At 72.1% G+C, this 41,169-nt stretch carries 37 protein-coding genes; 21 read left to right on the forward strand and 16 right to left on the reverse strand.

Annotated elements, in window-relative coordinates; genetic code table 11:
• Positions 1-19: 19 nt before the first annotated feature.
• Complete coding sequence (locus OO68_RS22860; RefSeq protein WP_033310340.1) at positions 20-355, forward strand: histone-like nucleoid-structuring protein Lsr2; 336 nt, start codon at positions 20-22, stop codon at positions 353-355.
• Here OO68_RS22860 and OO68_RS22865 read toward each other — a convergent pair whose 3' ends face one another.
• Positions 356-1,030 (reverse strand): SCO3374 family protein, encoded by a 675-nt coding sequence (locus OO68_RS22865; protein ID WP_033310342.1) that lies wholly within the window; start codon positions 1,028-1,030, stop codon positions 356-358.
• 430 nt (positions 1,031-1,460) lie between these two features.
• Here OO68_RS22865 and OO68_RS22870 point away from each other — a divergent pair, with 430 nt between their 5' ends.
• On the forward strand, positions 1,461-3,986 hold the full coding sequence (locus OO68_RS22870; RefSeq protein ID WP_033310344.1) for an ATP-dependent Clp protease ATP-binding subunit: 2,526 nt from the start codon (positions 1,461-1,463) through the stop codon (positions 3,984-3,986).
• A gap of 66 nt (positions 3,987-4,052) precedes the next feature.
• Here the strand turns inward: OO68_RS22870 and OO68_RS22875 are convergent, their stop codons facing one another.
• Together OO68_RS22875 and OO68_RS22880 are read right to left on the reverse strand one after the other, a co-directional pair.
• Entirely contained in the window at positions 4,053-7,115 is a 3,063-nt protein-coding gene (locus OO68_RS22875; RefSeq protein ID WP_033310345.1) for an NACHT domain-containing protein, read from the reverse strand.
• 60 nt (positions 7,116-7,175) lie between these two features.
• The gene (locus OO68_RS22880) at positions 7,176-7,808 is read right to left on the reverse strand and encodes an HAD family acid phosphatase (RefSeq protein WP_033310347.1); all 633 of its coding nucleotides are present in this window, start codon (positions 7,806-7,808) and stop codon (positions 7,176-7,178) included.
• 440 nt (positions 7,809-8,248) lie between these two features.
• On the opposite strand from OO68_RS22880, the gene OO68_RS22885 reads away from it, so the two are divergent.
• A complete protein-coding gene (locus OO68_RS22885; RefSeq protein WP_033310348.1) occupies positions 8,249-8,977 on the forward strand; it encodes a M23 family metallopeptidase in 729 nt (242 codons plus the stop codon).
• 21 nt (positions 8,978-8,998) lie between these two features.
• Here OO68_RS22885 and OO68_RS22890 read toward each other — a convergent pair whose 3' ends face one another.
• Positions 8,999-9,595, reverse strand: a complete 597-nt coding sequence (locus OO68_RS22890) for a TetR/AcrR family transcriptional regulator (RefSeq protein ID WP_033310350.1) — start codon at positions 9,593-9,595, stop codon at positions 8,999-9,001.
• Positions 9,596-9,731: 136 nt separating this feature from the next.
• Here OO68_RS22890 and OO68_RS22895 point away from each other — a divergent pair, with 136 nt between their 5' ends.
• The 3 genes from OO68_RS22895 to OO68_RS22905 all read left to right on the forward strand — a co-directional run bounded on the left by OO68_RS22895 (position 9,732) and on the right by OO68_RS22905 (position 12,739).
• Positions 9,732-11,315, forward strand: coding sequence for an MDR family MFS transporter (locus tag OO68_RS22895; RefSeq protein ID WP_033310352.1), 1,584 nt, complete (start codon positions 9,732-9,734; stop codon positions 11,313-11,315).
• Between the two features lie 452 nt (positions 11,316-11,767).
• Entirely contained in the window at positions 11,768-12,226 is a 459-nt protein-coding gene (locus OO68_RS22900) for a helix-turn-helix transcriptional regulator (protein WP_033310354.1), read from the forward strand.
• A 66-nt stretch (positions 12,227-12,292) separates the two neighbouring features.
• Entirely contained in the window at positions 12,293-12,739 is a 447-nt protein-coding gene (locus OO68_RS22905) for a VOC family protein (RefSeq protein ID WP_033310356.1), read from the forward strand.
• Between the two features lie 16 nt (positions 12,740-12,755).
• Here OO68_RS22905 and cseC read toward each other — a convergent pair whose 3' ends face one another.
• The 5 genes from cseC to OO68_RS22930 all read right to left on the reverse strand — a co-directional run bounded on the left by cseC (position 12,756) and on the right by OO68_RS22930 (position 17,356).
• Positions 12,756-14,105: a two-component system sensor histidine kinase CseC gene (cseC, locus tag OO68_RS22910; RefSeq protein WP_033310358.1), complete on the reverse strand. Its 1,350-nt coding sequence runs from the start codon at positions 14,103-14,105 to the stop codon at positions 12,756-12,758.
• A gap of 14 nt (positions 14,106-14,119) precedes the next feature.
• Entirely contained in the window at positions 14,120-14,821 is a 702-nt protein-coding gene (gene cseB / locus OO68_RS22915; protein WP_033310360.1) for a two-component system response regulator CseB, read from the reverse strand.
• Between the two features lie 128 nt (positions 14,822-14,949).
• Positions 14,950-15,603: a hypothetical protein gene (locus OO68_RS22920; RefSeq protein ID WP_209442608.1), complete on the reverse strand. Its 654-nt coding sequence runs from the start codon at positions 15,601-15,603 to the stop codon at positions 14,950-14,952.
• A complete protein-coding gene (locus tag OO68_RS22925; protein WP_030251439.1) occupies positions 15,591-16,130 on the reverse strand; it encodes a SigE family RNA polymerase sigma factor in 540 nt (179 codons plus the stop codon). Before OO68_RS22925 ends, OO68_RS22920 begins: the two co-directional genes overlap by 13 nt.
• A 284-nt stretch (positions 16,131-16,414) precedes the next feature.
• The gene (locus tag OO68_RS22930) at positions 16,415-17,356 is read right to left on the reverse strand and encodes an HhH-GPD family protein (RefSeq protein WP_033310363.1); all 942 of its coding nucleotides are present in this window, start codon (positions 17,354-17,356) and stop codon (positions 16,415-16,417) included.
• Between the two features lie 119 nt (positions 17,357-17,475).
• Here OO68_RS22930 and OO68_RS22935 point away from each other — a divergent pair, with 119 nt between their 5' ends.
• On the forward strand, positions 17,476-19,065 hold the full coding sequence (locus OO68_RS22935) for a sensor histidine kinase (protein WP_033310365.1): 1,590 nt from the start codon (positions 17,476-17,478) through the stop codon (positions 19,063-19,065).
• On the forward strand, positions 19,062-19,745 hold the full coding sequence (locus OO68_RS22940) for a response regulator transcription factor (RefSeq protein ID WP_033310368.1): 684 nt from the start codon (positions 19,062-19,064) through the stop codon (positions 19,743-19,745). The genes OO68_RS22935 and OO68_RS22940 overlap by 4 nt, the downstream gene beginning before the upstream one ends.
• 69 nt (positions 19,746-19,814) lie before the next feature.
• Here OO68_RS22940 and OO68_RS22945 read toward each other — a convergent pair whose 3' ends face one another.
• The gene (locus OO68_RS22945) at positions 19,815-20,456 is read right to left on the reverse strand and encodes a phosphatase PAP2 family protein (RefSeq protein WP_033310371.1); all 642 of its coding nucleotides are present in this window, start codon (positions 20,454-20,456) and stop codon (positions 19,815-19,817) included.
• A gap of 175 nt (positions 20,457-20,631) precedes the next feature.
• On the opposite strand from OO68_RS22945, the gene OO68_RS22950 reads away from it, so the two are divergent.
• Positions 20,632-21,477, forward strand: coding sequence for a hypothetical protein (locus tag OO68_RS22950; RefSeq protein ID WP_078625414.1), 846 nt, complete (start codon positions 20,632-20,634; stop codon positions 21,475-21,477).
• Between the two features lie 73 nt (positions 21,478-21,550).
• Here the strand turns inward: OO68_RS22950 and disA are convergent, their stop codons facing one another.
• Both disA and radA read right to left on the reverse strand, forming a co-directional pair.
• Positions 21,551-22,675: a DNA integrity scanning diadenylate cyclase DisA gene (disA, locus tag OO68_RS22955; protein WP_031104906.1), complete on the reverse strand. Its 1,125-nt coding sequence runs from the start codon at positions 22,673-22,675 to the stop codon at positions 21,551-21,553.
• Positions 22,676-22,755: 80 nt separating this feature from the next.
• A complete protein-coding gene (gene radA, locus OO68_RS22960; RefSeq protein WP_033310376.1) occupies positions 22,756-24,165 on the reverse strand; it encodes a DNA repair protein RadA in 1,410 nt (469 codons plus the stop codon).
• Positions 24,166-24,362: 197 nt separating this feature from the next.
• Here radA and OO68_RS22965 point away from each other — a divergent pair, with 197 nt between their 5' ends.
• On the forward strand, positions 24,363-26,093 hold the full coding sequence (locus OO68_RS22965) for a BACON domain-containing protein (RefSeq protein ID WP_033310378.1): 1,731 nt from the start codon (positions 24,363-24,365) through the stop codon (positions 26,091-26,093).
• Positions 26,094-26,097: 4 nt separating this feature from the next.
• On the opposite strand, the gene OO68_RS22970 is transcribed toward OO68_RS22965, so the two are convergent.
• Positions 26,098-26,907, reverse strand: coding sequence for a DUF3109 family protein (locus OO68_RS22970; protein ID WP_033310380.1), 810 nt, complete (start codon positions 26,905-26,907; stop codon positions 26,098-26,100).
• Between the two features lie 83 nt (positions 26,908-26,990).
• Here OO68_RS22970 and OO68_RS22975 point away from each other — a divergent pair, with 83 nt between their 5' ends.
• From OO68_RS22975 to ilvD, 4 genes are all read left to right on the forward strand, one after another.
• Entirely contained in the window at positions 26,991-27,923 is a 933-nt protein-coding gene (locus tag OO68_RS22975; protein WP_033310486.1) for a Ppx/GppA family phosphatase, read from the forward strand.
• Positions 27,924-28,005: 82 nt separating this feature from the next.
• Complete coding sequence (locus tag OO68_RS22980) at positions 28,006-28,830, forward strand: sugar phosphate isomerase/epimerase family protein (RefSeq protein ID WP_033310382.1); 825 nt, start codon at positions 28,006-28,008, stop codon at positions 28,828-28,830.
• Entirely contained in the window at positions 28,827-29,459 is a 633-nt protein-coding gene (locus tag OO68_RS22985; RefSeq protein ID WP_033310384.1) for a TetR/AcrR family transcriptional regulator, read from the forward strand. Before OO68_RS22980 ends, OO68_RS22985 begins: the two co-directional genes overlap by 4 nt.
• A 139-nt stretch (positions 29,460-29,598) precedes the next feature.
• Positions 29,599-31,452, forward strand: a complete 1,854-nt coding sequence (gene ilvD, locus OO68_RS22990; RefSeq protein ID WP_033310386.1) for a dihydroxy-acid dehydratase — start codon at positions 29,599-29,601, stop codon at positions 31,450-31,452.
• A gap of 58 nt (positions 31,453-31,510) precedes the next feature.
• Here ilvD and OO68_RS22995 read toward each other — a convergent pair whose 3' ends face one another.
• A complete protein-coding gene (locus OO68_RS22995; RefSeq protein WP_033310388.1) occupies positions 31,511-33,622 on the reverse strand; it encodes a protein kinase domain-containing protein in 2,112 nt (703 codons plus the stop codon).
• Between the two features lie 183 nt (positions 33,623-33,805).
• On the opposite strand from OO68_RS22995, the gene OO68_RS23000 reads away from it, so the two are divergent.
• A complete protein-coding gene (locus OO68_RS23000; protein ID WP_033310394.1) occupies positions 33,806-34,132 on the forward strand; it encodes an SH3 domain-containing protein in 327 nt (108 codons plus the stop codon).
• Between the two features lie 106 nt (positions 34,133-34,238).
• Positions 34,239-34,739, forward strand: coding sequence for a hypothetical protein (locus tag OO68_RS23005; RefSeq protein WP_033310396.1), 501 nt, complete (start codon positions 34,239-34,241; stop codon positions 34,737-34,739).
• 30 nt (positions 34,740-34,769) lie between these two features.
• Here the strand turns inward: OO68_RS23005 and OO68_RS23010 are convergent, their stop codons facing one another.
• Entirely contained in the window at positions 34,770-35,348 is a 579-nt protein-coding gene (locus OO68_RS23010; RefSeq protein ID WP_033310398.1) for a TetR/AcrR family transcriptional regulator, read from the reverse strand.
• A gap of 68 nt (positions 35,349-35,416) precedes the next feature.
• On the opposite strand from OO68_RS23010, the gene OO68_RS23015 reads away from it, so the two are divergent.
• The 5 genes from OO68_RS23015 (at position 35,417) to proC (ending at position 39,540) form a co-directional block, all read left to right on the forward strand.
• Positions 35,417-36,010 (forward strand): dihydrofolate reductase family protein, encoded by a 594-nt coding sequence (locus OO68_RS23015; protein ID WP_033310400.1) that lies wholly within the window; start codon positions 35,417-35,419, stop codon positions 36,008-36,010.
• A gap of 85 nt (positions 36,011-36,095) precedes the next feature.
• Positions 36,096-36,926, forward strand: a complete 831-nt coding sequence (locus tag OO68_RS23020) for a class I SAM-dependent methyltransferase (protein WP_033310402.1) — start codon at positions 36,096-36,098, stop codon at positions 36,924-36,926.
• A 57-nt stretch (positions 36,927-36,983) separates the two neighbouring features.
• The gene (locus OO68_RS23025) at positions 36,984-37,844 is read left to right on the forward strand and encodes an ABC transporter ATP-binding protein (protein ID WP_033310404.1); all 861 of its coding nucleotides are present in this window, start codon (positions 36,984-36,986) and stop codon (positions 37,842-37,844) included.
• Positions 37,841-38,623, forward strand: coding sequence for an ABC transporter permease (locus OO68_RS23030; RefSeq protein ID WP_033310406.1), 783 nt, complete (start codon positions 37,841-37,843; stop codon positions 38,621-38,623). The genes OO68_RS23025 and OO68_RS23030 overlap by 4 nt, the downstream gene beginning before the upstream one ends.
• 104 nt (positions 38,624-38,727) lie before the next feature.
• The gene (proC, locus tag OO68_RS23035) at positions 38,728-39,540 is read left to right on the forward strand and encodes a pyrroline-5-carboxylate reductase (protein WP_033310408.1); all 813 of its coding nucleotides are present in this window, start codon (positions 38,728-38,730) and stop codon (positions 39,538-39,540) included.
• Positions 39,541-39,580: 40 nt separating this feature from the next.
• On the opposite strand, the gene trpS is transcribed toward proC, so the two are convergent.
• A complete protein-coding gene (trpS, locus tag OO68_RS23040; protein ID WP_033310410.1) occupies positions 39,581-40,609 on the reverse strand; it encodes a tryptophan--tRNA ligase in 1,029 nt (342 codons plus the stop codon).
• Positions 40,610-41,169: the final 560 nt, after the last annotated feature.

The raw sequence follows: 41,169 nt of genomic DNA on the forward strand, positions 1-41,169 counted from the left end.
ATCGATGAAAGGAAATCCGGTGGCACAGAAGGTTCAGGTCCTTCTTGTCGACGACCTCGACGGTGGCGAGGCGGACGAGACCGTGACGTTCGCGCTGGACGGCAAGACGTACGAGATCGATCTCACCACTGCCAATGCGGACAAGCTCCGTGGCCTTCTCGAGCCTTACGTGAAGGGCGGTCGGCGTACCGGAGGCCGTGCTTCGGGCGGGCGCGGAAAGCCGCGCGCCGCGTCGGGCGGCAGCCAGGACACCGCGGCGATCCGTGCCTGGGCGAAGGAGAACGGCTACGAGGTCAACGACCGCGGCCGTGTTCCCGCGACCATCCGCGAGGCTTACGAGAAGGCCAACGGCTGATCAGCGGCACTGCCGACCCTGCGCACGCAAGGCCGGTGGCTGGGCGCCCGCGCGCCGCAGCCGGACCCGGTGACACTGGGTGGCCACCGTGTTCACCAGCCGCACGAGACCGGGGGCATTCCCGCCCCCCAGCGCCGACAGCGTCGGCAGCGAGGCCTCGACCTCGCATCCCGGCTCGGGGGGCCGCAGCCACACGGCGGCCCCCTGGGAACCGGCCCGGCCCGGGCGGCCGGGCGGCGGTGACGCACCCCTGAGCGGCGCGTCCCCCTCCTCGCGAGGCAGCGGGCGCGATGGCGCCTGCATGACACCGCCCGCCCCGATCGCCCCGAGGTCCAGCGGCAGGGACCCCCAGTCCAGCCACTCCAGCAGCCCGGGAAGCTCCTCCGCGCTGCCCGCGGCCACCAGGAACAGCATCCGGTCACCGTGCAGGGCGACGGGAGAGCCCGGCGCCAGGCGCCGCAGCGCCGCGTGGCCCGCCTCCGCAGGGGCGTCCAGGACGTCGTAGCGCACCCCCACCGCCAGCCGCAGCGGATCGCCGGGCACCGTCGGCCACCCCAGTTCGTTCTCGTACCACCGCCGGACCTGACCGCTCGCGCCGGCCGCGTCGAGCGGACGGCGGGGGAGCGGAAGGAGCCGGGATGCGGACGCGGTCACGGGGTGAGGGGCGCCGAACATGCCAAGCGCAACAGCCGGAAGGCCGTGCAAGTTACGTTGCGTGGTGCCGCAAGTGCGCAGAGTGGCGAAACGGGGGCGTGCGGGGGGTGCGGGGAGGCGCAAGGTTGTTCGCCCGTAGCGGAGGGAACGGGAGCGCTCGGCATGGACTTCCGGTCCCCGCGGGTAAGACATCCCTAGTGGGAGGGGGCGACACGCAGGAAAGGACGTCTCACGTTCGCCATCGGCGTACTGGCGAGTGGGGTATCTGCCTGGCCTGCGGGAACATCGTCTCGCACCATCGGGTTGGAGCAGATGTCGGCGTTCGGGGTCAGGAGGCCAAGGACGGTGTCGGCAGTTGGAATGAGCGGTCCCCGCTTGCGGGACTAAGCTGCGGAAGGACAGGGAGGGGAAGTTCCCCCCACTGCCTGACCGCTCTGAGGAGCGATTAACGATGTTCGAGAGGTTCACCGACCGCGCGCGGCGGGTTGTCGTCCTGGCTCAGGAAGAAGCCCGGATGCTCAACCACAACTACATCGGCACTGAGCACATCCTCCTGGGCCTGATCCACGAGGGTGAAGGTGTCGCCGCCAAGGCCCTTGAGAGCCTCGGGATTTCGCTCGAGGCGGTCCGCCAGCAGGTGGAGGAGATCATCGGCCAGGGCCAGCAGGCCCCGTCCGGCCACATCCCCTTCACCCCCCGTGCCAAGAAGGTCCTGGAGCTGTCGCTCCGCGAGGCCCTTCAGCTGGGCCACAACTACATCGGCACGGAGCACATCCTGCTCGGCCTGATCCGCGAGGGCGAGGGCGTCGCCGCCCAGGTCCTCGTCAAGCTGGGCGCAGATCTCAACCGGGTGCGGCAGCAGGTCATCCAGCTGCTCTCCGGTTACCAGGGCAAGGAGACCGCCGCCGCCGGCGGTCCTGCCGAGGGCACCCCCTCCACGTCCCTGGTCCTCGACCAGTTCGGCCGGAACCTCACCCAGGCCGCTCGTGAGTCCAAGCTCGACCCGGTCATCGGGCGCGAGAAGGAGATCGAGCGGGTCATGCAGGTGCTGTCCCGCCGTACCAAGAACAACCCGGTCCTGATCGGTGAGCCCGGCGTCGGCAAGACCGCCGTCGTCGAGGGCCTCGCCCAGGCCATCGTCAAGGGCGAGGTGCCCGAGACGCTCAAGGACAAGCACCTCTACACCCTGGACCTCGGCGCCCTGGTCGCCGGCTCCCGCTACCGCGGTGACTTCGAGGAGCGCCTGAAGAAGGTCCTCAAGGAGATCCGCACCCGCGGCGACATCATCCTGTTCATCGACGAGCTGCACACGCTGGTCGGTGCGGGTGCCGCCGAGGGCGCCATCGACGCGGCTTCCATCCTGAAGCCGATGCTGGCCCGCGGTGAGCTCCAGACCATCGGTGCCACCACGCTGGACGAGTACCGCAAGCACCTGGAGAAGGACGCGGCCCTGGAGCGCCGCTTCCAGCCCATCCAGGTCGCGGAGCCGTCCCTGCCGCACACGATCGAGATCCTCAAGGGTCTGCGCGACCGGTACGAGGCCCACCACCGCGTCTCCATCACGGACGAGGCGCTGGTCCAGGCCGCCACGCTGGCCGACCGGTACATCTCGGACCGCTTCCTGCCGGACAAGGCGATCGACCTGATCGACGAGGCCGGTTCCCGGATGCGCATCCGCCGGATGACCGCGCCGCCGGACCTGCGCGAGTTCGACGAGAAGATCGCCGGCGTCCGCCGCGACAAGGAGTCCGCGATCGACTCGCAGGACTTCGAGAAGGCCGCCTCCCTGCGCGACAAGGAGAAGCAGCTCCTGGCCGCCAAGGCCAAGCGGGAGAAGGAGTGGAAGGCCGGCGACATGGACGTCGTCGCCGAGGTCGACGGCGAGCTGATCGCCGAGGTCCTCGCGACCGCCACCGGCATCCCGGTCTTCAAGCTGACCGAGGAGGAGTCCTCGCGTCTGCTGCGCATGGAGGACGAGCTCCACAAGCGGGTCATCGGCCAGAACGACGCCGTCAAGGCGCTGTCGAAGGCGATCCGCCGTACGCGTGCCGGTCTGAAGGACCCCAAGCGCCCCGGTGGCTCGTTCATCTTCGCCGGCCCGTCCGGTGTCGGTAAGACCGAGCTGTCCAAGGCGCTCGCCGAGTTCCTCTTCGGCGACGAGGACGCGCTGATCTCCCTCGACATGTCGGAGTTCAGCGAGAAGCACACGGTCTCGCGGCTCTTCGGTTCGCCCCCCGGCTACGTGGGCTACGAAGAGGGCGGCCAGCTGACGGAGAAGGTCCGCCGCAAGCCGTTCTCGGTCGTCCTGTTCGACGAGGTCGAGAAGGCCCACCCGGACATCTTCAACTCGCTGCTGCAGATCCTGGAGGACGGTCGCCTGACCGACTCCCAGGGCCGGGTCGTGGACTTCAAGAACACGGTCATCATCATGACGACCAACCTCGGCACCCGGGACATCTCCAAGGGCTTCAACCTGGGCTTCGCCGCCCAGGGCGACACCAAGTCCAACTACGAGCGCATGAAGAACAAGGTCTCGGACGAGCTCAAGCAGCACTTCCGGCCCGAGTTCCTCAACCGCGTCGACGACGTGGTCGTCTTCCCGCAGCTCAGCCAGGACGACATCCTCAAGATCGTCGACCTGATGATCGACAAGGTCGACGAGCGCCTGAAGGACCGGGACATGGGCATCGAGCTCTCCCAGTCCGCCAAGGAACTGCTGTCCAAGAAGGGCTACGACCCCGTGCTGGGCGCGCGTCCGCTGCGTCGCACCATCCAGCGCGAGATCGAGGACTCGCTGTCGGAGAAGATCCTCTTCGGCGAGCTGCGCCCCGGTCACATCGTGGTCGTCGACACGGAGGGCGAGGGCGAGACCAAGACCTTCACCTTCCGCGGCGAGGAGAAGGCGGCCCTCCCGGACGTCCCGCCGATCGAGCAGGCGGCCGGCGGCACGGGTCCGAACCTGAGCAAGGACGCGTAAGCGTCACGGCCGAGTGAAAAGGGGCCGGTGCCTTCCAGGGCACCGGCCCCTGATCTCTGCCCGGGGTCAGATGCGGAAGACCTCGGCGGCGGGGAACAGCTCGGCGTAGGGGTCGAGGGACTCCGCACTGTCGACCGGGGTGGCGACGCCCACGGTGCGCACTCCGGGCAGGCGCGAGGCGAGGATCTGCAGCGCCTCCGGTGGCGGGGGGTTCGCCAGGAACTGAAGGTCCCGGACACCGGGCAGTTCCGGCATGGCGTCGTGCGCGTACGCCTCGGGCTGCCCGTAGAGCGACAGTGTCGTGAGCGCGGGGAGGCCGGCCACCTCGGACCAGTCCTCGGCACCGAGGCACTGCGCGCCGGACACGCCGAACGCGAGGGACTGGAGCGTGGGCCACCGGGTCAGGCCGCGCAGCCCCGTCGAGCGGATGGACCCCATTCCCAGGAAGAGGCTCAGCAGGGGCGCCTCCACGGGGAGGACGTCGGTGAGGACGTCCCCCGGAAGACTCTGGGCGATGGAGAGCCGCGTGAGCCGCGTCAGCGACGCCAGCCCGGTGAGGTCCGCCCCGCGGTCGAAGACCGACAGGTCGGTGAGCGGCAGGTCCGCCAGGCTCGACAGGCCCACGGCGTCCGGGCAGCGCTGGAGCCACAGGGAGGCCAGGGACCGGAACGCCCGGAGTTCCCCCAGGTGCCCGAGGCCCGGGTTGTTCCGCAGGTGCAGCAGGCGGACCTCGCCGGGGTCGGGGACACAGTCGATGAGCGCGGCCGCGGTGAGCGGGCCGTCGAACCGCAGCCTGTGCCAGGGGCGCATCAAGCGGAGCGCCGCCCTCTGCTCGGCCGACTCGCAGACCAGGGAGAGGCCGTCCCGCTCCAGGTGGTCGAGCACCTCGACCGCGTACTCGCGCGTGTCGAAGCGGCTCCAGGTGCCGGCCAGCTGGCGCCGTACGTCGAGATCCGGATGGTCGCGGAAGCGGCGCAGCACCGCCAGGGCGCCCTCGTCCTCCTCCGCCCCGAGGAGTGAGGCGGTGACGGCGACGCCGTGGGCTTCCTCGGCGGTCAGTCCCTCCGGCCCGGGCAGCAGCTCCAGGACCAGCAGGCCCGCCTCCGCGAGGGCCTTCGCCTCGTCCGTCGTACGCGGCGGCACGAGCGCCCCGGCCCGTTCCTCCACCTCCGCCCGCACCCCGGGGTCCAGGGCCGCGGCGTGTTCGAGGCAGGCCAGGGCGAGCAGGGTCAGCCGCGGGGTGCCCTCCGCCAGCAGCCGGCGCAGCAGGGCCGCCCGTTCCCGGGGGCGGGCGTGGGCGACCGCCATGCGGATCACGTCCTCCCAGAGGCTGTCGCCCGCGTGCCCCGCGAGGACGTCGAGGTGGCCCTCCTCGACGGCGTACCGGGCGCCCAGGTAGTCCTGGAAGGTGCGGTGGACGAAGTCGACGACGCCCTCGCCGGGCCGGCGGAGCAGGCCGCTGCGGAGCAGGAGCGTGCGCAGCACCGCCTCGGCGTCGCCCTGGCCCGACCCCGGTGCGACGACCGGCAGACAGCGGGCCACGATGCCCTCGGCCGTCTCCAGGTCCATCTCCGTGTTGCCGCTCAGCACCAGCGCGTAGGCGAGGCGCTGGAGCACCTCCAGCTGGGCCTCCTCGCCCAGCTCGACACCGTCCACCGCGCCCATGCCCCGTTCCCGGTCACGGCGTGCGAGCAGCATCGCGAGGGCGGCGTCGTACAGCTCCTTTCGGCCGGTGGGCAGGTAGCCCCGCCGCTCCCGGTGGAGGGCGCAGATCAGACCGCACATCAGGGGGTTGGTGGCGAGGCGGGCCAGGTCCCGTTTGGTGCGCAGGGAGTCCAGGAGCTGTGTCTCGTACTCGGGCGCCTGCGCGGCCGCGTGCCAGCGGTGCACGAACGTCGCCACGTCGGCGCGGCGCATCGGGGTGAGGGTCAGTTCCCTGAAGCCCTCGGGGGCCAGCCAGTCCGGGCGTACGGCGGTGGGGCGGGAGGTCAGCAGCCAGTGGTTGCCGGGGAAGGCGTGGATGAGGGCGAGCAGCCAGTCGCGGGTGCGGTGCCGGTCGGCGGCGGGGATCTCGTCCAGGCCGTCGACGAGGACCAGCCCGCGCCCGGCGGCCAGGACCCGCTCCGCCCAGCCTTCCGGCGGGGCGAGGGGGCAGCCCACCGCCGTGAGGAAGGCCGCGGGTGCGGGGAGCGTGCCCGAGCGGACCAGGGTGCGCAGGGGCAGGACGAACGGGACGCGGGTGGCGTCCCGGGCGGCGGTCACCGCCAGCCACTGCACGAGGGTGGTCTTGCCGGAGCCGGCGTCGCCGCGCAGCAGGACGCGGTCGTGGCTGCTGAGGGCCTCCTCGGCGGGCAGCCGGGCGGCGGCGGTGGCGGCACCCGTGTGCTCGCCCGGCGGCGCGTCGGCCACGCCGGTCTGCTCGCCGCTGGTCGCCTCCAGGCTGAGGTAGGCGACTTCCAGGGGCCAGCGGTCCGGGGAGTCCCGCAGGTCGATGCCGTAGATGGTGATGTGGTTGTGGCGCTCGGCGACGTACGGCCGGTAGCGGTGTTCGAAGGCGGCGTCGCGGGCGTACGGGCGGGGGGCACGGGTGAGCAGTTCGTCGACCTTGGCGATCAGTTCCGCCTGGCCGCGGCTCTGCTCGACGAGGGAGCGGGCGACGAAGGTGGAGCGGCGGGTGAAGAACTCCAGGATGTTCAGGCACGCCCACTCGGTCGCGTGGTCCAGGAAGTGGCAGGCGTCCGCGGACAGACCGTCGGGGGCGGGGCCTGCGCGGTGCAGTCTCATGGCCAGCTCGCGGTGACCGAGGCGGACCGCCTGGACGTCGTCCATGTCGAGGTCGCCGAGGGCGAGCAGCCTGCGGGCCAGGGTGTCGGTGACCGCGATCCGCTCGTCGGGCGGGAAGGGCGGCTCGCCGGGGGAGTCCACCGCCTGCGTCACGAGCTGCGCGGCGAGCTTGTGGACGTCCCGCTCGTCCAGGGTGCGTTTCTCACCCCGGAAGGACACCAGAGCGGACAGGCGTACGGGCTTGTCGACCAGGCCCGCTCCGGGTCCGTCCGGGCGGAAGAGCTTCTTCAGCAGCGGGGTCACCAGTGCGGACGCCAGCTTGCCGCCGAGGACCGTCGGATCCAACCGCCTCACCCCCGTGATTGCGCGAACGGGGGTGAGACTACTAGCAGTTGACCGGCCGGGTCAGGACAGCTGCCCGTCGTAGTCCGGCAGCTTGTACGTCTTCTCGGCGTGGCCGCCCGAGAGGTCGGTGCTGCTGTTGCCGATGTTCGCGATGATCGTGTAGCCCTTGCGTTCGATGTCGACGCGCTGGGCCGTCTTGTACTCGGCGACGTTCTTGAAGAGGTCGATGAAGTTGCGGACGTACAGACCCGAGACCTGGTAGCCGGTCTGCTTCAGGTTGTACTGGGTGAACGAGGCGATGATGTCCGGCCGGGCGGTCACGAAGAAGAGGGCGACGCCGCGTTCCTGCGCGTATCTGGCGGCCGCCAGGACCGGCTTGTTGGCCGGCTGCGGGTAGCTGAAGCCGAAGTCCGTCTCCAGCGCGGTGTTGTCGATGTCGAGGACGATCGCCTGCTTCTCGCCCGGCTTCGCGGCCGCGATCCGCTGCTGCAGATAGGGCAGTGCCTGGTCCATCACGGCCTGGCAGTCCTTCTGCCAGGTGCCGTAGTCGACGTCCGCGGCTGCGGCCGTGGCGGCGGCCGTGGAGGCCCGGGTGGCGGTGGTGGCGTCGGCCGGTGCGGCCATCGCCAGGAGGGCTGCGGCCGATACGGCGGTCACTGATGCGCGGCGCAACCAGGGGCGTCGGGTCTGCATGTCGTGGGGGTCCTCTCACGTCCGTGACGCTGCCAACATGTCGTGTGCATGTTCGTGCGCGAGGGTGGCGCGAAGGGAACCGTAGGGTTACCGGGCGGTAGGCGCCTAGAGGCGTGCGCCACATTTCCGGAATGGCCGAAGAGCGCCCCCGGTGACATGCCGCACAGGCGATATGTCCGTTACTAGCTGGAATAGTGGATAACGGAACGGGAGAAAAGGGATTCTCGCCCCGGCGCTGGGGTGGAAGTGCGAGCTAATGCCCGGATTCGTCCCGAATGACTGCCCTGTCAAGAGACGTAGAACACTGAACCAAATTACTAAAGAGCGTCGTAGATCACGCTTTTGGGTGTTTGTCGGGCCTCGGGTTACCAAGGGATGGCCACACGGCGAGCGACTGTGCGCCGGGTGGTTTTCTCCGTCCCCTTCCATACGAGGTTTCGATGTCCCAGCGCGTCACGTCCCGTTCTTCCCGTACGTCCCAGCTCCGCACCCGTGCGACCGTGCTGGCCGCCGGCCTTGGTGTCTCGGTCGCACTGGGAGCCGGGGTCGCGTCCGCCGCCGACACCACGGCCGCGTCCGGTGCCGCCACTGCCGTCCAGGCACAGGCCGCCGCCCAGGCCAAGGCCGCCAAGGCCGAGGCCGTGAAGGCTGAGAAGGCCGCCAAGGCCGCCGCCGCCAAGAAGGCCGCCGAGAAGAAGGCCGCTGCCGAGAAGGCGGCCGCCAAGAAGGCCGCCGCCAAGAAGGCCGCGCCGTCCTGGGTCGACCCGGTGAAGAAGTACAAGCTCTCCGCGTCCTTCGCCCAGAACGGCGGCATGTGGCAGTCCACCCACAGCGGTCAGGACTTCGCCGTGCCGAGCGGTACCCAGGTCGTCGCCACCCACGGCGGCACCGTGGTCAAGGCCGGCGGCAACGGCGCCGGTGACGGTCCCGCGTACGGCAACGCCGTCGTGATCAAGCACGGCAACGGCACGTACTCCCAGTACGCCCACCTGTCGAAGGTCACGGTGCACGTCGGCCAGATCGTCAAGACCGGCCAGGAGATCGCCAAGTCCGGCAACACCGGCAACTCCAGCGGTCCGCACCTGCACTTCGAGATCCGCACGACCCCGAACTACGGCTCGGCGGTCGACCCGGTGAAGTTCCTGCGCGCCAAGGGCGTCAAGGTCTGACCCGCCCCTGACGCACAGGCCCTACGAGCCCCCGGCTCCCCGGTGGGCCTGGGCCACCAGGTCCATGGCGACCTCGAGGACGGCTTTGTTCTTCTCCTCGGGGTCGTCTCCCATGTCCTCGAGCAGGAACATGCCGGCGTGCAGCGTGAAGATCGCGCTGGCGTAGCGGACCTGGTCGACCAGGGCGGCGTCCGGGTCGACGATGATGTCGCGCAGGTTGTGGATGCGCGCCTTGAAGGACTCGCCGATCCGCAGGTCCCGGACCGTCGCCTGGTTCTCGTGCATGAAGCGGAACAGCGGCGCCGCCTCGGTGAGCGCGGCGGCGTAACGGCGGACGATCTCCTGCTTGGTGGCGAGGGTGTGCGGCTGCTGCCGGCCCCACTCGATCAGGTCCTCGATCGGCTGGGTGAGGTCCTCGAAGATGCTGACGAGGATCTCTTCCTTCGTCTTGAAGTGGTAGTAGAGCGCCGCTTTGGTGACCTCCAGGTGCTCGGCGATCTCGCGCAGGGAGGTCTTCTCGTAGCCCTGCTCCGCGAAGAGTTCGAGGGCCACGTCCTGGATGCGCCGGCGGGTGTCCCCGCGGCGCCGCTGCCTGGTGCCGTCCATGGTGCCGCCCATCCTCCTACGCCCCCCGCTTTCCATAAAACTTACTTGACGACCGGCTAGTTCCAGGTCTAGCTTCCGAGTGTAGTCACTAGCCGGTCGGCAAGTAAGTAGCAGCGGTGAGTAGCAGTAGCTGGGGGAGTGGGAAGCGATGACGGACACGACGGAGACACCGGCGGCCGACGCCGGGGAGAAACAGCCCAGGAGCGTGCGGGTCGTGCTGCTCGCACTGATGATCGCCATGATGCTCGCGATGCTCGACAACATGATCATCGGTACGGCGATGCCGACGATCGTCGGTGAGCTGGGCGGGCTCGAACACCTCTCCTGGGTCGTCACCGCCTACACGCTCGCAACCGCGGCCTCCACCCCCCTGTGGGGCAAGCTCGGCGACATGTACGGCCGCAAGGGCACGTTCCTGTCGTCCATCGTCCTCTTCCTGATCGGCTCCGCTCTCAGCGGCATGGCCCAGAACATGGGCGAGTTGATCGGCTTCCGTGCCGTGCAGGGCCTCGGCGCCGGCGGTCTGATGGTCGGTGTCATGGCGATCATCGGCGACCTGATCCCGCCCCGGGAGCGCGGCAAGTACCAGGGCATGATGGCCGGCGTCATGGCGCTGGCGATGATCGGCGGTCCGCTGGTCGGCGGCACCATCACCGACAACTGGGGCTGGCGCTGGGCCTTCTACATCAACCTGCCGCTCGGCGCGGTCGCGCTGGTCGCCGTCAGCGCGGTGCTGCACCTGCCGAAGAAGCGCTCCGAGGCGCGGATCGACTACCTGGGCGCCGCGCTGCTGACCGTCGGCATCACCGCGATCGTGCTCGTGACGACCTGGGGCGGCACCGAGTACGCCTGGGGTTCCGCGCGGATCATGGAGCTGATCGGCATCGGGGTCGCCGCCCTCGTCGGGTTCGTGTTCTGGCAGACCAGGGCCGCCGAGCCGGTGGTGCCGCTGCACATCTTCCGCAGCCGCAACTTCACGCTGATGTCGGTCATCGGGTTCATCACCGGCTTCGTGATGTTCGGTGCCACGCTCTTCCTGCCGCTCTACCAGCAGTCCGTGCAGGGCGCCTCCGCGACCAACTCAGGGCTGCTGCTCCTGCCGATGCTCGGCGCGATGCTGGTGACCTCGATGGTCGCCGGGCGGGTGACCACGAACACCGGCAGGTACAAGGTCTTCCCGGTCGCCGGCAGCGCGCTGATGATCGTCGGTCTGTACCTGCTCTCCACCATGGACACCGGGACCTCCCGTCTGACGTCCGGTGTCTTCATGGCCGTGGTCGGACTCGGCATGGGCTGCCTGATGCAGATCACCATGCTGGTCGCGCAGAACAGCGTGGAGATGCAGGACATGGGCGTCGCGTCCTCCTCGACCACTCTGTTCCGTACGCTCGGCTCCTCGTTCGGCGTCGCGATCATGGGCGCCCTGTTCAACAACCGCGTCCAGGACGTCATGAGCGAGCGGGCCGGGGCGCTGGGCTCCAAGGTGACCGAGCAGTCGGCCCAGCTCGACGCGAAGAGCCTGGAGAAGCTGCCGGTGCTGGCCCGGGAGGCGTACCAGCACGCGGTCTCCGCCGGCACCCACTCGGCGTTCCTGCTCGGCGCCGTGGTCGCGGTGGTCGCCCTCGCGGCGGCCGTGTTCGTGAAGGAGGTGCCGCTGCGGGGAGCGGGGCCGAAGGAGGACGGCAAGCCGGACGCCCCGGCGGCGCAGCCGCCCGTGGTCGAGGCCGTCTGACAGCACCGCAGGAGGCCCCCGGGAGTGTCCGCCCGGGGGCCTCAGGCATGCCGGGCCACCGGGACCGCACCGCCCATCGCGGCCGGGCCGGGGTGCGGGCCGGGGCCGCACCGCCTGTCGTGCCTGTTGCCCGGGGTGCGGGCCGGGGGCCGCGCCGCCCCTCGCGGCCGGACCCGGGGTGCGAGCCCGGGTACCGCACCGCCCGTGCGCCTGGGCTGGGGTGCGGGCCGGGTACCGCACCGCCCGTTGTGTCCGTTGCCCGGGTGCGAGCCGGGGACCCGCACCTTCCGTCGTGCCCGGGCCGGGGGCCCCAAGGCCGGTCGTGCCTGTTGCCCGGGCGCGAGCCGAGGGCCCGACCGACCGTCGCGCCCGGGGTGGCGCATCGCCCGTCCCGCCCGGGCCTGGATGCGAGCCAGGGGCCGTTGTCAGACCTCCGTGCCACCATCGGTCGCATGGACAAGACGCGCCAGATCCGGCTCGCCAAGGACGCCATGGACCGGGACTGGGCCGACCCCGGGCTCGACCTGGACACCGTGGCCGCGCACGCCGGGTACTCGCGCTACCACTTCCTCCGCGCCTTCAAGGAGGCGTACGGCGAGACCCCCGGCCAGTACCTCACGCACCGCCGCATAGAACGCGCCGAGGACCTGCTGCGCACGGCGAACCTGTCGGTGACGGAGATCTGCCACCTGGTCGGCTTCAGCAGCGTCGGCACCTTCTCGGCCCGCTTCAAGACCTGGACCGGCCTGACCCCCAGCGAGTACCGGGTGAAGCACGTGGGCCGGGGCGCCGCCCTCATACCCGGCTGCTACGCCATGCTCTGGGCCGGCGGCTTCCGCTCCGCGCCCGGCGCCGGCAAGCAGAACCCTTCCGGAGAGGCGCAGCAGCGCAATTCCGGAGAAGCGGGCTGACACCCCCGCTGCCTACCGTGGCAGGGCAGGCACAACCGGGCCGCAGAGCCAGAGCAGGAGCACGCCATGATCAAGGGTCTCGCCATCTCGACCGTCTGGGTCCTCGACCAGGACCGGGCGAAGGAGTTCTACACAGAGAAACTGGGCCTGGAGGTCCGTACGGACATGACGATGGGCGAGGGCGGCATGCGCTGGCTCACGGTCGGCTCACCGAACCAGCCCGAGGTCGAGCTGACGCTCATGGTGCCCGGCGGGCCCGCCATGGACCCGGAGTCCGCCGAGATGCTCAGGAAGCTGGTGACCAAGGGGGCGCTCGGCGCGGGCGTGCTGACCACCGACGACATCCACGGCGACTACAAGAAGCTCAAGGACCGGGGCGTGGAGTTCCTCCAGGAGCCGCAGGAGCGCCCGTACGGCACGGAGGCGCTGTTCCGCGACGATTCGGGCAACTGGTTCTCCTTCACCCAGCCCCGCGAGGGCGGCCTCGACATGGACCAGGACTGGACCTGCTGACCTGCCGCAGCACCCCTCACGACCCCGGCAGCACCGGGTAGCTCCCCGTGTTCGTCGGCGCGTGCTCCGGCAGCCACAGCACGGCGACTGCGCCCTCGGCCGGCAGGTGCTGCGGGGTCCCGGGGGTGCGGACGTTGCGGAAGGTCAGCCGGGCGCCCAGCACCCGGGCCTGCCCGGCCGCGATGGTCAGGCCGAGACCGTGGCCGTGCCCGGCCCGGTCCTTGCTGCCGGTGCGGAAGCGGCTCGGCCCCTCGGCGAGCAGGTCCTCGGGGAAGCCCGGGCCGTGGTCGCGCACGCGGATGACCCGGCCCTCGACGCTGACCTCGACGGGCGGCTTGCCGTGCCGGGCCGCGTTGGCCAGGAGATTGAACAGGACGCGCTCCAGGCGGCGCGGGTCGGTGGTGACCTCCGACTCGTGCACGATGCGCACCTCGATGACCGGATCCTTGGCCGCCACCCGCCGGGCGACGAACTCGCCCAGCATGATGTCCTGGAGCTCCGCCCGCTCGGAGGCCCCGTCGAGCCGGGCCACCTCCAGTACGTCCTCGACCAGCGTGCGCATGGCCTTGGCCCGGTCCAGCACCAGCTCGGTCGGGCGCCCGGGCGGCAGCAGCTCCGCGGCGGTGAGCAGCCCGGTCACCGGGGTGCGCAGCTCGTGCGCGATGTCGGCGGTGACCCGCCGCTCGGCCTCGATGCGCTGCCGCAGGGCGTCCGCCATGGCGTCCACCGCGCTCGCCAGGTCGTCCGTCTCGTCTCGCACGACCCCGCCCATGGCGTCCCGCACCCGCACGTCCGTCTCGCCGCCCGCGAGCTGGCCCGCTGCGATGGCCGCCTTGCGCAGCCGCCGCGAGAGGTGCCCGCCGATCAGCACCCCGAGCGCGCTGCCGCCGAGGACGACCGCGATGGACCCGATGAGCAGGGCCTGGTCGAGGTCCTGGAGGATGTCCGAGCTGCGGTCGGTGAAGCCCGAGTGCAGGGACATCACCTGCCCGTTCTTCAGCGGCACGGCGGCCCATATGTCGGGCACGTCACCCGGCTTGTCGGCCACGTACGTCGCCCGCTGGCCCGCCTCGACCCGCTCCCGCAGCGCCTGCGGCAGCTCCGGGTCGTTGATCTTGGTGTTGGGGAAGTTCATCCGCCCGGACAGCTCGAAGTTGCGCTGGGCGATCATGATCCGCTCATCGGCGAGGTCGCGCGCGTTGTCCAGCATCGAGACCCGGGCGGCGTTGTGCACGACGAGGCTCAGCGCGATCGCCACCAGCGCGCCCACCAGTGCGATGGCCGCGCTCAGCTTCCATCTGAGGCCCGTACGGATGCCCGCACGCTCCAAGCCAGCGGCGACCAGGCGCCGGAAGTGCCCCCTCATACCCCTGCCCCTGCTCAGGCCTTCAACTTGTAGCCGAAGCCGCGGACCGTCTCGATCCGGTCCTGGCCGATCTTCTGCCGCAGCCGCTGCACATGCACGTCGACGACGCGGGTGTCCCCGCCCCAGCCGTAGTCCCACACCCGCTCCAGCAGCTTGTCGCGGGAGAGCACCGTGCCCGGCGCGGAGGAGAACTCCAGCAGCAGCCGCATCTCGGTCGGCGTCAGCGCCACCGGCTGCCCGGCGCGGCGGACCTCCATGCCCTCGGTGTCGACCTCCAGGTCCCCGAAGGACAGCACCCCGCCGCTCGCCGGAGCGGCCGGCTCCTCGCCCCGGCCGCCGCCCGCGTGCCCGAAGCGGCGCAGCACCGCGCGGATCCGGGCGACCAGGACCGCGCCGTCGAACGGCTTGGTCACGTAGTCGTCGGCGCCCGCCTCCAGGCCCAGCACGACGTCGATGGAGTCGGCCCGCGCCGACAGCATGATCACCGGCACGGTCGACTCGTCGCGGATGCGGCGGCACAGGCTGACACCGTCGAGGCCGGGGACCATGACGTCCAGCAGCGCGATGTCGGGGCGGTCCGCCCGGAACGCCTCCAGGCCCGAGAGCCCGTCGGGCATGGCGGTGACCACGAAGCCGTCCCGTTCCAGGGCGAGCTGCGTGGCCTCGCGGATGACGTCGTCGTCCTCGACGAACAGGACATGGGTCTGGTCTGCCATCCCGGTGCTCTCAGTCCTTCGTGGTCCGTGGGGTGCGTTCTCCTGCTGGGACGCACGGTCCCTGCGATGCGTTCACCGAGGGATCGGTCCGAGCGGCCCGATCGGTTCACGCGGCCCTCCCGCCCGCGTCAGCCCGCGGGCGCCGGCGTCGCGCTGTCGCCGACGACCTTCCCGTAGTCGTTGTGCGTGCGGTACTTCTCGGTGAAGTGGCCGGAGGTCCATCTGTACGTGATCACGTTCTCCCCGGAGGGGCTCGACACCGGGTCGCCCTTCTCGTACACCTGCTTGGTCACCACCAGGTCCCCGCGGTCGATCTCCGCGTAGACCGGCGGCTCCTCGGCCTTGAACACATTCTCGTACGAGCCGTCCTGCTCGCGGTACACGTAACTGCCGACACCCACCGCGTCACCGCAGGTCAGCACGTTGACGACGACATCGTCCGCGGAGCCTTTCGTCAGATCGCCGTAGGAGACGTCCACCGGGTACTCGTCGGCGACGCACGGCTTCAGATCGCGCTTCACCTCGGGCGCGACCTTCGGGTCGTCCTTGATGAGCGCGACCGCGTTCACGTTGTCGGGGGACTTCGACGGCGCGGCGGACGGGGTCGCGGCGGCGCCGGCCACCGAGTCGGCGTGCGCCGGGCCCTCGTCACGGGCGCCGGTCCCGCCGGCACCGCACCCGGACACCAAAAGGGCGAGGGCGGTGGGCACGGCCAGTGCCGCGCTCACCGCCTGGATACTGCCCCGGGTCCGCGCAGAACCCTCGCCGGTCAGGCCGCGCACCGCTCCCGCTCCTCACGCTCCAGCGCGCGTGCGTCCAGATCGCGGGACTCCAGCTCCTCGCGGAGCCGGGCGAGCGCCCGGTGCAGCGTGCTCTTGACCGTTCCGGCCGACATGCCGAGGGCGGCGGCCGTCTCCTCCGTGGACATCTGCTCCCAGTGTCGCAGCACCACGACACTGCGCTGCTTGGGGGCGAGGACCTTCAGGATGTCCATCAGCAGGGCGCGGTCGGCGTGCTGCTCGGTGGCGTCGTCGACCGAGGCGTCCGGGAGCTGCTCGGTCGGGACCTCCTCCAGCTTCCGCGCCCGCCACCATTCCGTGCGGGTGTTGATCATCACCCGGCGCAGGTAGGCGTCGGCCAGCCGCTTGTCCTCGATGGTCTCCCAGCGGCCGTACGTCCGTACCAGCGCCGTCTGGAGCAGGTCCTGCGCGTCCGTCGGGTCCGGGACCAGGCGGCGGGCACTGCGCAGCAGCGCGTCCTGCCGGGTGCGGACGTACTCCTCGAACTCGAGCACCTCGCCCTGCGCCATGGTGAACCGCCTCCCGTTTCCCCGTTCGGGCCGGCTCCCCGCCGCCCGTGCACTGCCTGTGGTCTTCCGTCGTCCCGTGTCTTCCGGGAACGCATCTGAAGGTACGGAGGCGTTGTCACGGCGCTGTCCGAAGCAGCCTGCGGCCAGCACTCGGCTGTCCGTCGGTTGTGTAACGGAAATCTGAACGGGGTAAAGGCGTGGGGGTGTTGAGGCGGGTTAGGGGTGATTTGTCCACCCCGGATGCTGTGACGAAGGGCGGCCCTCGGCTGTGATGTGCCTGTACGTCAGGTCAGCGGCAGCCGGTACAGACCGCCCGCCATCGGCTCCACCAGACCGTCGGAGACGAGACCGTCGAGGGCGCGGGCCCGCTGCACCGGCTCGTGCCACACCCGGTCCAGAGCGGCCTGCGGCACGGGCCCGTGCGCCTCCCGCAGCACGGCGAGCAGCCGCCCGCGCACCTGCCGGTCGGTGCCCGCGTAGGTCTGGCCCTTGCGCGGCGGACCGTCGTGCTCAGGCTTGCCCGCCAGCCGCCACGCGCACTGCGCGGCGATCGGGCAGCGATGGCAGGACTCGCTCTTCGCCGTGCACACCAGCGCGCCCAGCTCCATGGAGGCCGCGGCCCAGCGGGCGGCGGTCGGCTCGTCCTCGGGCAGCAGTGCGCGGGCCAGCTTGCGCTCGGCGGCGGTGGTGGCGTTCGGCGGGTACTGCACCCCGGTGACCGCCCGGGCGAAGACCCGGCGCACGTTGGTGTCCAGCACCGGGTGCCGCTGCCCGTAGGCGAAGGAGGCGACGGCGGCGGCCGTGTACTCGCCGATGCCGGGCAGCGCCAGCAGCTGGGCGTGGTCGGCCGGTACGTCACCGCCGTGCCGTTCCGTTATGGCGACGGCGGCGCCGTGCAGCCGCAGCGCGCGGCGCGGGTAGCCGAGCCGGCCCCAGGCGCGGACGGCCTCGCCGGGCGCCTCCTTGGCCAGGTCGGCGGGGCGCGGCCAGCGCTCCAGCCACTGCTCGTAGACGGGCAGGACACGGCTCACCGGCGTCTGCTGCAGCATGAACTCACTGACCATCACCCCCCACGCCCCGGCCTCGGGGCGCCGCCACGGCAGGTCGCGGGCGTGTTCGCCGAACCAGTCGATGACGGGGGAGTGCAGGTCCGCTCCGCGGGGCGGGCCGGAGGGGGTGTCGGCGGGGGCGGGGATGGGCTGCGGGGGCTTCGTGGGAGCAGTCATGGCATATCGATGGTGCCACGCAGAGCCCTCCGATCGGGCGCACCGCCACCCCTGAAGGGGGTGGGTACCTGACGATCGACAGCAGTGCGGGCAGGTCGGGCACTTGTAGCGTCGGGCGCATGGAACCTCCCGGCCCGGCCTCGTTCGCCCGTGGCGTCCTCCTCTGGGCCGCCTTCGCCGTCCCGGCGCTCACGGCGGACCGGATCGGGCTGAACGAGCCGCGGCCCGGCTGGCAGCAGGCGGCCGGTGTGGCCGTGCTGGCCGTGGCCGTCGCCGTGTCCCGGCGGCTGCCGCCGGCCGCCTTCCTACTGGTGGCCGCCCTGGGCCTGGCCGCCGCCCCGGCCCTGTTCACCCTCTCCTACGGTCCCGCCCTCGGTGTGTGCGCGCTGCTGCTCGGGCTGCGGGCGGGCCGGGCGCGCCCCGCCGTGCTGTGCTTCGCGGCCGTCGGCTGCGCGGGCACCGCACGGATCGTGCTCACCGGCGTCGACCCGGCCCCCGAGTGGCTCGTCATGACGGGCACCCTGCTCTTCGGTTGTGTCTTCCCCTGGCTCGGCGGGCGCTACTGGCGGCAGAGCCGCGAGCTGGCCGAGGCGGGATGGCTGCGCGCCGCCCGGCTGGAGGACGAGGCCGCCCTCGCCGAGGAGCGCGCCCGGCTGCGCGAGCGGGCCCGGATCGCCCAGGACATGCACGACTCCCTCGGCCACGAGCTGAGCCTCATCGCGCTGCGCGCGGGCGCCCTCCAGGTCGCCCCCGGACTCGGCGACGAACACCGGGCTTCGGCGGCCGACCTGCGCGCGGCCGCCGCCGACGCCACGGACCGGCTGCACCGCATCATCGGCGTCCTGCGCGAGGACGACGACGAGCCGGTGCCGCTGTCCCCGGCCGGCGAGACCCTGGAGCAACTCGTCGCCCGCGCAGCCGAGTCGGGCCTCCCGGTGCGCTGGGAGCCGGGCGGGCGGGACCCGGCCGCCGACCCGCACGCCGCCGGTCCCGGCGAGGTCGCCGAGCGGCTGCTGCACCGCGTGGTCCGCGAGGCGCTGACCAACGCGGCACGGCACGCACCGGGCGCCCCCGTGGTCGTGGCGGTCACCGGCCGCACCGCGGGAACCTCCGTCACCGTCACCAACGGCCGCCCGACACAGGACGGTTCCCGGCCCTCGGGAGGCGGCACGGGCCTGCTCGGGCTGCGGGCGGCGGTGACCTCCGTCGGCGGCACGTTCGAGGCCGGTGCGCACGGGGAGGGCTTCCGGGTCCGGGCGTACGTCCCGGGGCAGCCGGTCGCGGTCAGGCCCGCGCGCCCGGCCCGGGCGCCGTTCACGCACGCCCGCCGCCGGGTCGCCGCCGGTCTCGGCACCGCGGCCGGGGTGGGCGTGGTGCTCGTCGGCGCCGCCTTCGGCTGGTACGCGTACGCCGAGACGCACTCGGTGCTCGAACCCGCCGCGTACGCGAAGCTCCGCCTGGGCGCCCCGGCCGCCGAGGTCGAACGGGTGCTGCCCGGACGGGACGTGAACGATCCGCCCGAGGAGCGGGCTCCGGCTCCGCCCGAGGGGGCCGACTGCCGCTACTACCGGGCCAGCGGCGAACTCTTCGTCTCCGTCGCGCACTTCAGACTGTGCTTCGACGCCGGACGGCTGGTCGCCAAGGACGTGGTCCCCGGTGTCGGACTGTCCGGCGAAGGCCGGGAAGAGTACGAGGAGTTCGCACGATGAGTACCGGGGACAGGAGCGGGGCGCCGATCCGTGTGCTGCTGGCCGACGACGAGGCGGTGGTCCGGGCCGGGGTGCGCGCCATCCTGGGCAGCGGCGGCGGGACGGAGGTCGTCGCCGAGGCGGGCGACGGACGCGAGGCGGTGGAACTGGCCCGCGCCCACCGCCCGGACGTGGCCCTGCTGGACATCCGTATGCCGCGCCTGGACGGTCTCGCGGCGGCGGAGGAGATCGTACGGACCGTGCCCGGCACGGCCGTCGCGATGCTCACCACCTTCTCCGAGGGCGCCTATGTGACCCGCGCCCTGGGCGGCGGCGCCACCGGGTTCCTGCTGAAGTCCGGAGACCCGTACGAACTCATCGCGGGCGTACGGGCGGTGGCCGCCGGCGCCGCCTTCCTCTCGCCCAAGGTGGCCCGGTACGTCATCGACGAGGGCCTCGGCGGCGGCCGCCTCACCCGCGAGGCACGGGCCCGCGCGCGGGTGACCGCCCTGAGTCCCCGCGAGCGCGAGGTGCTCGGCCTGGTCGGCGCGGGCCTGTCCAACCCGGAGATCGCCGCCCGCCTGCATCTCGTCGAGGGCACGGTGAAGGCGTACGTGAGCGCGGTGCTGGACCGGCTGGGCGTCCGCAACCGGGTGCAGGCGGCGATCGTCGCGTACGAGGCGGGCCTGGTGGAGCCGTGACCGCGGGGCGCGACGGCGCCCGTGAGCCGCGGACGAGCGCCGAGCGCGGCGTGCGCCGCGCGTCCCGGCTCACCGGCGCGCGTGCGTCTCGCAGGACGGGACGGGCGCCGGGCCCGGGCCCAGCACCCACCGCACGGCCGGTGCCGACGAGGTGCGCATCGCCCCGGCCAGCCGCGTCATCGGATCCCTGCCCAGCCGTACGGCGACGAGGGCGACGAGCGTGCCGAGCGCCAACCCCGCTATGACGTCGTGCGGATAGTGCACGCCGACGAAGACCCGGGAGAACGCCATCAGCAGGGCGAGCGGGGCCGTCAGCCACAGCAGCGCGCGCCGCACCAGGGCCAGGGAGACCGCGGCGGCGCCCGCGATGGTGGCGTGGTTGGACGGGAAGGACCAGTCGCCGTGCGGCGGGCACGCGGCCAGGGACGCGGCCGCCCCGGCCACCGCACGGCACGGACGCTCTTCCGCGACAGCGGACTTGAGCGTCTCACTGCACACGTACGCCACTGCCGTGGCCAGAGGTGCAAGGGCCGCGATCGCGAACGCGCGGGGGCTGCCCCGGCGGGCACGCCACCAGGCCGTCGCGAACAGCCCGGCGAACACCAGCAGTCCGGCCTCCGTCCATATCCCGGCGCCGTGCTGTACCCAGTTCGGGGTGTCGTGGGCGAAGTCGGTGATGTCGCGGTAGAGCGCGGTGTCCTCGGAGTTCATGGTCACGGACGGTAGGCGGTGGGCCCATACCGTCACACCCAGCGATCGTCGGGTGCCGTACCTGACGAAAGTCGGGGGTGGGGGCGGGGGTTCCGGAATGATGATCCGGAAAAGTTGTGGCTCCGAGCGGCGGGTGGGACCGGCGAACGCGTCGATCTCTCGTATGGTTTGCGCCGTGGGATCTCTGCGCAATCCGGTCGGGCCGCTTCCCTCCTCCATCTACTGGCGTCGGAGGGTCGTACTGGTGTCTGTGGTCGCCGTGTTGGCGCTGCTGACCACCTGGATCGTCACGATGGGCGGGGGCGGCAAGGACGGCGACAACGGCGCCGACGGCAAGAATCCCGCGCCCTCCATCACGCCCGGCCCGTCCAGTTCGGGCCCGGCCATCAGCCAAGCGCCCGGCGGACGCGACGAGTCGGGCGGCGGCGGTTCCGGCGGCTCGTCGTCGGGCTCCGGTGACGGCTCGGGGGACGGGTCGGGAGACGGTTCCGGCTCGGGCTCCGGCGACGGTTCCGGCTCCGGCGGCTCCGAGGGTCCGGACGGCTCCGGCGGCTCGGGGAGCGGTGTCGGCGCGGGCGGCGTCGGCGCGGGCGACACCCTGCCGGCCGGCTCCACCCTGCCCAACTGCACCGCGAGCGCGCTGAAGTTCAGCCTGCGCAGCCGGCACAACACCTACGACCCCGGGCAGACGCCCACCTTCCTGCTGACCGCCCGGAACGTCTCCGGCAGCGACTGCAAGATCGATCTCGGGCCGAAGAACGCGGTGTTCACGATCGCCCCGGCGAGCAGCGACGACGACTACTGGTCCTCTGAGGACTGCCCCAAGGCCGCCGCCCACCAGCTGTACCGGGTCGCCGCCGGCAGCGGCATCACCTACACCGTGAAGTGGGACCGCAAGCCGAGCGCCCCCGAGTGCGCCACGCCGCCGGCGGGCTCGGCCCGGGCGGGCACGTACCTGGTGGAAGCCAAGGCTCCGGGCTTCGCGAAGGTGCAGACGTCGTTCGTGCTCTCGGCGGACTGACGCCGGAGACACCCGAGGGCGGTACCCCTGGCCGGGTACCGCCCTCAGCCGTTCCAGCCGATGTCCGTACGCGTCAGACGTACCGCTCCAGGATCGACGACTCCGCCAGCCGCGACAGCCCCTCGCGGACGCTGCGCGCCCTCGCCTCGCCCACGCCGTCCACCGTCTGCAGGTCGTCGACGCTCGCGGCGAGCAGCTTCTGCAGCCCGCCGAAGTGCTCGACGAGGCGGTCGATGATCGCGCCGGGGAGCCGGGGCACCTTGGCGAGGAGACGGTACCCGCGCGGAGAGACCGCCGAGTCCAGTGTCTCGGGCGCGCCGGTGTAGCCCAACGCCCGGGCCACCGTGGACAGTTCGAGCAGCTCGGCATGGGTGAGGGCGTCGAGTTCGGCGAGGGCCTGGTCGACCGTGCGGGAGCGCTTGGCCGTGGGCTCGGGGACGTAATCCCGCACGACCAGCTCGCGCTCGGGCTCCACGCCCGCGATCAGCTCGTCGAGCTGGAGGGCCAGCAGCCGGCCGTCCGTGCCCAGCTCCACCACGTACTCGGCGATCTCCGTGGCGATGCGGCGGACCATCTCCAGGCGCTGGGCGACCGCCGAGACGTCCCGGACGGTCACCAGGTCCTCGATCTCCAGCGCCGACAGCGTGCCCGCGACCTCGTCGAGGCGGAGCTTGTAGCGCTCCAGAGTGGCGAGCGCCTGGTTGGCGCGGGACAGGATCGCCGCCGAGTCCTCCAGGACGCGGCGCTGTCCGTCGACGTACAGGGCGATCAGCCGCATCGACTGGGAGACGGAGACCACCGGGAAGCCGACCTGCTTGCTGACGCGGTCGGCGGTGCGGTGCCGGGTACCCGTCTCCTCCGTCGGGATCGTCGGGTCCGGGACCAGCTGCACGCCCGCGCGCAGGATCTTCGACAGGTCCGAGGACAGCACGATGCCGCCGTCCAGCTTGCACAGCTCGCGCAGCCGGGTCGCGGTGAACTCGACGTCCAGCACGAAACCGCCGCTGCACAGCGCCTCGACCGTCTTGTCGGAGCCGAGCACGATGAGACCGCCGGTGTTGCCGCGCAGGACGCGCTCCAGGCCGTCACGCAGGGCGGTGCCCGGTGCCACGGCGCTCAGGGAGGCGCGCATCAGGCCATCGGTACCGGCACTCCCACCGGACTTTCCGGGAGCTGATGCCCGGTCGTTGGCTGCCACTGCACTCCTCCGGTCGCAGGTTCTGGGCGCCCCCGTGTCGCGCGCTCGGTTCGCACGGACGGGCGAGACCAGGGCAAAGTCTACCGGCGACCCTCCTCGTCCCGTGGGGCCTCTCTGCGACGGGAGCGGGGGAGGACCCGCAGAGCGTCCCCTATGTCCGCGACTTCCAGGACCTTCATGCCCGCCGGAACCTTGCCCGGATCGGCCGGTACCAGGGCATGTGTGAAGCCCAGACGGTGGGCTTCGGCCAGTCTGCGCTGCACGCCCGTGACGCGTCTCACCTCGCCCGCGAGGCCCACTTCGCCGATCGCGACGAGGTTCTTGGGGAGAGGTGTGTCACTCGCCGCGCTCGCCAGGGCCAGGGCGACGGCCAGGTCGGCGGCCGGCTCCGACAGCTTCACCCCGCCGACCGTCGCGGAGTAGATGTCCCTTTTGCCCAAGGCGCTGATCCGGCCCCGCTGTTCCAGCACCGCCAGCATCATCGAGACGCGGGAGGTCTCCAGGCCCGAGGTGGTGCGGCGCGGGGAGGGGATCTGGGAGTCGACCGTGAGCGCCTGGACCTCGGCGACCAGCGGGCGGCGGCCTTCGAGGGTGACGGTCAGGCAGGTGCCCGGGACCGGTTCGGCCCGGCGGGTCAGGAAGAGTCCGCTCGGGTCGGCGAGACCTGTGATGCCCTCGTCGTGCAGCTCGAAGCAGCCGACCTCGTCGGTGGTGCCGTAGCGGTTCTTGACGCCGCGCACCAGGCGCAGGCGGGCGTGCCGGTCGCCCTCGAAATGCAGGACGACGTCCACGAGGTGCTCCAGCAGGCGGGGGCCCGCGATCGCGCCGTCCTTGGTGACGTGGCCCACGAGCAGCGTGGACATGCCGCGTTCCTTGGAGGCCCGGATGAGCGCCCCGGCGACCTCCCGCACCTGGGCCATGCCGCCGGGTGCGCCGTCGATCTCCGGGGACGCGACCGTCTGCACCGAGTCCATGATCAGCAGCGACGGCTTCACCGCGTCCAAGTGGCCGAGCACCGCGGCCAGATCCGTCTCGGCCGCGAGGTACAGGTGGTCGTCGATGGCGCCGATGCGGTCGGCGCGCAGCCGGACCTGGCTCGCCGACTCCTCGCCCGTGACGTACAGGGTGCGGTGCTCGTCGCTCGCGGACTTGGCCGCCACGTCGAGCAGGAGCGTCGACTTGCCGACGCCCGGCTCGCCCGCGACCAGCACCACCGCGCCGGGGACCAGACCGCCGCCGAGCACGCGGTCCAGCTCGGGGACGCCGGTGGGGCGGGCGGTGGCCTGGCGGCCGTCCACCTGGCCGATGGGCAGGGCGGAGGTGGTGACCCGGCCCGGGGCCGTCGTCCGCACCGCGGGCGTGCCGTACTCCTCGACCGTCCCCCAGGCCTGGCACTCGGGGCAGCGGCCGAGCCACTTCGCCGTCTGCCAGCCGCACTCCGTGCAGCGGTAGGACGGTCGGTCCTTGGTGGTCTTCGTACGGGCAGCCATGGACGGAACCGTAGCCGCAGCCACTGACATCGCGCGGACCGGCCGAGGGCGGCCACCTGCGCGCCAGGGGTCCGCCACCCCCCGCCAGCGGCGGAACCACCGGTTCATGTCCCCGATTGAGGGATCGTTTCACCCGTACGGATTAAATGTGCTCAAGCCGCCTGAAGGTGCCACTCCCGGCCCCCTACGGTCGCCGAATGATGAGCAGTACTCCGGAGATCTCGACCCGCTCGACCGGCACGGCCGGTGCACACCGGGCGCACCGGGAAGCGCGTGACCGCGGGGCGGCGCGCACGCTGGCGCAGCGGCCGCCCGCGCGCTACGAGCCCTACCTGGACGGCCTGTTCACCTACTGCCTGTCCGTGCTGTGCGACCACGAGGCCGCGACCGCCGCCCTGGGCGACGTCCTCGCCCTCGCCGAACGCCGGAGCCGGCACCTCCCCCAGGCACCCGAGGACCGCAGGGCCTGGATGTACGCACTGGCCCGCTGGGCGTGCCTGCGCAAGCTGGCCGAGGCCAAGCAGAAACGTCAGAGCAGCCATGCCGCGGGCCGCGCCGACCGGCAGCGCGCCGGCCGTCCGGCCGCCCCGGCCCCGTCCGAGGAGGTCCAGGAGCGGCGCCGTCGTGAACTGGCCCTGCTGGCCTGGCCGGAAGCCGCCGGCACCACCCCGGAGCAGCGGGAGGCGCTCGAACTGGCCGTGCGCCACCACCTCGCCGCCCGCGAGGTGGCCGCCGTCCTCGGCATGGACCCGGCCGCCGCCCGTGATCTGCTCGCCTCCGCCGCCTGCGAGGTGGAACGCACGCGTGCGGCCCTCGCCGTGGTGGAGACCCGGGCGTGTCCGAGCGTCGCGCACCTCGCCGGCGATGACCGGCTCGTGCTCGGCACGGCCCTGCGGGCCGAACTCGTCCGGCACGTCGACGACTGTCCGCGCTGCCGCCGCACCGCCGAGCGCGCCATCCCCGGCCGCTGGCCCGGCACCAGCGTCACCCCCGCCGAACTGCCCGTCCTGCCGGCTCCCCGGGCGGCCCTGTACGTCGCGATGACCCACCACCCGCGCGCGCGGGGCGCCGCACCCCGCTTCGACCGGCGCGGCTTCCCGATGGACCCCAAGGACCACGCCGCCCGCCGGGACCGCCTCCGCGCGCGTGCCGTCACCACGACCGTCGTCGCCACCGTCGTGGCCGCCCCCGTGCTGGCCCTGTGGGCCGCCTACCGCGGCACCCCGGTCGGGGAGGGCCAGGACGGCCGCTCGGCCTCCGCGCGCGAGGCGGACGACCCGTTCGGCCTGGACGGCGAGATGGCGGGCGGCGGCTACGAGAACACCGGCAACGCGAGCACCCGGCCCGGCCCGCGCTTCGGCGAGGACGGCAAGGCCGACGTCTCCGTCGAGGTCATCGGCGTCGCCGGCGCCGGCCGCGAGACCGCCCTGGAGGTCACGGCCGACAACAGCGGCGACACCACCCTCGTCACCCTCACCGCCACCGGCCCGGCCCCGGTCCGCTGGTCCGCGTCCACGGGCGCCCACTGGCTCTACCTCAGCCGGTCCTCGGGAACGCTCAGGCCCGGCGAGTCGTTGACGATCAAGGTGTACGTCGACCACCTGCGGGAGCCCGCCGGCCCCTGGCGCGCGCAGGTGGCGGTCGCACCCGTGGGCGCCGTCGTGCACATCGAGGGCTACGGCGCCGCGCCCAGCCCCTCCGGCCCCGGCCCGGGCCCGGGCCCCCGTCCCGGCGGGCCGGGCGACCCGACTCCGACCCAGCCCGACCCGACGCCCACGCCCTCCGCCCCGGACCCGACGCCGACCACCCCGCCTCCGTCGGCCGACCCGGACCCCACGCCCACGCCGACGGACCCCGGCCCGACCGACTCAGAGGGCTCGACGCCACCGCCTTCGGACAGCGGCGACCCGAGCCCGGCCACGTCTTAGGGCCTCAGGCCACCGGAGGCACGGGGTCCGCGGGATGCGGAGCCAGCAGCGGCAACTGCGACGCCAGCCGCTCCTCGCACAGCTCGACCAGCCGGTCGTAGCCGGCCTTGCCCATCAGCTCGATCAGCTCGGGCCGGTAGGAGACGTACACGGGATCGCCCGCGCCGTGCGCCGAGGTCGCCGACGTGCACCACCAGTGCAGGTCGTGGCCGCCCGGGCCCCAGCCGCGGCGGTCGTACTCACCGATCGACACCTGCAGCACGCGCGTGTCGTCCGGCCGGTCGATCCACTCGTACGTCCGCCGCACCGGCAGCTGCCAGCAGACGTCCGGCTTGGTCTCCAGCGGCTCGCGGCCCTCCTTCACGGCGAGGATGTGCAGCGAGCAGCCCATGCCGCCCTTGAAGCCGGGCCGGTTCTGGAAGATGCACGAACCCTGGAAGGGCCGCGTCTGCCGCTCCCCGTCCTCGTCCTCGGAGACCCAGCCGTTCCGCGTGCCCTCGGCGTGGTGCTGCCAGAGGTCCGGCGTGAGCCTGGCCACATGCTCGGCGACGCGCTTCTCGTCGTCCTCGTCGGAGAAGTGGGCACCCAACGTGCAGCACCCGTCATCCGCGCGGCCCGCCTGGATGCCCTGGCAGCCGCTGCCGAAGATGCAGTTCCAGCGAGAGGTCAGCCATGTCAGATCGCAGCGGAACACCTGCTCGTCGTCCGCCGGATCGGGAAACTCCACCCACGCGCGAGCGAAGTCGAGGCCCTTCTCGTCGGGTTCCACGACGCCCGGTGATTTGTCGCGCTTCGCCTTTTTCGTCTTTGGCACGAGTCCAGGGTACGGGCCCCGGTGCGGGCCTCATACCCCCACCGAGGGCGGCGGACGGCCCGGTGGGCAGTAGCGTGCCGTACATGAGACTCGGTGTCCTCGACGTGGGATCGAACACGGTGCATCTGCTGGTGGTGGACGCGCACCCCGGCGCGTGCCCGTTGCCCGCGCACTCACACAAGGCGGAACTGCGCCTCGCCCAGCTCCTCGACGACGACGGCGCGATCGGCCCCCACGGCGTCGACCGCCTGGTCTCGGTCATCAAGGAGGCGCTCCAGGCCGCAGAGGACAAGGGCGTCGAGGAGGTCCTCCCGTTCGCGACCTCCGCCGTACGGGAGGCCCGCAACGCCGACGACGTCCTCGACCGCGTGCGCGCCGAGACCGGCGTCGAGCTCCAGGTCCTCACCGGCTCCGAGGAGGCCCGGCTGACGTTCCTCGCCGCCCGCCGCTGGTTCGGCTGGTCGGCCGGGAAGCTGCTGGTCCTGGACATCGGCGGCGGCTCCCTGGAGGTCGCCTACGGCATCGACGAGGAGCCCGACGCGGCCGCCTCGCTGCCGCTGGGCGCCGGCCGCCTCACCGCCGGCTGGCTGCCCGGCGATCCGCCCGACCCGGAGGATGTCCGGGCCCTGCGTCGCCACGTGCGGACGGAGATCGCCCGCACGGTCGGGGAGTTCAGCCGCCTCGGCACCCCCGACCACGTCGTCGCCACGTCGAAGACCTTCAAGCAGCTGGCCCGCATCGCCGGTGCGGCCCGCTCCGCCGAGGGCCTCTACGTCCAGCGCGAGCTCAAGCGGGAGTCCCTGGAGGGCTGGGTCCCACGCCTGGCCGCCATGACCGGGCAGGAGCGCGCCGAGCTGCCCGGCGTCTCGGAGGGCAGGGCCGGCCAGCTCCTGGCGGGTGCCCTGGTGGCCGAGGCCGCGATGGACCTCTTCGGCGTGGAGCGCGTGGAGATATGCCCCTGGGCGCTGCGCGAGGGCGTGATCCTGCGTCGCCTGGATCACATGGAGTCCCTGTAGGGGCCCGCCCTCCTATGGCAAACACCACAACGGCGAAGAGGCCCCCCACCCCACCCCGACCACACCCCGTAATCTGTCCTGCATGGCAGAGCCAGCCGTAAAGATCCCGGACGCGAAGGTCGCCCTGTCGACGGCCTCGGTCTACCCGGAGTCGACGGCCACGGCCTTCGAGATCGCCGCGCGCCTCGGCTACGACGGAGTCGAGGTCATGGTCTGGACCGACCCGGTCAGCCAGGACATCGAGGCCCTGCGCAGACTCAGCGACTACCACCAAATCCCGATCCTCGCCGTCCACGCCCCCTGCCTGCTCATCACGCAGCGCGTGTGGTCCACCGACCCGTGGACCAAGCTCCAGCGGGCCCGCGCGGCGGCCGAGAAGCTCGACGCGAGCACCGTCGTCGTCCACCCCCCGTTCCGCTGGCAGCGCCAGTACGCCCGGGACTTCGTCTCCGGCATCTGGCGCATGGCGAACGAGACGGACGTTCGGTTCGCCGTCGAGAACATGTACCCCTGGCGCTACCGCGACCGCGAAATGCTCGCGTACGCCCCCGACTGGGACGTCACGAAGGACGACTACCGGCACTTCACGATCGATCTCAGCCACACCGCGACGGCCCGCTCCGACGCGCTGGACATGGTCGACCGCATGGGGGACCGTCTCGGCCACGTCCACCTCGCCGACGGCCGGGGCTCAGCCAAGGACGAGCACCTGGTGCCCGGCCGTGGCACGCAGCCTTGCGCCGAGGTGCTGGAGCGGCTCGCCCTGACCGGCTTCGACGGGCACGTGGTGATCGAGGTCAACACCCGCCGCGCGATGTCGAGCGCCGAGCGCGAGGCCGATCTGGCGGAGGCCCTGGCCTTCACCCGCCTGCATCTGGCCTCGGCGGCGAAGGTGCCGCGGCGATGAACGGCGGGACCCCGGCCGGCGGTGGGTCCGGCACCACCGCCCGCCGCCGCGGCCGCCCGCCGCGCACGGAGTCGGCCGACACCCGCGACCGCATCCTGACCGCGGCCCGCGACGAGTTCTCCGAACGCGGCTACGAGAAGACCTCCGTGCGCGGCATCGCCAAGTCCGCCGGGGTCGACTCGGCGCTCGTGCACCACTACTTCGGGACGAAGGAGCAGGTCTTCGAGGCGGCGATCACCCAGTCCTTCGGACCGGCCCTGCAAGCGCCGAGAGCCATCGAGGAGGGCCCGCTCGACGGGGTGGGGGAGCGCCTGGCCCGCTTCTTCTTCAGCGTCTGGGAGAACCCGGCGACCCGCGCGCCGCTGCTCGCCATCGTCCGCTCCGCCCTCACCAACGACACTGCGGCCGCCGTCTTCCGGCGGATCATCGCCGCGCAGGTGCTGCGCCGCATCGCCGGGCAGCTGGAGTGGCCGGACGCCGAGCTGCGGGCCGAGCTCGCCGCGGCCCAGCTCGTGGGCACCGCGATCCTGCGGTACGTCGTCAAGATCGAGCCGCTGGCCTCGGCGGACCCGGAGCAGGTCATCGCGCGGCTCGCACCCGTCGTACAGGGACACCTGACCGATCCATAAGGCCTGCGGGTGCCGTCGTCCGAGACAGCCGTCCCGCATTCCGGACACTCTGTCCCGCCCACTGGATGACCGGCGTACGCTCGGTAGCAGTCAGAAATCTCCGAACTCTCTGACGCCGTCTCTGAAGGAGCGAGCGACGATGCCCGAGCTGAGGTCCCGCACAGTCACCCACGGCCGCAACATGGCGGGCGCCCGCGCCCTTATGCGCGCCTCCGGTGTACCGGGTGCGGACATCGGCCGCAAGCCGATCATCGCGGTCGCCAACAGCTTCACCGAGTTCGTGCCCGGCCACACGCACCTGGCGCCGGTCGGCCGGATCGTCAGCGAGGCGGTCGTCGCCGCCGGCGGCATCCCGCGCGAGTTCAACACGATCGCCGTCGACGACGGCATCGCCATGGGCCACGGCGGCATGCTCTACTCCCTGCCCTCCCGCGACCTGATCGCGGACAGCGTGGAGTACATGGTCGAGGCGCACTGCGCCGACGCCCTGATCTGCATCTCCAACTGCGACAAGATCACCCCGGGCATGCTGAACGCCGCCCTGCGGCTGAACATCCCGACGGTCTTCGTCTCCGGCGGCCCCATGGAGTCCGGCCGCGCCACCCTGGTCGACGGCACGGTCCGCACCCTCGACCTGGTCGACGCGATCTCCGACGCCGTGAACGACAAGATCTCGGACGAGGACATCCTCCGCATCGAGGAGAACGCCTGTCCGACCTGCGGCTCCTGTTCCGGCATGTTCACCGCCAACTCGATGAACTGCCTGACCGAGGCCATCGGCCTCTCCCTCCCGGGCAACGGCTCGGTCCTCGCCACGCACACGGCCCGCAAGCAGCTGTACGTGAACGCTGCCAACACGGTCATGGACATCACCCGCCGCTACTACGAGCAGGACGACGAGACGGTCCTGCCCCGCAGCGTGGCGTCCTTCGCGGCCTTCGAGAACGCCATGGCGCTCGACATCGCCATGGGCGGCTCCACCAACACGATCCTGCACCTGCTGGCCGCCGCCCAGGAGGCGGGCGTCCCCTTCGGCCTCGACGAGATCAACGCGGTCTCGCGCCGCGTGCCGTGCCTCGCCAAGGTCGCCCCGAACGTCGCCAAGGACCGCACGTACTACATGGAGGACGTGCACCGCGCCGGCGGCATCCCCGCCCTGCTCGGCGAGCTGCACCGCGCGGGCCTGCTCAACGAGGACGTGCACTCCGTGCACAGCCCGTCCCTCGCCGACTGGCTGAAGACCTGGGACGTGCGCGGCGGCTCCCCGTCCGCCGAGGCGGTCGAGCTGTGGCACGCGGCCCCCGGCTGCGTCCGCTCCGCCGAGGCCTTCTCCCAGTCCGAGCGCTGGGAGGCCCTGGACGAGGACGCCGAGGGCGGCTGCATCCGCTCCGCCGAGCACGCCTACTCCAAGGACGGCGGCCTCGCGGTCCTCAAGGGCAACCTGGCGGTCGACGGCTGTGTCGTGAAGACGGCCGGCGTCGACGAGTCCATCTGGACCTTTGAGGGCCCGGCGGTGGTCTGCGAGTCGCAGGAGGAGGCCGTCCAGAAGATCCTCACCCAGCAGGTCAAGGACGGCGACGTCGTCGTCATCCGCTACGAGGGCCCCAAGGGCGGCCCCGGCATGCAGGAGATGCTCTACCCGACCTCGTACCTCAAGGGCCGCGGCCTGGGGAAGACGTGCGCGCTCGTCACGGACGGCCGCTTCTCCGGCGGCACCTCCGGCCTGTCCATCGGCCACGCCTCGCCCGAGGCGGCAGCGGGCGGCACCATCGCGCTGGTCGAGGACGGCGACCGCGTCCGCATCGACATCCCGAACCGCTCCATCGAGCTGCTGGTGGACGACGCCGAGCTGGCCCGCCGGGACCAGGCGCTGAACGGCGTGTACGCCCCGAAGAACCGCGACCGCAAGGTCTCGGCGGCGCTGCGGGCCTACGCGGCGATGGCGACCAGCGCGGACAAGGGCGCGGTGCGGGACGTGTCGAAGCTGGGCTGATCCCTTTTCGCTCCGAGGGCCGTCTCCCGGTGCCGGGGGCGGCCCTCGGCGCGTAGGCTCACCAGGCGGCCGGATCGCGGCCGTTGACGGCGAACACCGTCCCGTCCGGCGCACTGCCATAGACCCGGTCGCCCACCACCACCGGCTCGGGAAGGGAAGCCGGGATCCGGTCGGACCGCTCACCCAGCCGCACCGGCGTCTGCCCCACGAGCTTGCCCCGCCGGTCGTCGACGGCGAGCAGCCGGCCGTCGGGCGCGCTCACGTACACATGGCGGCCGTCGGCCGCCGGTGTCGATGCCCGCGCGACCCCCGTCTCCAGACTCCAGAGCTGCTCGCGCGCCTTCAGATCGACGGCCGTCAACGCCCCGCCGGCCGCCATGAGATGCACGACGTTCCCGCGCACACCGCCCTGGACCTGCGCCAGGGGGACGCGCAGCGGCACCCGCACGGTCGTGCGACTGCGGGGGTCGTAGCGCACGACGGCCCGGGCCTCCCCGCGCACGGCGTCGACGGCGACCGCCACGAGCGACCCGTCCGCCGTGCCGACGGCCTCCAGGTTCCCGTCGAGCCGTGCCTGCCACCGAACCTCACCGGTCCGCGGATCCACCGCCGTGACCCGCGTACGGTTTCCGTCGCCGGACCCGCCCACCGCGTACGCCAGCCGATCACCGGGGAACGAGACGAAGTACGGCACGTCCTGCCCCGGCACCCGACGGCTCCACCGCACCCGGCCCGAGGCGGCCTCCACGCCGCTGACCACGCCGTCGGACGCGGTGAGCAGCACCATGCCTCCCACGGCCCGCAGACCGCCGTACGCCGGCAGCTCCTGCTGGGAGGTCTCGCCCGAGGCCAGCTCGACGGCTGTCACCTCCCGCCCCTGACCGAGGCCGCCGAGCACTGCGCCGCCCGCCACGACCGGGGCCCCGGCCGGCGGCCCGCTCGCGGCAGCCCCCTTCAGCGCCTGCCGCCACAGCAGCCGCCCGTTCACGGCGTCGCGCGCGAACACCAGCCCGTCCTGCGCACACACCAGAGCGGGCGTGGCGTACGAGCACTGCGGCATGCTCCGGCCGTCGAGCGGCTCCGCCTCCCACCCCGAGAACGCGGCGGTCGTGGTCCGCGGTGAGGCGACGCCCGGCGCCGGATCCGCGCTCCCGGGCACACCCACCAGCGCCAGTACTGCGGCGACGGTCAGCCCGAGCGCCCCCGCCACCACGGCCCCCCGCTTGCGCAGCCGGCCGGAGCGCTCGCGCGCGGGCACCTCAGCGGCCGGCGCTTCGGACCCGTCCCCCTCCGGTTCCTCCTCGGCCGGCTGCCGCGGTATGAAGACCTGCGTGTCGTACGAGGCCGCGACCGACCGCAGCTCCCGCATCAACTCGTCCGGTGTCGGCCGGTCCTCGGGCTCCTTGGCGAGACACCGCGCCACGAGCGGCGCGAGGCTCTCCGGCACCCCGGTCAGATCCGGCTCGTCATGGACGACCTGGTAGGCGACGACGTACGGGCTGTCCGAGTCGAACGGTCCCCGGCCCGTTGCCGCGTGCACCATCACCGACCCGAGCGCGAAGACGTCGGCGGCGGGCCCCACCTCCCGGGGGCGGCGGAACTGCTCCGGCGCCATGAACGGCGGGGTACCGATCAACTTGCCGGTCTCGGTGCGCAGTTCGCTGTCCTTCGGCCGGGAGATTCCGAAGTCGATGACCTTGGGCCCGTCCTCGGCGAGGAGCACGTTGCTGGGTTTGAGGTCCCGGTGCACCACGCCGACGCGGTGGATGTCGCGCAGCGCCTCGGCCAGTCCTGCCATCAGACGGCGCACCTCGGCGGGGCTCATGGGCCCGTTCCGCTTCACATGGTCGGACAGGGTCGGCCCAGGGATGAACAGGGTGGCCATCCAGGGCCGTTCGGCCTCCGAGTCGGCATCGACGACGGAGGCGGTGAAGGCACCGCTGACCTTCCGCGCGGCCGCCACCTCCTGCCGGAACCGCCCCCTGAACTCTGGATCCCTGGCGAACTGGGCGTGCACGACCTTCACCGCGAGCCTCATTCCCGAGGTGCTCCGCGCGAGATGCACGACGCCCATGCCCCCGGATCCGAGAGTCGACTCCAGCCGGTAGTGACCGGCGTATTCGGGAAGTTCCGCTTCCGCGCCCGCCCCGGTGCTGCTCTGCGGCGCCATGGAACCACCCCCGTGCTGTTCGTCCGCGCGCGCGACGCACGGAGCCTAGTCGATGTGTCGTTCGGGACAGAGGCGGCTTGCTAGTCTCCGCGTGCGAGTTACGCACATGTGTTTCATGGCGTGATTCCGGGGAATCAACGGGGCCCCATGCCGGTCATGGGGTTTCAACGGGGGAGGTTTTTCATGTCTGTCGACCGCGTCGAAGAGACGGTGGGCGGCCAGGTGGCGGAAGCGGTCACCGCCGACGCCGCCACCACGGCCGTGCGCTACTACTCGGTCGCCCCGGGCGTCCGTGTCAACGTCCGCAGCGGCCCCGGCACCAACTACACGGTCGTCCGGGTCCTGTCCGAGGGGGCGAAGGTCCCCATCTACTGCCAGTCGCCGGGCACCACGGTGACGGGCCCGTACGGCACGACGAACATCTGGGACAACATCAACAACGGCCAGTACATCTCGGACGCCTACGTGAACACGGGCAGCGACGGCTACATCCGCCCGCGCTGCTCCTGATCCGGCCACCACGACGCACCGGAACACCGGCAGCGAGCGCCGCATCGCAGCGTGCTGCGGCTGAGCCGCCAGGAGCCCGCGGTGACCCCGGAGCCATAATCGACGCGTGAGCGACGACACCGGCACCCCCAGGACACCCGCGGGCTCCACCGGCCCCCGCCCGGAGCCGATCCGGCTCTTCGGCACCACGTGGGTCGACCACGGCCACGGCTACGCGGCCCGCCGCATCGCCGTGGCCGTCGGCTCCCTGGCCGCCGCCGTCGCCTCCTGCCTCGTGCTCCGCCTCGCCTACCAGGGCCTCCAGATCGCCGCGATCGGCGACTTCGTCACGGTCCTCATGGTCGCGATGTTCGCGATCTGCAGCGCCCTGGCCTTCCGCCACACCTGGGACGGCTACACCCGGCGCCCCGACCCCGACCGCCAGGCGTCCCTGCGCGGCCTCCTGACCGTCGGCTTCGTCGGCTCCCTGCTCGCCTACTTCTTCCGCTCCCTCACCGAGGCCCCCGGCGAGAAGCTGCACCGCGAGGAGTACGAAGAGGCGCGCAAGCAGTACGAGAAGCGCACGACCCGCCGCTCGGGCAACCCGAAGAACCGCCGCCGCGCATAGCCCGGCCCACTCGCCCGTCTCCCCGGCCGCCTACTCGGCCGACACGATGCGCTCGACCGCCGCCGCGACCAGCTGTTCGCGCTCGGCCTCGGTGAAGACGTCCGGCAGGGTGAGCTGCTCGACGATCAGCCAGTTCAGAGTCAGCATCAGCAGCTTGACGGCCATGGCGTCGCCGGGGAGCCCGGAGGCTTCGTGGTAGGCGATGTTGGCATCGACGTCGGCACGGACCCGCTCGGTCAGGACCTTGCGCAGGTCAGGTCGGCGGGTGGCCTCCAGGCGCAGTTCGAGCAGGGCCAGGTAGCCGGTGCGGAAACCGGCGACTCGGCCGACCAGTTCCCGCATCAGCACCGTGTAGGTCTCCCGGTCGCGGCCCGCCGCCCGCTGGCGTGCGATCGTCGCCTCGTCGGGCTGCAGCCGCTCGTAGACCCGGGCGCCGGCCTGGGTGAACAGGTCGTCCCGGCTGGCGAAGTAGTTCGAGGCGGTCCCGACCGGTACGGCGGCCTCGGCGTCCACCGCCCGGAACGTCAGACCCCGTGCACCCTCCCTGGCCAGCACCTCGATCGCCGCGTCGACGAGGGCGGCGCGGCGCTGGTCGTTCCGTCTCACCATTGACACCACTCCAGTTGTAGTACTACTTTCAAACCACTTCAAAGAGAGTACTACGTCTGGAGTCTTCTGTGCGGAAGCTCGTGTACTACATCGCAGTCACGCTCGACGGCCGCATCGCCGGTCCCAAGGGCGAGTACGACTTCTTCCCCGCCGGTACCCAACAGCAGAGTGCCGCGTACAGCGCCTGGGCCAACACCCTGTACCCCGAGACGGTCCCGACCGCCTACCGCGCAGCCGCTGGCCTCGCCGACACACCCAACCGGTCCTTCGACACCGTCGTCATGGGCGCCGGCACCTACCGCGGCCCCCTGGATCAGGGGGTCACCAGCCCCTACGCCCACTTGCGCCAGTACGTGGTGTCCAGCACGCTCGGCCACGACGTCGACCCGGCCGTCACCGTCGTCCCGGGCGACCCGCTCGCCCTCGTCCGGGAACTGAAGCGGGAGCAGGACTCCGGCCTGAACATCTGGCTCTGCGGCGGCGGCAAGCTCGCCGGCGCCCTCCTGTCCGAGATCGACGAACTGGTCGTCAAGCACTACCCGGTGGTCGGGGGCGCCGGGATCCCGGCCTTCGACGGGGCGTTCGACCCCACCGTCTTCGACGTCGCCGAGCGCACCGCCTTCCCCAACGGCGTCACCCTCACGCACCTCACCCGCCGCTGAGGCCCGCCGTCGCACCGCCACCGGCCCGACGCGGTCTCACCCAACTCTCACCGCACCGCACCCCACCCCCCGCCACCATGGCGGTATGACCACACCTGCGTCCGCCCACCACTCCACCGGAGCCGACCCCACCCCCGACCCTCCAACTGCACACCCCACCCCCCAGCCCGCCCGAGCCCACTCCTTCAACGCCGCCGCGGCCCAGTACGCCGCCAACCGCCCCTCCTACCCCCCGGCCCTCTTCGACGCGATAGAGGACCTGACCGGCCGCCCCCTCACCGGCGCCCGCGTCGCGGACATCGGCGCCGGCACCGGCATCGCCACCGCCCTCCTGCACGCACGGGGCGCGGACGTCGTCGCCGTGGAACCCGGTGACGGCATGGCGGCCCAGTTCCGCCGCACCCTCCCCGGCATCCCGGTCATCCGCGGCACGGGCGACGACCTCCCCCTCTCCGACGCCTCCGTCGACCTCGTCACCTACGCCCAGGCCTGGCACTGGACCGACCCCGCCCGCGCCGTCCCGGAAGCCCTGCGCGTCCTGCGCCCCGGCGGGGCCCTGGCCCTGTGGTGGAACACCGACGCCCTCGACGTCCCCTGGATCGCCGAAGCCGCCGACCGCGTGAGCCGTCACTTCGGCATCGACGTCTCCGCCGAGAAGCGCAACGTCGACTACCGCACCGCCGACCCCAGCGGCCGCCTCGACTTCACCCGCCGCACGGTCCGCTGGAGCCGTCGCGTCCCGGTCGACACCCACCTCGCCAACATCGGCAGTCACTCCGTCTTCCTCGTGGGCGGCGCGGAACGCACCGCGTCGTTCCTGGCCGAAGAGCGCGAGCACCTCCTCCGGGCCTTCCCGGACGGCGTCGTGGAGGAGGTCTACGAGGTCGTCCTCCTCCTGGCCAGGACCCCGGCCTGACGCCCCGCTCATCCCGGCCGCTTGACGCGTCCCCCACCCGGGAGCATTATTCATCGCATGATGAATAATGCTCCCGGCTCGCCGCGCCCCGGTCCGGCACCCACCCCCGGCCCCCTCCCGGACCCGCACACCACAGCCGTCCACGCCGAGAACCTCACCGTCACCCGCGGCACCCGCACCGTCCTGCGCGGGCTCGGCTTCACCGTCCCCCGAGGCCAGATCACCGGCCTCCTCGGCCCCTCCGGCTGCGGCAAGTCGACCCTCATGCGCGCCCTCGTCGGCACCCAGGCCAAGGTCACCGGCACCCTCGACGTCCTCGGCCACCCCGCAGGACACCCCACCCTGCGCACCCGCATCGGCTACGTCACCCAGGCCCCCTCCGTCTACGACGACCTGACCGTCCGCCAGAACCTCGACTACTTCGCCGCGATCCTCGACCCGGGACGCGCCGCAGCCGACCGCCGTGAAGCCGACGTCACCCGCGCCATAGCCGACGTCGACCTCACCACCCACGCCGACGCCCTCGCCGGCAACCTCTCCGGCGGCCAGCGGGGCCGCGTCTCCCTGGCCGTCGCCCTCCTCGGCGCCCCCGAACTCCTGGTCCTCGACGAACCGACCGTCGGACTGGACCCCGTGCTGCGCCGCGACCTGTGGAACCTCTTCCACGACATCGCGACCGACCGCGGCGCCACCCTCCTCGTCTCCTCCCACGTCATGGACGAGGCCGAGCGCTGCCACCGCCTCCTCCTCATGCGCGACGGCGAACTTCTCGCTGGGGGCACCTCCCGGCCGGAGGCTGGGGGAGACACCCCCGACGCCCTGCGCACCCGCACCGGCGCCGCCACGGTCGAGGAGGCCTTCCTGCACCTCGTGGACGAGGCGAAAGCAGCAGCCCGCACCAAGGAGACCACCCGATGACCACCACCACCCCGACCAGGACGGCCACCCCGCCGAGGGCCCTGAGCGCCTCCCGCACCACCGCCACCGCGGCCCGGGTCCTGCGCCAGCTCACCCACGACCCCCGCACCATCGCGCTGCTGGTCCTCATCCCCTGCGTGATGCTGTTCCTCCTCCGCTACGTCTTCGACGGCAGCCCCCGCACCTTCGACAGCATCGGCGCGTCCCTCCTCGGGATCTTCCCCCTGATCACGATGTTCCTGGTGACGTCCATCGCCACCCTGCGCGAACGCACCTCCGGCACCCTCGAACGCCTCCTCGCCATGCCCCTCGGCAAGGGCGACCTCATCGCCGGCTACGCCCTCGCCTTCGGCGCCCTCGCGATCATCCAGTCCGCCCTGGCCACGGGCCTCGCCGTCTGGTTCCTCGGCCTGGACGTCACCGGCAGCCCCTGGCTCCTCCTCCTGGTGGCCCTCCTCGACGCCCTCCTCGGCACGGCCCTCGGCCTGTTCGTCTCGGCCTTCGCCGCCTCCGAGTTCCAGGCGGTCCAGTTCATGCCGGCGGTGATCTTCCCCCAGCTCCTCCTGTGCGGCCTGTTCACCCCGCGCGACGCCATGCACCCCGCCCTGGAGGCCGTCTCCGACGTCCTCCCCATGTCCTACGCCGTCGACGGCATGAACGAAGTCCTGCGCCACACGGACATGACGGCCACCTTCGTCCGGGACGTCCTCATCGTCGCGGGCTGCGCACTCCTCGTCCTGACCCTCGGCGCGGCGACCCTCAGGCGCCGGACGGCATAGCCGGCCCGGCGCGACATCCCGCCCAGCGGACACCCGAGCCGGCCCCCACGCCCCGGTGCGAGGATGGACCCCGGACGACGCACCCTTCGGAGGCATCCCGCGCCATGACCCAGAAAGTCGCAGTCCTCGGCACCGGCAAGATCGGCGAAGCCCTGCTCAGCGGAATGATCCGCGCCGGCTGGACCCCGTCCGACCTCCTGGTCACCGCCCGCCGCCCGGAACGAGCCGAAGAGCTCCGCACCCGCTACGGCGTCACCCCGGTCACCAACGCCGAAGCCGCCAAGACCGCCGACACCCTGATCCTCACGGTGAAACCGCAGGACATGGGCACCCTCCTCGACGAGCTGGCCCCCCACGTCCCCGCCGACCGCCTGGTCATCAGCGGCGCCGCGGGTATCCCCACGGCCTACTTCGAGGAGCGCCTCGCCCCCGGCACCCCGGTCGTCCGCGTCATGACGAACACCCCGGCCCTGGTCGACGAGGCCATGTCCGTCATCTCCGCCGGCACCCACGCCACCGCCGACCACCTCGCCCACACCGAGGAGATCTTCGGCGCCGTCGGCAAGACGCTCCGCGTCCCCGAGTCCCAGCAGGACGCCTGCACCGCCCTCTCCGGCTCCGGCCCGGCCTACTTCTTCTACCTGGTCGAAGCCATGACCGACGCCGGCATCCTGCTCGGCCTGCCCCGCGACAAGGCGCACGACCTCATCGTCCAGTCCGCCATCGGCGCCGCGACGATGCTCCGGGACAGCGGCGAACACCCGGTCAAGCTCCGCGAGAACGTCACGTCCCCCGCCGGCACGACGATCAACGCCATCCGCGAACTGGAGAACCACGGCGTACGGGCCGCCCTCATCGCCGCCCTCGAAGCCGCCCGGGACCGCAGCCGCGCCCTGGCCTCCGGCAACAACAGCTGACCTGCGGGGGCGGGCCCGACACCCGCCCCCCGCAGCCACGTCACACTCCGGCGTCGGCCGGCTCCTTCTCCGCCACGGCCGGCAGCAAGCCGATCGCCCGGTACGCGGCATCCACCGTCGGCCGGGCCATCCCCCGAGCCCGCTCGGCCCCGTCCCGCAGCACCCCCTCCACATACGCGGGATCCGTACACAACTCCTTGTGCCGCTCCTGCAAGGGCCGGAGCACCTCGACCACGGCCTCCGCCGTGTCCTTCTTCAGGTCCCCGTACGACGTGTACGCACCACACAGCAGCTCGGGCTCACCACCCGTGCACGCCGCGAGGATCTCCAGCAGATTGGCGAGCCCCGGCCGGGCCTCGGGGTCGTACACGACCTCCCGCCCACCGTCGGTCACGGCCCGCATGACCTTCTTGCGCACCACGTCCGGCTCGTCCAGCAGATAGACGATCCCCGGCCCGACGTCGTCGCTCTTACCCATCTTCGACGCCGGATCCTGCAGATTCATCACCCGGGCCGCGACCCCCGGCCGCGTCGCCCGCGGCACCACGAACGTGTGCCCGTACCGCTGGTTGAACCGCACGGCCAGATCCCGCGCCAGCTCCACGTGCTGCCGCTGATCGTCCCCGACCGGCACCTCGCCGGCCCCGTACGCCAGGATGTCCGCCGCCATCAGCACGGGATACGTCAGCAGCGACAGCCGCACGCTCCCGCCCCGCCGCTGCTTCCGCGCGGCCTTCTCCTTGTACTGGATCATCCGCCGCATCTCACCGTCGGTGGCCACGCACTCCAGCACGTACGACAGCCGGGCGTGCTCGTCCACATGGCTCTGCACGAACACCGTGCAGAGCTCCGGATCCAGCCCGGCCGCCAGCAGCAGCGTCGCCGACTGCCGGCTCAGCCTGCGCACCCGCGCGGGATCGTGGTCGACGGTCAGGGCATGCAGATCGACCACGCAGAACAGGGCGTCGGCCTCGTACTGGTCGACCGCGGCCCACCGCCGCATGGCCCCCAGGTAGTTCCCCAGCGTCAGATGCCCCGTCGGCTTGACCCCGCTGAAGACCCGTGTCATCTCTCCTCCACCTCCTGGTAGGGACCGCCGCCCCGGGCGGCCGTCCCTCCGTGGTGCCGGGAGAGGAAAAGAAAACGGCCGCCGAAGCGGCGGCCGTTGCGTGCATACGTGAGAGCGGCCGCCGTCAGGCGGCCCACCACAGTCCGGTGCACGTACGCGTCGTCATACGGCCCAGAGTACGCCGCCGGAGTGCGGCCCGCCCCCGAGTTGACACGCCCTACCCCCATCCGTAGTGTTCTCCGAGTTGCCCGACGTGAGCGCCGACTCCGGTCGGTCCCCGGGCAGCCAATCCGCAGGTACCCACCACTATTCGACGAGCAGCACGTCTGTCGTCCCTTCATTGGTATGCGTATTTACGGAATGAGGAATCCCCGTTCGAAAGGACGCGGCCCCCGATTGGCTCGGGAGCCGGGGAATCCGCTAAAGTCTCACTCGTCGGAACGGCCCAACAGCCGCAAAGACAAACCCCGCTGACCGGGGATCAGGCCCGAAAGGATCTGATAGAGTCGGAACCGCCGGAAAGGGAAACGCGGAAGCGGGAACCTGGAAAGCACCGAGGA

Origin of the sequence: Streptomyces iakyrus (assembly GCF_000717055.1) — a bacterium.
Classification (GTDB): Bacteria; Actinomycetota; Actinomycetes; order Streptomycetales; family Streptomycetaceae; genus Streptomyces; species Streptomyces iakyrus.

What these genes read in the sequence shown, in the direction of transcription:
- OO68_RS22995 (WP_033310388.1), bottom strand. Translation starts at nt 33,622, where the DNA reads ATGGCGCCGCAGAGCAGCACCGGGGCGGGCGCGGAAGCGGAACTTCCC.
- OO68_RS22890 (WP_033310350.1), bottom strand. Translation starts at nt 9,595, where the DNA reads ATGGGCGGCACCATGGACGGCACCAGGCAGCGGCGCCGCGGGGACACC.
- proC (WP_033310408.1), top strand. Translation starts at nt 38,728, where the DNA reads ATGACCCAGAAAGTCGCAGTCCTCGGCACCGGCAAGATCGGCGAAGCC.
- OO68_RS22985 (WP_033310384.1), top strand. Translation starts at nt 28,827, where the DNA reads ATGAACGGCGGGACCCCGGCCGGCGGTGGGTCCGGCACCACCGCCCGC.
- ilvD (WP_033310386.1), top strand. Translation starts at nt 29,599, where the DNA reads ATGCCCGAGCTGAGGTCCCGCACAGTCACCCACGGCCGCAACATGGCG.
- OO68_RS23020 (WP_033310402.1), top strand. Translation starts at nt 36,096, where the DNA reads ATGACCACACCTGCGTCCGCCCACCACTCCACCGGAGCCGACCCCACC.
- OO68_RS23000 (WP_033310394.1), top strand. Translation starts at nt 33,806, where the DNA reads ATGTCTGTCGACCGCGTCGAAGAGACGGTGGGCGGCCAGGTGGCGGAA.
- OO68_RS22925 (WP_030251439.1), bottom strand. Translation starts at nt 16,130, where the DNA reads ATGGCGCAGGGCGAGGTGCTCGAGTTCGAGGAGTACGTCCGCACCCGG.
- OO68_RS22870 (WP_033310344.1), top strand. Translation starts at nt 1,461, where the DNA reads ATGTTCGAGAGGTTCACCGACCGCGCGCGGCGGGTTGTCGTCCTGGCT.
- cseC (WP_033310358.1), bottom strand. Translation starts at nt 14,105, where the DNA reads ATGAGGGGGCACTTCCGGCGCCTGGTCGCCGCTGGCTTGGAGCGTGCG.
- OO68_RS22980 (WP_033310382.1), top strand. Translation starts at nt 28,006, where the DNA reads ATGGCAGAGCCAGCCGTAAAGATCCCGGACGCGAAGGTCGCCCTGTCG.
- OO68_RS22930 (WP_033310363.1), bottom strand. Translation starts at nt 17,356, where the DNA reads ATGACTGCTCCCACGAAGCCCCCGCAGCCCATCCCCGCCCCCGCCGAC.
- OO68_RS22975 (WP_033310486.1), top strand. Translation starts at nt 26,991, where the DNA reads ATGAGACTCGGTGTCCTCGACGTGGGATCGAACACGGTGCATCTGCTG.
- OO68_RS23025 (WP_033310404.1), top strand. Translation starts at nt 36,984, where the DNA reads ATGATGAATAATGCTCCCGGCTCGCCGCGCCCCGGTCCGGCACCCACC.
- cseB (WP_033310360.1), bottom strand. Translation starts at nt 14,821, where the DNA reads ATGGCAGACCAGACCCATGTCCTGTTCGTCGAGGACGACGACGTCATC.
- OO68_RS23010 (WP_033310398.1), bottom strand. Translation starts at nt 35,348, where the DNA reads ATGGTGAGACGGAACGACCAGCGCCGCGCCGCCCTCGTCGACGCGGCG.
- radA (WP_033310376.1), bottom strand. Translation starts at nt 24,165, where the DNA reads ATGGCTGCCCGTACGAAGACCACCAAGGACCGACCGTCCTACCGCTGC.
- OO68_RS22865 (WP_033310342.1), bottom strand. Translation starts at nt 1,030, where the DNA reads ATGTTCGGCGCCCCTCACCCCGTGACCGCGTCCGCATCCCGGCTCCTT.
- OO68_RS22935 (WP_033310365.1), top strand. Translation starts at nt 17,476, where the DNA reads ATGGAACCTCCCGGCCCGGCCTCGTTCGCCCGTGGCGTCCTCCTCTGG.
- OO68_RS22885 (WP_033310348.1), top strand. Translation starts at nt 8,249, where the DNA reads ATGTCCCAGCGCGTCACGTCCCGTTCTTCCCGTACGTCCCAGCTCCGC.
- OO68_RS22900 (WP_033310354.1), top strand. Translation starts at nt 11,768, where the DNA reads ATGGACAAGACGCGCCAGATCCGGCTCGCCAAGGACGCCATGGACCGG.
- OO68_RS22965 (WP_033310378.1), top strand. Translation starts at nt 24,363, where the DNA reads ATGATGAGCAGTACTCCGGAGATCTCGACCCGCTCGACCGGCACGGCC.
- OO68_RS22905 (WP_033310356.1), top strand. Translation starts at nt 12,293, where the DNA reads ATGATCAAGGGTCTCGCCATCTCGACCGTCTGGGTCCTCGACCAGGAC.
- OO68_RS23030 (WP_033310406.1), top strand. Translation starts at nt 37,841, where the DNA reads ATGACCACCACCACCCCGACCAGGACGGCCACCCCGCCGAGGGCCCTG.
- trpS (WP_033310410.1), bottom strand. Translation starts at nt 40,609, where the DNA reads ATGACACGGGTCTTCAGCGGGGTCAAGCCGACGGGGCATCTGACGCTG.
- OO68_RS22895 (WP_033310352.1), top strand. Translation starts at nt 9,732, where the DNA reads ATGACGGACACGACGGAGACACCGGCGGCCGACGCCGGGGAGAAACAG.
- OO68_RS22880 (WP_033310347.1), bottom strand. Translation starts at nt 7,808, where the DNA reads ATGCAGACCCGACGCCCCTGGTTGCGCCGCGCATCAGTGACCGCCGTA.
- OO68_RS22940 (WP_033310368.1), top strand. Translation starts at nt 19,062, where the DNA reads ATGAGTACCGGGGACAGGAGCGGGGCGCCGATCCGTGTGCTGCTGGCC.
- OO68_RS22945 (WP_033310371.1), bottom strand. Translation starts at nt 20,456, where the DNA reads ATGAACTCCGAGGACACCGCGCTCTACCGCGACATCACCGACTTCGCC.